The sequence below is a fragment of the Robiginitalea sediminis genome (assembly GCF_002198115.1).
GTDB classification, from domain to species: domain Bacteria; phylum Bacteroidota; class Bacteroidia; order Flavobacteriales; family Flavobacteriaceae; genus Robiginitalea; species Robiginitalea sediminis.
Genome location: NZ_NGNR01000003.1, coordinates 114,303 through 169,574, shown reverse-complemented (window position 1 = coordinate 169,574; position 55,272 = coordinate 114,303). Strand labels below are relative to the sequence as shown.

General features: G+C 55.3%; 65 protein-coding genes (2 of these 65 running past the window's edge). 19 read left to right on the top strand and 46 right to left on the bottom strand.

The genetic code is table 11. The features are described from left to right. The 6 genes from CA832_RS10590 to CA832_RS10565 all read left to right on the top strand — a co-directional run. On the top strand, positions 1–951 hold the 3' portion of the coding sequence (locus CA832_RS10590) for a helicase HerA-like domain-containing protein (RefSeq protein ID WP_088341590.1). Its footprint begins 567 nt before the window's first position; the window shows 951 of its 1,518 coding nt (coding positions 568–1,518); the start codon falls outside the window, past its left edge; its stop codon occupies positions 949–951. A 17-nt stretch (positions 952–968) separates the two neighbouring features. Next, positions 969–1,514, top strand: coding sequence for a hypothetical protein (locus CA832_RS10585; protein WP_233131787.1), 546 nt, complete (start codon positions 969–971; stop codon positions 1,512–1,514). An 88-nt stretch (positions 1,515–1,602) separates the two neighbouring features. After that, a complete protein-coding gene (locus CA832_RS10580) occupies positions 1,603–3,108 on the top strand; it encodes a pyruvate kinase (protein WP_088341589.1) in 1,506 nt (501 codons plus the stop codon). Positions 3,109–3,190: 82 nt separating this feature from the next. Continuing rightward, the gene (locus CA832_RS10575) at positions 3,191–4,708 is read left to right on the top strand and encodes an SMP-30/gluconolactonase/LRE family protein (RefSeq protein WP_088341588.1); all 1,518 of its coding nucleotides are present in this window, start codon (positions 3,191–3,193) and stop codon (positions 4,706–4,708) included. A 73-nt stretch (positions 4,709–4,781) separates the two neighbouring features. Beyond that, positions 4,782–5,633, top strand: a complete 852-nt coding sequence (locus tag CA832_RS10570) for an alpha/beta fold hydrolase (protein ID WP_088341587.1) — start codon at positions 4,782–4,784, stop codon at positions 5,631–5,633. Between the two features lie 53 nt (positions 5,634–5,686). Further along, positions 5,687–6,109, top strand: coding sequence for a VOC family protein (locus CA832_RS10565; RefSeq protein WP_088341586.1), 423 nt, complete (start codon positions 5,687–5,689; stop codon positions 6,107–6,109). A gap of 6 nt (positions 6,110–6,115) precedes the next feature. Here the strand turns inward: CA832_RS10565 and CA832_RS10560 are convergent, their stop codons facing one another. From CA832_RS10560 to CA832_RS10545, 4 genes are read right to left on the bottom strand one after another with little or no spacing between them, the layout of a single operon-like run. Beyond that, positions 6,116–6,304, bottom strand: coding sequence for a hypothetical protein (locus tag CA832_RS10560; protein ID WP_143542372.1), 189 nt, complete (start codon positions 6,302–6,304; stop codon positions 6,116–6,118). A 56-nt stretch (positions 6,305–6,360) separates the two neighbouring features. Then, on the bottom strand, positions 6,361–6,822 hold the full coding sequence (locus CA832_RS10555; protein ID WP_088341953.1) for a GNAT family N-acetyltransferase: 462 nt from the start codon (positions 6,820–6,822) through the stop codon (positions 6,361–6,363). Positions 6,823–6,834: 12 nt separating this feature from the next. Continuing rightward, positions 6,835–7,464 (bottom strand): DUF2306 domain-containing protein, encoded by a 630-nt coding sequence (locus CA832_RS10550; RefSeq protein ID WP_088341584.1) that lies wholly within the window; start codon positions 7,462–7,464, stop codon positions 6,835–6,837. Between the two features lie 11 nt (positions 7,465–7,475). Next, positions 7,476–9,200: an alpha/beta hydrolase-fold protein gene (locus CA832_RS10545; RefSeq protein ID WP_088341583.1), complete on the bottom strand. Its 1,725-nt coding sequence runs from the start codon at positions 9,198–9,200 to the stop codon at positions 7,476–7,478. A gap of 113 nt (positions 9,201–9,313) precedes the next feature. On the opposite strand from CA832_RS10545, the gene CA832_RS15035 reads away from it, so the two are divergent. Beyond that, a complete protein-coding gene (locus tag CA832_RS15035) occupies positions 9,314–9,451 on the top strand; it encodes a hypothetical protein (RefSeq protein ID WP_158211919.1) in 138 nt (45 codons plus the stop codon). On the opposite strand, the gene folD is transcribed toward CA832_RS15035, so the two are convergent. The 3 genes from folD to CA832_RS10530 form a co-directional block, all read right to left on the bottom strand. After that, positions 9,452–10,336: a bifunctional methylenetetrahydrofolate dehydrogenase/methenyltetrahydrofolate cyclohydrolase FolD gene (folD, locus tag CA832_RS10540; protein ID WP_088341582.1), complete on the bottom strand. Its 885-nt coding sequence runs from the start codon at positions 10,334–10,336 to the stop codon at positions 9,452–9,454. It lies immediately after the preceding gene. 45 nt (positions 10,337–10,381) lie between these two features. After that, entirely contained in the window at positions 10,382–11,713 is a 1,332-nt protein-coding gene (ffh, locus tag CA832_RS10535; RefSeq protein ID WP_088341581.1) for a signal recognition particle protein, read from the bottom strand. A 92-nt stretch (positions 11,714–11,805) separates the two neighbouring features. Further along, positions 11,806–12,441, bottom strand: coding sequence for a flavin reductase family protein (locus CA832_RS10530; RefSeq protein WP_088341952.1), 636 nt, complete (start codon positions 12,439–12,441; stop codon positions 11,806–11,808). 82 nt (positions 12,442–12,523) lie between these two features. Between CA832_RS10530 and CA832_RS10525 the strand changes: the two genes are divergently transcribed. Continuing rightward, the gene (locus CA832_RS10525) at positions 12,524–13,705 is read left to right on the top strand and encodes an MFS transporter (RefSeq protein WP_088341580.1); all 1,182 of its coding nucleotides are present in this window, start codon (positions 12,524–12,526) and stop codon (positions 13,703–13,705) included. Between the two features lie 218 nt (positions 13,706–13,923). Here CA832_RS10525 and CA832_RS10520 read toward each other — a convergent pair whose 3' ends face one another. Next, entirely contained in the window at positions 13,924–15,687 is a 1,764-nt protein-coding gene (locus CA832_RS10520) for a hypothetical protein (RefSeq protein ID WP_088341579.1), read from the bottom strand. 127 nt (positions 15,688–15,814) lie between these two features. Here CA832_RS10520 and CA832_RS10515 point away from each other — a divergent pair, with 127 nt between their 5' ends. The 7 genes from CA832_RS10515 (at position 15,815) to CA832_RS10485 (ending at position 24,801) form a co-directional block, all read left to right on the top strand. Beyond that, complete coding sequence (locus tag CA832_RS10515; RefSeq protein WP_088341951.1) at positions 15,815–16,312, top strand: RNA polymerase sigma factor; 498 nt, start codon at positions 15,815–15,817, stop codon at positions 16,310–16,312. Positions 16,313–16,371: 59 nt separating this feature from the next. Then, a complete protein-coding gene (locus CA832_RS10510; protein ID WP_088341578.1) occupies positions 16,372–17,076 on the top strand; it encodes a hypothetical protein in 705 nt (234 codons plus the stop codon). A 5-nt stretch (positions 17,077–17,081) separates the two neighbouring features. Then, complete coding sequence (locus CA832_RS10505) at positions 17,082–18,752, top strand: formate--tetrahydrofolate ligase (RefSeq protein ID WP_088341577.1); 1,671 nt, start codon at positions 17,082–17,084, stop codon at positions 18,750–18,752. A 120-nt stretch (positions 18,753–18,872) separates the two neighbouring features. Then, a complete protein-coding gene (locus CA832_RS10500; protein ID WP_088341576.1) occupies positions 18,873–20,438 on the top strand; it encodes a ComEC/Rec2 family competence protein in 1,566 nt (521 codons plus the stop codon). Positions 20,439–20,729: 291 nt separating this feature from the next. Then, a complete protein-coding gene (locus CA832_RS10495) occupies positions 20,730–21,209 on the top strand; it encodes a hypothetical protein (RefSeq protein ID WP_143542371.1) in 480 nt (159 codons plus the stop codon). Positions 21,210–21,344: 135 nt separating this feature from the next. Continuing rightward, entirely contained in the window at positions 21,345–22,262 is a 918-nt protein-coding gene (locus CA832_RS10490) for a FecR family protein (protein ID WP_088341574.1), read from the top strand. Further along, a complete protein-coding gene (locus CA832_RS10485; protein WP_233131786.1) occupies positions 22,222–24,801 on the top strand; it encodes a TonB-dependent receptor in 2,580 nt (859 codons plus the stop codon). The genes CA832_RS10490 and CA832_RS10485 overlap by 41 nt, the downstream gene beginning before the upstream one ends. Here CA832_RS10485 and CA832_RS10480 read toward each other — a convergent pair. Further along, positions 24,798–25,601 carry a Brp/Blh family beta-carotene 15,15'-dioxygenase gene (locus CA832_RS10480; protein WP_158211918.1) on the bottom strand — a complete coding sequence of 268 codons (804 nt, stop codon included), beginning with the start codon at positions 25,599–25,601 and terminating at the stop codon, positions 24,798–24,800. The genes CA832_RS10485 and CA832_RS10480 overlap by 4 nt on opposite strands. 179 nt (positions 25,602–25,780) lie before the next feature. Between CA832_RS10480 and CA832_RS10475 the strand changes: the two genes are divergently transcribed. Further along, positions 25,781–26,521 (top strand): bacteriorhodopsin-like, encoded by a 741-nt coding sequence (locus CA832_RS10475; protein WP_088341571.1) that lies wholly within the window; start codon positions 25,781–25,783, stop codon positions 26,519–26,521. 142 nt (positions 26,522–26,663) lie between these two features. Then, complete coding sequence (locus CA832_RS10470) at positions 26,664–27,407, top strand: DUF6090 family protein (protein WP_143542370.1); 744 nt, start codon at positions 26,664–26,666, stop codon at positions 27,405–27,407. 1 nt (position 27,408) lies between these two features. Here the strand turns inward: CA832_RS10470 and argS are convergent, their stop codons facing one another. Continuing rightward, entirely contained in the window at positions 27,409–29,193 is a 1,785-nt protein-coding gene (gene argS, locus CA832_RS10465) for an arginine--tRNA ligase (protein WP_088341569.1), read from the bottom strand. 118 nt (positions 29,194–29,311) lie between these two features. On the opposite strand from argS, the gene CA832_RS10460 reads away from it, so the two are divergent. Further along, positions 29,312–29,743 carry a hypothetical protein gene (locus CA832_RS10460; protein ID WP_088341568.1) on the top strand — a complete coding sequence of 144 codons (432 nt, stop codon included), beginning with the start codon at positions 29,312–29,314 and terminating at the stop codon, positions 29,741–29,743. A 33-nt stretch (positions 29,744–29,776) separates the two neighbouring features. After that, entirely contained in the window at positions 29,777–31,204 is a 1,428-nt protein-coding gene (locus CA832_RS10455; protein ID WP_088341567.1) for an SDR family oxidoreductase, read from the top strand. A gap of 9 nt (positions 31,205–31,213) precedes the next feature. Here CA832_RS10455 and ctlX read toward each other — a convergent pair whose 3' ends face one another. The 36 genes from ctlX to fusA form a co-directional block, all read right to left on the bottom strand. Continuing rightward, entirely contained in the window at positions 31,214–32,143 is a 930-nt protein-coding gene (gene ctlX, locus CA832_RS10450; RefSeq protein ID WP_088341950.1) for a citrulline utilization hydrolase CtlX, read from the bottom strand. 189 nt (positions 32,144–32,332) lie between these two features. Continuing rightward, on the bottom strand, positions 32,333–33,250 hold the full coding sequence (locus CA832_RS10445; protein WP_088341566.1) for a dimethylarginine dimethylaminohydrolase family protein: 918 nt from the start codon (positions 33,248–33,250) through the stop codon (positions 32,333–32,335). 70 nt (positions 33,251–33,320) lie between these two features. After that, positions 33,321–34,604, bottom strand: coding sequence for a citrate synthase (locus CA832_RS10440; protein ID WP_088341565.1), 1,284 nt, complete (start codon positions 34,602–34,604; stop codon positions 33,321–33,323). A gap of 113 nt (positions 34,605–34,717) precedes the next feature. Next, positions 34,718–36,265, bottom strand: coding sequence for a glycogen synthase (locus tag CA832_RS10435; RefSeq protein WP_088341564.1), 1,548 nt, complete (start codon positions 36,263–36,265; stop codon positions 34,718–34,720). Positions 36,266–36,345: 80 nt separating this feature from the next. Next, entirely contained in the window at positions 36,346–37,638 is a 1,293-nt protein-coding gene (gene eno / locus CA832_RS10430; RefSeq protein WP_088341563.1) for a phosphopyruvate hydratase, read from the bottom strand. Positions 37,639–37,737: 99 nt separating this feature from the next. After that, a complete protein-coding gene (gene carA, locus CA832_RS10425; protein WP_088341562.1) occupies positions 37,738–38,865 on the bottom strand; it encodes a glutamine-hydrolyzing carbamoyl-phosphate synthase small subunit in 1,128 nt (375 codons plus the stop codon). Positions 38,866–38,967: 102 nt separating this feature from the next. Beyond that, entirely contained in the window at positions 38,968–39,498 is a 531-nt protein-coding gene (rplQ, locus tag CA832_RS10420) for a 50S ribosomal protein L17 (RefSeq protein ID WP_088341561.1), read from the bottom strand. A 45-nt stretch (positions 39,499–39,543) separates the two neighbouring features. Then, a complete protein-coding gene (locus CA832_RS10415; RefSeq protein WP_088341560.1) occupies positions 39,544–40,536 on the bottom strand; it encodes a DNA-directed RNA polymerase subunit alpha in 993 nt (330 codons plus the stop codon). Positions 40,537–40,557: 21 nt separating this feature from the next. Continuing rightward, positions 40,558–41,163, bottom strand: coding sequence for a 30S ribosomal protein S4 (rpsD, locus tag CA832_RS10410; RefSeq protein ID WP_088341559.1), 606 nt, complete (start codon positions 41,161–41,163; stop codon positions 40,558–40,560). Between the two features lie 90 nt (positions 41,164–41,253). Beyond that, the gene (gene rpsK / locus CA832_RS10405; RefSeq protein ID WP_088341558.1) at positions 41,254–41,658 is read right to left on the bottom strand and encodes a 30S ribosomal protein S11; all 405 of its coding nucleotides are present in this window, start codon (positions 41,656–41,658) and stop codon (positions 41,254–41,256) included. Positions 41,659–41,726: 68 nt separating this feature from the next. Continuing rightward, positions 41,727–42,101: a 30S ribosomal protein S13 gene (gene rpsM / locus CA832_RS10400; protein ID WP_088341557.1), complete on the bottom strand. Its 375-nt coding sequence runs from the start codon at positions 42,099–42,101 to the stop codon at positions 41,727–41,729. Between the two features lie 5 nt (positions 42,102–42,106). Beyond that, positions 42,107–42,223, bottom strand: coding sequence for a type B 50S ribosomal protein L36 (ykgO, locus tag CA832_RS10395; RefSeq protein WP_013621733.1), 117 nt, complete (start codon positions 42,221–42,223; stop codon positions 42,107–42,109). Between the two features lie 13 nt (positions 42,224–42,236). Continuing rightward, complete coding sequence (infA, locus tag CA832_RS10390; protein ID WP_088341556.1) at positions 42,237–42,452, bottom strand: translation initiation factor IF-1; 216 nt, start codon at positions 42,450–42,452, stop codon at positions 42,237–42,239. 1 nt (position 42,453) lies between these two features. After that, positions 42,454–43,794: a preprotein translocase subunit SecY gene (gene secY / locus CA832_RS10385; RefSeq protein ID WP_088341555.1), complete on the bottom strand. Its 1,341-nt coding sequence runs from the start codon at positions 43,792–43,794 to the stop codon at positions 42,454–42,456. 10 nt (positions 43,795–43,804) lie between these two features. Continuing rightward, positions 43,805–44,257, bottom strand: coding sequence for a 50S ribosomal protein L15 (gene rplO / locus CA832_RS10380; protein WP_088341554.1), 453 nt, complete (start codon positions 44,255–44,257; stop codon positions 43,805–43,807). An 11-nt stretch (positions 44,258–44,268) separates the two neighbouring features. Then, positions 44,269–44,448: a 50S ribosomal protein L30 gene (gene rpmD, locus CA832_RS10375; RefSeq protein ID WP_088341553.1), complete on the bottom strand. Its 180-nt coding sequence runs from the start codon at positions 44,446–44,448 to the stop codon at positions 44,269–44,271. A gap of 11 nt (positions 44,449–44,459) precedes the next feature. After that, positions 44,460–44,984, bottom strand: coding sequence for a 30S ribosomal protein S5 (rpsE, locus tag CA832_RS10370; protein ID WP_088341552.1), 525 nt, complete (start codon positions 44,982–44,984; stop codon positions 44,460–44,462). 8 nt (positions 44,985–44,992) lie between these two features. Next, a complete protein-coding gene (rplR, locus tag CA832_RS10365; protein ID WP_088341551.1) occupies positions 44,993–45,346 on the bottom strand; it encodes a 50S ribosomal protein L18 in 354 nt (117 codons plus the stop codon). An 11-nt stretch (positions 45,347–45,357) separates the two neighbouring features. After that, positions 45,358–45,900 (bottom strand): 50S ribosomal protein L6, encoded by a 543-nt coding sequence (gene rplF, locus CA832_RS10360; RefSeq protein ID WP_088341550.1) that lies wholly within the window; start codon positions 45,898–45,900, stop codon positions 45,358–45,360. 20 nt (positions 45,901–45,920) lie between these two features. Next, positions 45,921–46,319: a 30S ribosomal protein S8 gene (gene rpsH, locus CA832_RS10355; protein ID WP_088341549.1), complete on the bottom strand. Its 399-nt coding sequence runs from the start codon at positions 46,317–46,319 to the stop codon at positions 45,921–45,923. A 21-nt stretch (positions 46,320–46,340) separates the two neighbouring features. Continuing rightward, entirely contained in the window at positions 46,341–46,610 is a 270-nt protein-coding gene (gene rpsN / locus CA832_RS10350; RefSeq protein WP_088341548.1) for a 30S ribosomal protein S14, read from the bottom strand. Position 46,611: 1 nt separating this feature from the next. Further along, positions 46,612–47,163, bottom strand: coding sequence for a 50S ribosomal protein L5 (rplE, locus tag CA832_RS10345; RefSeq protein WP_088341547.1), 552 nt, complete (start codon positions 47,161–47,163; stop codon positions 46,612–46,614). 2 nt (positions 47,164–47,165) lie between these two features. Beyond that, a complete protein-coding gene (gene rplX, locus CA832_RS10340) occupies positions 47,166–47,477 on the bottom strand; it encodes a 50S ribosomal protein L24 (protein WP_088341546.1) in 312 nt (103 codons plus the stop codon). A gap of 11 nt (positions 47,478–47,488) precedes the next feature. Next, complete coding sequence (rplN, locus tag CA832_RS10335) at positions 47,489–47,857, bottom strand: 50S ribosomal protein L14 (protein ID WP_088341545.1); 369 nt, start codon at positions 47,855–47,857, stop codon at positions 47,489–47,491. Positions 47,858–47,859: 2 nt separating this feature from the next. Beyond that, a complete protein-coding gene (rpsQ, locus tag CA832_RS10330) occupies positions 47,860–48,117 on the bottom strand; it encodes a 30S ribosomal protein S17 (protein ID WP_088341544.1) in 258 nt (85 codons plus the stop codon). A 13-nt stretch (positions 48,118–48,130) separates the two neighbouring features. After that, positions 48,131–48,325, bottom strand: a complete 195-nt coding sequence (rpmC, locus tag CA832_RS10325) for a 50S ribosomal protein L29 (RefSeq protein WP_088341543.1) — start codon at positions 48,323–48,325, stop codon at positions 48,131–48,133. 12 nt (positions 48,326–48,337) lie between these two features. Beyond that, positions 48,338–48,760: a 50S ribosomal protein L16 gene (gene rplP, locus CA832_RS10320; RefSeq protein WP_088341542.1), complete on the bottom strand. Its 423-nt coding sequence runs from the start codon at positions 48,758–48,760 to the stop codon at positions 48,338–48,340. A 20-nt stretch (positions 48,761–48,780) separates the two neighbouring features. Further along, positions 48,781–49,494: a 30S ribosomal protein S3 gene (gene rpsC, locus CA832_RS10315; protein WP_088341541.1), complete on the bottom strand. Its 714-nt coding sequence runs from the start codon at positions 49,492–49,494 to the stop codon at positions 48,781–48,783. A gap of 11 nt (positions 49,495–49,505) precedes the next feature. Further along, positions 49,506–49,913, bottom strand: coding sequence for a 50S ribosomal protein L22 (rplV, locus tag CA832_RS10310; protein WP_088341540.1), 408 nt, complete (start codon positions 49,911–49,913; stop codon positions 49,506–49,508). A gap of 5 nt (positions 49,914–49,918) precedes the next feature. After that, positions 49,919–50,197, bottom strand: coding sequence for a 30S ribosomal protein S19 (gene rpsS / locus CA832_RS10305; RefSeq protein ID WP_008613595.1), 279 nt, complete (start codon positions 50,195–50,197; stop codon positions 49,919–49,921). 11 nt (positions 50,198–50,208) lie between these two features. Beyond that, a complete protein-coding gene (gene rplB, locus CA832_RS10300) occupies positions 50,209–51,033 on the bottom strand; it encodes a 50S ribosomal protein L2 (RefSeq protein ID WP_088341539.1) in 825 nt (274 codons plus the stop codon). 9 nt (positions 51,034–51,042) lie between these two features. Beyond that, positions 51,043–51,333 carry a 50S ribosomal protein L23 gene (gene rplW / locus CA832_RS10295; protein WP_088341538.1) on the bottom strand — a complete coding sequence of 97 codons (291 nt, stop codon included), beginning with the start codon at positions 51,331–51,333 and terminating at the stop codon, positions 51,043–51,045. A gap of 6 nt (positions 51,334–51,339) precedes the next feature. Then, complete coding sequence (gene rplD, locus CA832_RS10290; protein WP_088341537.1) at positions 51,340–51,969, bottom strand: 50S ribosomal protein L4; 630 nt, start codon at positions 51,967–51,969, stop codon at positions 51,340–51,342. Continuing rightward, a complete protein-coding gene (rplC, locus tag CA832_RS10285; RefSeq protein WP_088341536.1) occupies positions 51,969–52,586 on the bottom strand; it encodes a 50S ribosomal protein L3 in 618 nt (205 codons plus the stop codon). The genes rplD and rplC overlap by 1 nt, the downstream gene beginning before the upstream one ends. 331 nt (positions 52,587–52,917) lie before the next feature. Further along, complete coding sequence (rpsJ, locus tag CA832_RS10280) at positions 52,918–53,223, bottom strand: 30S ribosomal protein S10 (protein WP_007094989.1); 306 nt, start codon at positions 53,221–53,223, stop codon at positions 52,918–52,920. Positions 53,224–53,234: 11 nt separating this feature from the next. After that, positions 53,235–55,272 carry the 3' portion of an elongation factor G gene (gene fusA / locus CA832_RS10275; RefSeq protein WP_088341535.1) on the bottom strand. Its footprint extends 92 nt past the window's final position, so the window shows 2,038 of its 2,130 coding nt (coding positions 93–2,130); its start codon lies beyond the right edge, outside the window; it ends in the stop codon at positions 53,235–53,237.

Here is a 55,272-nt window from a genome sequence, read left to right as displayed (position 1 = left end):
CAGGAATTCCAGGAAGCCTACGGCCGGATCAGTACCAGCAGCACGGGGACCATCCTGCGCAAAATCATTGAACTCGAACAGCAGGGGGCCGATCTGTTCTTCGGCGAAAAGTCCTTCGATGTGAACGACCTGACCCGCATAGACGAAAACGGGCGCGGGTATATCAATATCATCCGCCTGACCGATATCCAGGACCGCCCCAAGCTGTTTTCCACCTTTATGCTGAGCCTTTTGGCAGAGGTATACGCCACCTTCCCGGAGCAGGGGGACAGCGACCGCCCTGAACTGGTCCTCTTCATAGACGAGGCCCACCTGATCTTCAAGGAGGCCTCCCGAGCGTTGCTGGACCAGATTGAAAGCATTGTAAAACTGATCCGCTCCAAGGGGATCGGGTTGTTTTTTGTAACCCAGAACCCCACGGACATCCCCAACGAGGTGCTCGCCCAGCTGGGGCTTAAGGTGCAACATGCTTTGCGGGCATTTACCGCCCGCGACCGCAAGGCCATCAAACTGACGGCCGAGAACTACCCGGAGTCCGACTATTACGATACGGACGAGGTGCTTACCGCCCTGGGGATTGGGGAAGCCCTGGTGTCCGCCCTGGACGAAAAAGGGCGGCCCACCCCCCTGGCAGCGACCTTAATGCGCGCGCCCATGAGCCGGATGGATGTCCTTACCGATGCCGAATTGCGGCAACTGATCGGCGCATCCGCTTTGGTTCCGAAATACAATGAAACCATCGACCGGGAAAGCGCTTACGAGATCCTCAACGAGAAGATTGAGAAGGCCCGGGAGGAAGCGGAAAAGGAAAAAGAGCAGGAGGCAAAGGCCAGCCCCCGCCGAAGCTCCGGCAGGCGCTCCTACCAACGTCAGAACCCGGTGGTCAAAGTCCTGACCAGCGCCACCTTTATCCGTGGCGTTCTGGGCGTATTAAAAAAAGTAATCCGCTAACCCATTCCCATTTCTGTATGAAGCGTTACCTGCTTTCGTTACTGGGCGCAGGCCTGATCCTGACCGCCTGCCAACCTGAAGCCCCAGGCCCCTTTGATATCTCCCAGGGCCGGGTAGGCAAGCTCCTGCGGGAGCATACTTTTTCGCAACTGGACAGTATTTATGCCACCGATTCCCTGGTCCGGGACACGACCCGGCTTAAACTGGGCCTGGACGGCAAGGTGGAGGTCTATGAAAAAGGCGGGAAACACCTGCTTACCCTCTCCCCTGCCGGGGATTCCCTGGGCCGTATCGGGAACATCCACATCCGGGATGCGCGCTATATCACAGATAAGGGCATCAGCCTTAACAGCACCTTTGGGGAGGTCAAGGCGCAATACGAAGTGCGGAAGGTCATCACCTCCCTGAACAACATCCTGGTACTGCCCAAAGGCAGCGACGCTTATTTCACGATTTCCAGGGAAGAACTCCCTGCCAGCCTGCGCTATACCTCAGATCAGGTGGAAGCGGTTCAGATCCCGGACAAGGCCCGGATCAAGTACCTGATGGTAGGCTGGGACTAACGCTTTTTTAACGCTTCCCTAACCCGGGTTCGGGTTCTTGGGCGTATCTTTACAGGGCGGACTCCGAGCCTGCATAAAGCGCTTTAGTATGGAGATCCATACCCTCACCCAAACCCTCGAATCGCTCTACGGGGAAATCCTGGAGCGGGAACCCAGAATGGCCGCCCTTGCCGCTGAGGTACACCCCCGGTACCAGCGAAGTGCCCTCAACCTGGCGCGGTACCTGGTGTTGCGCAGTCACGACCTGAGGCCTCTTCACGACCCCCTTTCGGAACTTGGCGTTTCCTCCCTCCGCAGCGGGGAAGGCTACGTCCTGAGCAACCTCCATAATGTCCTGGGGCACCTCAAGCGCATGCAGGACCAGCCCTGGGACCAGGAATTGCCTGAAAACGCGGTGGGGTTCCGCGGAAGCAGGGTGTTACAGCAGGACCATACCCAAACGCTCTTCGGGCGGGCAGAAGAAGGGGAAGGCCCGGAGATCATGGTAACCCTCTCGCGTTCCCTGGCAGACAACCCCGAAAAATTAACCCGGATGGTTCGGGAAGGGATGAGCGTGGCGCGCATCAACCTGGCCCGGGACGACCGCCCTACCTGGGAAAAAATGCTTTCAGGAATCCGGCAAGCAGCCGCAGAAGCCGGAAGGGAAGTCCGTATCTACATGGATTTGGCAGGGCCCAAAATCCGGATGCTTTTCCCCCGGGAAGCTACCCAGACCCATATTCCGGTAGCAGAGGCAGACCGCATAGCCTTGAGGCGGGAGCCTGTCTCCTTAACCGAATTCGAAGAGGCCCTGGAGCGCTATCCCGAAAAGCCCATCCCCCTCAACCTTTCCCTGGGCCATATCCTGGAACAACTGCAAGCAGGAGACCGGGTTTCTTTTGACGATGGCAAGATAACAGCAGAGGTGGCAGCTCATACCCCGGGGGAGGTTCTGTTGGAGCTACGCAGCGCCCACCTGCCTCAGCTAAAAGCCCAGAAAGGAATGAATGTTCCCGGGAAAGACCTGGGCCTCCCCTCCCTTACCCCGGCCGATGAAAACAACCTGGAATTCGTGGCCCGCGAGGCCGATATTGTAGGATATTCCTTTGTGAACCGCGCAGAAGACGTCCGGCAGCTCTACACCCGCCTGGACGCCCTCGGGGCAAAGGACCTGGGCGTTGTCCTGAAAATAGAAACGGCAAGGGCCTTCAACAACCTGCCCGCCATTCTCCTGGAAGGGATGAAACGCCCCCGGATAGGGGTTATGATCGCCAGGGGCGACCTGGCCGTAGAGGTGGGCTTCGAACGGGTTTCCGAGGTCCAGCACGAAATCCTGTGGTTTTGCGAGGCAGCGCATGTACCGGTTATCTGGGCTACCCAGGTCCTGGACCAATTGGCCAAAAAAGGCATGGCCACCCGGGCGGAAATAAGCGATGTAACCCTGGGGACCCGAACCGAGTGTATTATGCTGAACAAGGGCTCACACATCCTGGAAGCCATCCGCATCCTGAGGACCATTACCCAGCGGATGCAGGCTCATGTGAGCAAGAAGAAAGATACGGCCCGCAAACTGGATGTGGCGTACCGCAGCGTCCAGAGCCTTCTGGAGGATTAGGCCTGCACAGGCGTTTCCCGATTTTTCCTATCTTTCCAAATGGCGCCTTCCCTGGCAGGCGTCCAACCTAACCTCCAATCTTATGAAACCATTGCGCCTTCGCTTCCGCTGCCCGGTAATCCTGGTGCTGACCATGGGGTTCAGCCTGCACGCCCAAGCTCAATCCGGTCCCCTGGGGGTCTTTGAAAACCAGGTCGATATTGGAGAAGTAAAACACCCGGGAGGGGTATCCTTCGACCCGGAGACCGGCACCTACCGCCTGAGTGGCTCAGGCACCAATATGTGGTTCAGGCAGGATGAATTCCACTACCTCTGGAAAAGCGTACAGGGAGATTTTATCCTGCGTGCCCGCGTGGCCTTTGAAGGGGAGGGTGCCGACCCGCACCGCAAGCTGGGGTGGGTGGTCCGGGAGAGCCTCAGGCCGGATGCCGCCCATGTCAATGCCTGTGTGCACGGAGACGGGCTTACCACCCTGCAATACCGCCCTGCAACCGGCGCCGATACGGAGGAAGTGCCCTCCGGCATGGAGGCCCCGGACGTGGTACAGCTGGAGCGCAGGGGAAACCGGTTCACCCTTTCAGTGGCCAGGGACGGGGAACCCTGGGTTTCTGTGGAGAAGGAACTGGAACTGGATTCGGAGCTTTTGGCAGGCCTGTATGTGTGTTCCCACAACCCTGAAGTGGTGGAGTCCGCCCGGTTTTGGAATGTGCGGATCATCAAACCGGAGGGGCCGCAGGACACCCCGTACCGGGATTATCTGGGCAGTCGCCTGGAAGTGCTGGACCTGGAAACCGGGCTGCGCAGGGTTCTGATGACCTCCTCCCACAGCATCCAGGCACCCAACTGGACCCCGGACGGCAAAACGCTCATCTACAATTCCAACGGCTACCTGTATACCTACGACCTGGCATCCGGGCAGGTTTCCCTGCTGAATACCGGCTTTGCGAACCGCAACAACAACGACCACATCCTATCGGCCGATGGGACCCAAATTGCGATCAGCCACCACAATGATTCAGATGGCGGGGCCTCCTCCATTTACTACCTGCCCATTACGGGCAGCGACACCCCCGTTAAGGTAACACGGGACGGTGTGGGCGCCTCCTACCTCCATGGCTGGTCGGCAGACGGAAAGACGATGCTCTTTACCGGAGACCGAAACGGCCAGTACGATATCATCGCCGTTGATGTAGCCACGGGAGAGGAAACCCGCCTGACCAACCAGGCTACCCTGGACGACGGGTCGGAATACAGCCCGGACGGGAAGTGGATTTACTTTAACTCCAACCGGACCGGCACCATGCAGATCTGGCGGATGCGCCCGGACGGGCGGGAGCAATCCCAGCTCACCTCCGATGTGTACAACGACTGGTTTCCGCACCTGAGCCCGGACGGGAGCCAGATGGTCATGATCAGCTACCCCCCCGAGGTACCTTCAGGTGACCACCCGTTTTACAAGCATTGCATGCTCCGGGTGATGCCATCGGAGGGGGGGACACCTAAAACTGTGGCCTATGTATATGGGGGGCAGGGCACCATCAATGTACCCAGCTGGTCCCCTGATGGCCGGTATATTGCCTTTGTGACGAATTCGGATTAGATTCCCGGTACTTCCCCGGCCCGAAAACCCTATTTTTGGAGGGGCGCAGCGCGCCCCTTAAAACCCATTTCCCATGTCTCAACTGCAGGCACGCCTGCGGCGCCTGATTGCCCGCGCTTACGGACTGTATTTTAACCTGTTGGCCCTGGTTGCCCCGAAACAAGTAGCCCGCCAGGCATTTTTCACCTTCTGCAAGGTCCGAAAGGGCCGAGTGAAACCTGTGCAGGAGGCCTACCTGCAAGCGGCCCGCCACAACACCCTGGATGTAGCCGGGCACCAGGTACAAACCTACCGATGGCCCGGGGAAGGGGAAAAGGTCCTGCTTATCCATGGATGGGAAAGCAACACCTTCCGCTGGCGCAACCTGATCCGCCACCTCAGCGAGGCGGGTTTTGAAATCATTGCCTTCGATGCCCCGGCCCATGGATATTCCTCGGGAAGTTTCCTCCATGTACCCCTGTATACGGAGTGCGTGGAAGCCATGGTGCACCAGTACCAGCCCCGGCATATCATCGGGCATTCCGTGGGGGGGATGACCGCCCTGTACCACGCCCACCGGCACCCGAACGATTTGGTGGGAACCATTGTTACTATCGGCTCCCCTTCTGAATTCTACGAAATTATGGAGGAGTACCAGCGCATCCTCGGCTTCAACGATCGCGTGATGCGGGCCCTGGACCGTTTTGTCTATGAGGAGTTCGGGTTCCATGTCCACGAATTCTCCACCTCCCGCTTTGCGGAAGGCAACCCCAAAAAAGGATTGTTGCTACACGACCGGAAGGATGCCATTGCCCCGTTTCACGCCTCCCAGAAGGTACACCAGGCTTGGAAGGACAGCGTCCTGATCCCCACGGAAGGCCTGGGGCACTCCATGCACCAGGACGGGGTAAACCAAAAGATCGTGGCCTTCCTGAAAGGCTGTTGAAATCCGGGTTCCAATTTGTACTTTTACCCTACCAATCCGTAAACCGATTGACTATGGGAACCCTTACCCCCTTTCATGTGGCCATCCCCGTCCACAACCTGTCCGAATGCCGGGAATTCTACCGGGAAGTACTCGAATGCGAAGAAGGCCGCAGCAGCGACCATTGGGTGGATTTCAATTTCTTCGGGCACCAACTGGTGATCCATTACAAACCGAAATCGGAGGAAACCCTCCATACCAATCCGGTAGACGGGAAGGACGTACCCGTGCCCCATTACGGGGTAGTACTCCTCTGGGACGATTTCCAGGCACTGGCGGATACGCTTAAGAGCAAGGGGGTTTCCTTCGTGATTGAGCCCTACATCCGGTTTAAGGGGTTGGTGGGGGAACAGGCTACTATGTTCTTTTACGATCCGGCCGGAAACGCCTTGGAGTTCAAGGCCTTCCGAAACATGGACCAACTCTTTGCCAAGTAGGGCCCGTTATTCCTTTTTGCGGCCCCAACGGCTGCGCACGACCAGGTAAACCCCATAGGCGAGTCCGAATACCAGGGCGGTTAGCCCTTCGCGGACCAATGTCTCCTGGGAGGTGCTCTTTTCCAGGATCAGTTTGATCCCAAAAAACAAAAGGGCAGCCGTGGCGGCTTGGATTACAATGCGTTTGTAGTTCATTTTTAGCAGTTTCGGCAAGGGGTGCGTTTATCCCCGCCCATTTAAAGGCCCGACCCTTACAGGTTGGTATTGCTCACTTTTTTAGTAAAACACAGGCTGTTTTCCACTCCCTCATACGGGCCAAAATTCGGGATCCGGGTATACCCGTATTTCTGATAGAGGGCAACGGCCTCCGGGTTTCGCTTTCCTGTTTCCAGGACCAGGCGCCCAAATCCGTCCTGGGCGCCCCATTGTTCCAGCTCCCGCAGGACCCTGCCAGCCACACCCCGGCCCCGGAAATCGGGGTGGGTGTACATTCGTTTGATTTCGAGGGCGTCGCCGGAGAATACCTTTAGTGCCCCGCACCCTACCGGCACAGTCCCTTCATACAGGACCACAGCCCGGTCCAGCCCTTCAAGGCGGTTAAACTGGTGGTAAAAGGCATGCTCCTCCCCGTCCCGCTGGGCGAGGTCGGCATCGAGTTGTGCCACCAGGGCCCGGAAATCCGCGTGGGTGGAATCGGTCCGCAGAAGGTCCATATCGAGAATCATTTAACCCAGGGAGAGCCCCCTTCGTTTCACCCAAAAGTAGGCAAATATGAGGTTGGGTACCCAGCAGAGCCAGGCCACCACCCGGTACGCCAAGAGGAATTCCCCGAAGACCAGGATCAGGATGGGCATCCAGATCCGCAGGGCCACGGCCGCAAAACACGCGGCGTAGCTGTAGACCATCCAGCGCCCATGCTGGCGAAAATCCCTGCGGATGACAGCCCCGTAAGCCAGGAGCGTAAACCCGATCCAGAAGACCCCGAGCAGGAAAAACCCCAGCCCTGCCTGCCAGCCACCAGTAGCAAAAAAAGACAGGTAAACCCCGCAGGCCCCGCTTACCAGGACGGCTGCAAGGTAGACCTTCCCAAGCCTGCGGTGCCATAGCAGGTACTTGCGGCGAAGCGCCTTGCTGAATTGGGTCCACCCGGTAAGCAGGGCCACACCGCCAAAGGAGATATGTCCGTAGAAGGCCACGTTCCAGGCCGTATCTGCCAGAAGGGCGTCGCTTTTGGAAGCCAGCAGGCCCATATCAGGGTCCATAACCAGGTATGCCAGCGGGTACAGGCCAATAGCAATGGCAAGCATCCCGAAGGCTACCCAGGCTACCTTGTTTGATGTGTTTCTCCAACCCATAGCCTTACCAATTACCGGTACCTCCAGCTGCTAAGGTCCGCCCCCGCCGGTGCTGTGTTCAGGATCCGGTCCATGATTTTGGGCACATACATGCTGTTATAGCGCAACCGGCTGATGTGGTTGGGCTGTTCGGGATCCCCGTTCCAGCAGTGTTCCGCCCGGTCGCCGTACAGGACCTCCCCGTCGTAATAGGGGTCTGTGGTACTCTCCAGAAAATCCTCCATAAGGTAAACCGCATTGTTCAGGTAGTAGTTGTCCATATCCCCGCAATAGATATGAATCTTGCCGCGCAGCTTTGGCCCGAGGCTTTCCCAGTCCCGCTCCAGGATATGGCGCAGGTCGTAGTTTTCCTTCCAGTACTCGGCCACAACGGGGTCGATAGCTCCGGTTTGTTTGTCCCAGATCCGCTGGGGGTAGCCGTCCGGCCCTTGGGGGGAATAGGTCGCTTCCCAGATATCCCACTGCTGCCCGGAGCGGCTTTTGTCTCCCAAGACCCATTCCAGCTGGTTGTACTCCCGTACCGTGGTGTGTACGTTCCCGAGATAATCCCGGTGGGCCGGCACCTCAATGGGTTTATGGGCACTGGGGTAATAATAGGCATTGGTGTCCTCGTAAATGTTGGTCAGGCAGTAGGCCCGGAAATCGATGGGGTCCGGGCAAGCGGCAAAGCACCCGTTGTACTCCTCCGGGTACTTGACCTGAACGGCCAGGGCTTCCCAGCCACCGGTAGAGCCCCCGTAGAGGAAGCGCGACCACCCGGTACCCAGCCCCCGGAACTGTTCTTCGATATGGGGGATGAGCTCATAGGTGATGGCATCGCCATAAGGGCCCTGGCTGGCAGAATTCACGGCATAGGAATCGTCGTAATACGGGGTTGGGTGCTGGATTTCCACGATCAGGAACCGCGGGAATTCCGGGGAGGTCCACCGCTGGTAAAAGTCATAGGCCTCCTGCTGCTGGATGATGTTATACCCCTCTACCCCGAAACGCTCAGAATACACCGGCTCCAGGTCCTCATCGGGCGGGGTGGTTCGGAAACCGCCGAAATCGGATGGAAAATGCCCGTGGAAAATCATGAGGGGGTAACGGGCCTCCGGGTGCTCCTCAAACCCTTTGGGCAAAAGGACATGGGCCCCCAGGTACATATCCCGGCCCCAGAATTCGGAGAGGCGTTCCGACCGGATTTTGATGTGCTTGATCCAGGGCGTATCCTCCGGTTCCTCGATGGGTGGGATGACCTGGTCCATCACCGGTTCCAGGCCTTCTATGCCATTCTCCGTGACACGGATGGTCACAGGTTGGCTGTACAGGTTGCCCGGGGACCGGTTCCACTGTTGCCCTTCCCCGTTGTCCATAGGTAGCTTTACCGTATGCCCGGTGGAAAGGTTAAAGGTCTCGTAGACGTGTAACAGGGCCTGAGCCCGATATTCCCCGGGGGGAACCTCAGCCAGGCTCGCGTAGGGAAACCCGGGGTGCTCGGCGGTAAATGCCCGGGATTCCCCGGGGCCCATCCCCTCCACATTCATCCCGAAAATCATCTGGGTATTCAGGCCTGCACCAATCTGGAACCGGGGCTCGGCACTTGGGTCGTCTGAGAGCATGAGCAGCAGGCGCCCGTCCAGGGGGGCCTGCGAAACGCCTTCCGTAAAGCGGACGGCGATAGTAACCTGGGGGGTCTGTTGGGTGGTACACCCCAGTACCAGGAAGGCCAACAGGCCGGAAAACAGCTTGTACATGGTTGGTAATTTCCCAAAAAGATAGGGTTTTTTGGCCTTTGCCGGCGGCGCCGTTGGTCGAAAAATGTATACCAAAGCAAAAGCAACCGGCGTTTTAGGGATAAACCCAAGCCATGAAAAAGATCGGTCTGTTACTGCTAACTGCCCTGTTATGCGCGGGGATAACCGGTTGTACCAACGACGAAGGGGAACCGGAATTTGAGATCCTCACCCCGGAAGAAGAGCAGCAGGCTGCTACACAAGACGCCTGATTAGCCGTTGTCCCTGTTGCGCTGCCGGGCCAAAAGGGTGTTTTTCAGAAGCATTGCAATAGTCATGGGGCCTACCCCTCCGGGTACCGGGGTAATGAAAGAGGCTTTCTGGCTTACCGCCTCAAAATCCACATCGCCGCTGATATAGTACCCCCGTTCACGGGTTTCATCCGGGACGCGGGTTATTCCCACATCTATAATAACGGCACCCTCCTTAACCATATCCGCCTTGAGGAACCCGGGCACCCCAAGGGCCGAAACGATAATATCGGCCTGCCTGCAGATTTCCGGCAGGTTCTGGGTACGGCTGTGGGTCAGGGTTACCGTGGCATTCCCGGCAGGGCCCTTCTGGCTCAGCAGGATGCTAATGGGCCGCCCCACAATGTGGCTCCGCCCGATAACAACGGCGTGCTTCCCGGAAGTCTCTACCCCGTAGCGCTGTAAGAGTTCAATAATACCAAAAGGCGTGGCCGAGATAAAGGTCTCCAGTTCCAGTGCCATTTTCCCGAAGTTGGTTGGGTGGAACCCGTCCACATCCTTATCCGGGTGAACGGCCATAAGCACCTTCTCCTCGTCGATGTGCCTCGGCAGGGGAAGCTGTACGATGTAGCCGTCGATGTCCGGGTCCTGGTTGAGGGTATTGACCAACTCCAGCAGTTCTTCCTCGGTGGTGGTTTCCGGGAGCTGCTTCAGGGTAGATTCGAAACCCACGCGTTTGCAGGCCCTCACCTTACTGCCCACATAGGTCAGGCTGGCCCCGTCGTTCCCGACAATGACTGCCGCCAGGTGGGGCACTTTTTCGCCCCGGGCTTTCATTTGCTGCACCTCCGCAGCGATTTCATCCTTGATGTCGTTGGATACCTTTTTTCCGTCGAGAAGTGTCATGGGCCTGGATTTTGGTCCCGATGGCTATCGGGGTGGAATTGCTGATCAGGGTTTCATCTGTTGCATCATCTGCATCATCTTCTTGCCGCCACCGCCCTGCATCATCTTCATCATCTTGCTCATTTGCTTGAACTGCTTAAGCAACTGGTTCACCTCCTGCACGCTGGTGCCGCTGCCCTTGGCAATACGCTTTTTGCGGCGGGCATCCAGCAGGTCAGGGGTGGACCGCTCCTGGGGGGTCATCGAATAGATGATGGCCTCAATATGCTTAAAGGCATCGTCGTCAATATCGAGGCCTTTGAGGGCCTTTCCGGCCCCGGGGATCATCCCCACCAGGTCCTTCATGCTCCCCATTTTCTTGATCTGGTGGATCTGGCTCAGGAAATCGTCGAAACCGAATTGGTTCTTCGCGATTTTCTTCTGGATTTTCCGGGCCTGCTCCTCATCGAACTGTTCCTGGGCGCGTTCCACCAGGGAAATGACATCCCCCATCCCCAGGATCCGGTCTGCCATCCGCGCCGGGTGGAAGACATCCATGGCATCCATCTTCTCGCCCGTACCGATAAACTTGATGGGCTTGTCGACCACACTTTTAATGGAAATGGCCGCCCCGCCCCGGGTATCCCCGTCCAGTTTGGTGAGGACCACCCCGTCGAAATCCAGCACGTCGTTAAAGGCCTTGGCGGTATTTACCGCATCCTGCCCTGTCATGGAATCGACCACGAAAAGCACTTCCTGGGGGGAAACAGCATCGCGGATGCGGGAAATCTCGTCCATCATCTGCTGGTCTACCGCCAGGCGGCCCGCGGTATCTATAATAACCACGTTGTTCCCGTTGGCGCGGGCATGGGCCACACCGGCCTGTGCGAGGGCCACCGGATCTGAATTCTCCTTGTCCGAATAGACAGGGACCCCAATCTGCTCGCCTACCACGTGGAGCTGGTCGATGGCCGCCGGACGGTATACGTCACAGGCCACCAACAAGGGGTTCTTACTTTTTTTCGTCTTGAGGAACTGGGCCAGTTTCCCGGAGAAGGTGGTCTTACCGGAACCCTGGAGCCCGGACATCAGGATTACCGTGGGGTTGCCCGAGAGGTTGATCCCCTCGGCATCGCCACCCATGAGTTCGGTAAGCTCGTCCTTGACAATCTTGACCATGAGCTGGCCGGGCTTGAGCGTACTGAGTACGTTCTGCCCGATGGCCTTCTCCTTCACCCGGTTGGTGAATTCCTTTGCAATGCGGTAGTTTACGTCGGCATCCAGCAGGGCCCTGCGGATTTCCTTGGTGGTTTCCGCAACGTTGATCTCGGTAATCTGCCCATGTCCTTTAAGGATGTGGAGGGCCTTGTCCAGTTTTTCGCTTAAGTTGTCGAACATCTCGGCAATAGTAGTTTCAGGTCGTGCAAAGATAGGGATTGACAGGGGATTAGGGAAGCCTTATTCCCGCCTTCAGGCAAGCCTTTCTGGCATCAGGGTAGTTCCTCCAGAGCCTCCCCGGGGCGGTAATACCCGTAGCGCCCCAGTTTGGTGCCGGTATAGTAGGAATCCAGCCCCCCGATGGCTACCGATTCCAGTACCTCCAGGTCTACATCCCCGTCCGGCCCAAGTGCGGCTTCGGGCACAAAAAGGTGTTCCACCCGCCCCACGACCAGCCGGGTGTCGTTGCACAGCAGGTGTTCTTCCACAAAGGTAAGCCCGAACTGCACGCGGGACTCCGCAACAAAGGGCGCCGCAAACCCCTCCCGGTAAACCGGGGAAAACCCGCAGGCCCCGAATTCCGATACCCCTTTCGGAAACTTCCCGGAAGTACAATGGGCATTTTTATGGTAGGGGGCAGAAACGGCATTGAGGGTATAAACACCGGTTGCCATGATATTGTCGTAGGTGTGCCGCGCTACGGTGGTGGGCCTCAGGATAAAGCCCAGATAGGGCGGGTTGGCCCCGATGTGTACCACAGAATTAAAAAGCGCCAGGTTCTCGCTGCCATCCGCAGCCTTGGTCCCGAGAAGGTGCGCGGTTTTGTATCCGGCCACCTTGTTGATGAGGGTGGCCCGGTACCGGCCGGGGAGTTCGGTAAGCCGCTTGGCATCCCAATGGTGTTCCATAGGTTTTTCCACAAAGATACTCCCCATCCCGGAATCCGGGAAAAATACGTAATATGGGGCTGCATCGCGTGCAAACCCGAATATGGAACCCACTGCCCAGTCCGCCTATCGCCCTCCGATTTATGTACTGCCCGTTATTGTCCTGGCGCAGTTTTGCGGCACCTCCCTCTGGTTTGCCCCCAATGGGGTGATGGAGCCGCTTATTGCGGCCTACGGGTTGTCTGAACAGGCCCTGGGCCACCTCACGGCCGCCGTCCAGCTCGGGTTTATTGGCGGCACCCTGGTGTTTGCCCTGCTAACCCTGGCCGACCGGTTCTCCCCTTCCCGCCTCTTCCTGGTATGCGCCCTGCTGGGAGCCCTTTGTAATGCCGGGATGGTGCTGCCGGGTCAAACCCTCCCGTCCCTGCTCCTGCTGCGGCTGGCCACGGGGTTTTTCCTGGCCGGCATCTATCCTGTGGGCATGAAAATCGCTTCTGACTACTACCGGGAAGGCCTGGGCACCTCCCTGGGGTACCTGGTGGGGGCCCTGGTCCTGGGGACGGCCCTGCCCCACCTACTGCGGTGGGGGCAATTCAGCCCGGCCTGGGAAACCGTCGTGGGCATCACATCCGGCCTTGCCGCAGTTGGGGGGATGTGTATCGCCTTCCTCCCGGACGGTCCTTACCACAAACCCATGCCCGTCCTTGATACCAAAACCATGATGCGGGTATTCCAAAACCGGGAATTCCAGGCTGCAGCCTTTGGCTACTTCGGCCATATGTGGGAACTCTACACCCTCTGGGCCTTTGTCCCGGTACTGCTGGCCATGCACCCAGAGGCGGGTTCCCAGGGGTTTATTTCACTCTGGTCCTTCCTGATCCTTGCCATTGGCGGGCCGGCCTGTGTGCTGGCCGGCTACCTCGCCCGCGTCCGGGGCGAGAAAAACGTGGCGCGCCTGGCGCTGATTGCTTCGGGGGTTTGCTGCCTGTTGGTCCCCTTTGCCCTGGCGTGGGACCTGCCCTATTTTCTCGCTTTCCTCCTTTTCTGGGGGGCTGTGGTTATTGCCGACTCCCCGCTTTTCTCCACCCTTGTGGCCCGCAACGCGCCACCCGACAGCAAGGGAACAGCTCTCACCGTCGTGACCTCGGTGGGCTTTGCCATCACCATCCTGAGCCTGGAAAGCCTTTCTGCCCTCAGAACCCTTTGGGAAGGGCCTGCAGGCTTTTCGCTCCTGGTCCTCGGGCCCGTACTCGGGGTCTTTGCCTTATGGCGTTCTGTTAAATAAGCCGCGAAAGGAAAGTCGGGATTTACTGCCCGTTTGCAATGGGGTTGCAGGCGGGGGAGGTATTTTGGTTGTGGGTGGGTGGGTGGGTGGGTGGGGCCCCTTACGCCAGTTCTTAGAATCAGATGAAATGAGAAAGGGCGATTCCAATCAGAACCGCCCTTCCCGGACACTTGGGGCAAAAAAGGAATTAAGCGTGTCAGGCTAAATTCACGGTATTGTTATTTCTCGAATACCAGGACGGTGATGGTCCCATCCCCGCTAACGTCCTTCACTTCGAGGCGGTTGGGGGTAATGGAAACGAAATCCCAGTCTTCGGTAAGGTCTGCAAAGACATCGTCGTCGTCTCCCAGGTTCAGGAAGACTTTTAACTTCCCGTCGTGGTTGCGGATGACACGCCACAGGCCATCTTTCAGGGGGTCCATATTGGTGCTAACCGTTAACAGGTGCTCCATGGCGAAGCTGAAATCGTATCCGGCAAAGTTGGCCGTCATATCCATATCGCCTTCCACATAGCTGGCTACTACCCAGTCTCCCCCCATCATAATGTTGCGGATCTCGGCCACATCGCCATCGGTGGCATTGGAGGGACATACCCGTTGCAGGATCAGTTCGTAGTCGATTTCGGCTACCTCAAACTTCAGGCGCCTGTCTAGCAGTTCGCGCAGGGGCCATTCAAAGCTCACACCAGGTTCGTCTCCCATGGTAATGGCCAGTACAAGGGTCCCATTGGCACCAGTGGCCACCTCCCAGGTACCCTGGCTGGTGTTCACACCGTTGCTGAGGGTTACAACTCCTTCGCCCTGGAATTCAAACTCGTATCCTATGAGGCGGTCGATTTCCATACCCTGGTTTTTTACCTTCTGGATCACCCAGCTGCACTCCCTGAGGATTTCCACCAGGGCACCGGGCAAGATGCCTCCGGGTTCGCCACAGTTGGTGTGCATGATGATGCGGTTACCGCCTTCTTCGTAAAGCTTGATCTTACCTTCTCCTATCTCGTAAACCTTCCACTCCAGGTTGAAGTCCACAAGGGTTTCAAAGGCCAGGGTCAGCATCACGCCGCGGTCGGACATACGCAGGGCCCATTCGCCCATAAGGGTATTCCCTTCCCGGTCTTTCACCTCTACGCTTCCGTCTTCGGAGAAGAACATGCGGTAGGCCTCATACTGGGGGGTCTGGTCGTTGGCATCCCGCTCTACGGTAACCACGGTCCAGGGGCATTCGGTCAGGTAATTGGCCAGGCGCTCCACGCTGAAATCGTCGTCGTTGTAGTCATCATCGTCGTCTTCGTCACAAGCGTCCTTGGCCATGCGCAGGGCAGCGGCCAGTTCGGCATTGCTGTTGACCTGAATCTCGGTCCCGTCGAACTTGATAAGGGTAACCGGGAAATCGATACTCACTACATCGCCGTCCTCCAGTTCGTGGAAAAAGCGGCGCATTTGCATGTCGCTCTCCACGGTAACCGTCCCGGTTTGGGTGTTGTTTACATCGAAGGTGTAAAAGGTAATGGGGTACACAAAATCGATACACTCGATATCGTCGTCGTCCCCGCCTTCGATACATTCCCGGGCCAGTTCGGCCAGGGCCTGCTTGTTCTCAATCACAATCTCGGAATGGTCGGCAAGGGTAATGGTAATGGGGAAAAGGATTTCAAGGATGTCGATGTCCTCGTCGAACTCGTCGAAGATCTCCTCGATCAGGTGCAGGTCCTGACGCGAGTCGATGGTGATGTCTATACCGTTTACGTTTACCGTGTACGGGAAATTCAGGGCAAAACAGCTGCTTCCATCCACAATGTTGTCGAAAGAACCGTCCAGGGAAGAGGTCTTTTCGATCAGCAAAGCCGTCTCGGAATCAGCTTTAAAGGAGGCTCCTTCGGTGCTGGAGGTGTTCACTTCTTCGAATTCCTCCTGGCAGGAGGTAAAGGTGAGCGCCCCGAAGAGCAACAGTGTGTAGGTGGCAAGATTCAGAAACTTTTTCATAACGATTTGGAAATTTTTGTTGATGTACGCCTATGAAACAACCCACATTGGGATAACCCTACCCCATTTTTACATTTTTTTAAAATATCTTTGGGAAAACCCGCCAACCCGAGAATCCTTCTTCCGCATGGATAACGTTTGCGACGATCAGGTGTATAGCGAACTGTTCCGCACCCATTCTAAAACGGTTTTCAACTACATCTATTATAAATTCGGGAATGAAGAAAAGGCCCAGGACGCCGTTCAGGAAGCCTTTGTTAAACTTTGGGAGAACTGTGCCAAGGTGGCCCCGGAAAAAGCGAAAGCCTTTGTATACACCGTAGCCAATAACCTTTACCTGAATGTAATCAAGGCCGAAAAAGTACGCCTGAAACACCGTCCTGCAGAAGGAAACATTACCCGGCAGGACCCGGAATACCTGATGGAGGAAGCGCAATTCCAGGCCAAATTGGAGGCAGCCCTGGACAGCCTGCCTGAAAACCAGCGCACAACCTTTTTACTGAACCGCATCGATGGCAAGAAGTACCATGAAATCGCCGAGATGGAAGGGGTAAGTGTAAAGGCCATCGAAAAGCGGATGGGCCTGGCCCTGAAAGCGCTTCGGGAAATCATCGATGGGATTTAAAGCCGCAGGAGCAAATGAGGTCCGTAATTTTTAGATTTCTGAGAAAAGAAAGGACATCTATGGTATCGGTTCGAAAGTTTCTTCCATATGCCCTGGGAGAACTTATCCTGGTCATTGCCGGAATCCTCATTGCCCTGCTGATCTACGACTGGAACGATGCCCGCAAAGAGTTGCAGGCCTCCATTCGCTATCACGAACGCATCCTGGAAGATCTGAACCTGGTTCACACCTTGCTGGAGGACAACCAAATCCTCTCCGACAGTATTTATAGTTCGTTACTCACTTCCATAGAAGCCCTGGATGCCGGAGTCCTGACGCCCGGGCAAAAGCCCTCTCTGGACTATGCGCTGGATTCCTATTATAAATACAACCCCATGACCCTGCGCCTCCATGCCTACGACGAACTGAAAGGCTCCGGACGGCTCCACCTTCTTCAGGATGAACAGCTGAGGACCCAACTCGCCTATTATTCCACCTTGCTGGATGCCGTAGCAGAAGTATACCGCATTTTTGGGGAGTCCATCATAGCAACAGGACCGCAGATGGACAGATATTTCCGCATACAACCGGATATTGCACTACAGCAGCCTCCAACCTACCAATTCGAACAAATGGCGACCGACAAAACCTTCGGCAATTCCCTGTCCCGCATTGCGCTGGCCTGGAATAACCGACGCGCCTTTAATACCCGCCTAATAACAGACACCAAAGTCCTCGATTCCCTCGTTCGCAAAGCGCTCGAAGTGCTGAAAGGCAAAACCTAGCCACTATGAAATCAGACCTGGAAATTTCCCAAAGCGTTAGCCCAAAACACATCAAAGAAATCGCATCCGGCCTGGATATTGCGGAAAGCCACCTGCACTACTACGGCCCGGACAAAGCTAAATTACCCCTGAGTTTAATAGACAAAGGCCGCATGGGGAATGCCAACCTGATCTTGGTCACCGCCATAACCCCTACCCCGGCCGGGGAAGGTAAAACCACCACATCCATTGGGTTGGGCGATGGACTGAACCGTCTGGGTAAAAAGGCTATTACGGTAATCCGGGAGCCCAGCCTGGGGCCTGTCTTCGGGATCAAAGGGGGAGCTGCCGGAGGCGGATGGAGCCAGGTAATCCCCATGGCGGACATCAACCTCCACTTTACCGGGGACTTCAACGCCATTGAAAAAGCCAACAACCTACTGGCGGCCCTGATCGACAACAACCTGCACAGTAAAACCGGTAACCTGGGGATAGACCCCAGGACCGTCCTTTGGAAGCGGTGTATGGACATGAACGACCGCGGCCTCAGAAACATCGTATCCGGGCTTGGCGGCAAGGCAGGGGGTATCCCAAGGGAAACAGGGTTCAATATTACCGCTGCCTCCGAAATAATGGCTATTCTTTGCCTGAGCGAGGACTTTGAAGACCTCAAAGGGAAACTCGGCAATATCTATATTGGGGATACCTGGGAAGGAAAGCCCGTCTTTGCACGGGACCTCAAGGCGGAAGGCGCTATGGCCGTCCTGCTCAAAGACGCCATCAAACCCAATCTGGTGCAGACCCTGGAAGGTAACCCGGCCCTGATCCATGGGGGGCCTTTTGCCAATATTGCCCAGGGCACCAATTCGGTCATAGCCACCAAGATGGGAATGAGCCTGGCCGATTATGTGGTTACCGAAGCCGGGTTCGGGGCCGACCTCGGAGCGGAGAAGTTCCTGAATATCAAATGCCGCAAGGCTGGGTTATCTCCCAAAGCTATCGTTTTGGTAGCCACCATCCGGGCCTTGAAATATCATGGGGGCAAAGCATTGGACCAGCTGAAAGAGCCTGATACTGCTGCCCTTAAAGCCGGGTTGCCCAACCTGGAACGCCATATTACCAGCCTTAAGAGTTTTGGGTTGCCCATAGTGGTATCCCTCAACAGCTTCGCCAGCGACTCGGAGGAGGAAAATAAGGTGTTGATGGACCATTGCAAGAAGATGGGGATCCCGGTGGCCCTCAGCGAGGGGTGGGCCAAAGGGGGCGAAGGCTGCCTTGCGCTGGCCGAGGCGGTGGTAAAGGCTGCATCGCAGTGCCAGGGCCGCTTCCACCCTACTTACGGCCTGGATGATCCCATCCGGGAGAAAATGGAAAAAATATGCAGGACCATTTATGGGGCCAAACATGTGCTGCTCACCAATAAGGCCAGCAGTCAGCTTAAACGCTTTGAAGCCCTGGGCTTCTCCAATTTGCCGATCTGTATGGCCAAAACGCAGAAAAGCCTGAGCGACGACGAAAAAATGCTGGGGCGGCCCGAGAATTTCGACATCCACATCCGGGAATTTGAAATAGCTGCCGGGGCCGGTTTTGTGATACCCATTGCAGGGAACATCCTCAGGATGCCCGGGTTACCGGGCAGGCCAGCCTCTGAACATATCGATATTGACGGGGAGGGGCAGATCAGCGGGTTGTTTTAACCCTTTCATCATCTTCAGGGCTTGCCTGGGGCCGCCAAAGGTTATATCTTGTAGGAGTTCTCCCATTGTTGTTGTGCAGGGATAACCCTGCGCAGATCCACTTACCTAAAGACGCACCATATGGGAAGAACAGGCTATATAAAAGAAGACTTCGTTACCACCTACTCCAGTCCCCAATCCGGATCTGATAAACGTCTGAGCCTCGTTTTCGGCGACAAGGTTGAAATCCTGGAATCCTCGGATGGTTGGACCAAGTTGCGCTGCCTGGACAGCTATGACAGCGGGATCCGCTATGTTAAAGGAACTTTGAGCCTGAGCCAGAAAGGGTGCCTTAAAATCTCCATGGTAGATGTGCAACAGGGAGACGGTCTTATCGTGGAAACACCAGAGGGTAAAATCGTTTTTGTGGATGGGGGAGATAACAAACTCTTCGCACGCCATGCTGCCGCAAGATACCAGTACAAGGAATCCACCCCGGATTCTCCCATGGAGGTGGATGCTATTATAATTACCCATGGGGATGCCGACCATTTTGAGGGGCTCAACGAATTGGTGAATGCCGAAACACACCGCACGAAACGAAAGCGCATTGCCATACAACCCAAGCGCATATACCATAACGGACTGGTGAAGTCTCCCCAGAGGAAAAACGGAAAGACCATACCGGACAGCAAACGTCTGGGAACTACCAAAATACAGGATGGGACCCGGTATATCATAGACCTGTTCGACGATACCCGGGAAGCCAGTCCCGACCAAACCAATTCCAGCTTTGAGAAATGGCACGCCTCCCTGGATCATTGGGAAGCCCGTGCACAGGAACCCATGCGGATCGCACGTATCGCACATGGGATGGATACCACCGATTTTTTCGACTTCCTGGCGGAGGAAGACATCCATGTAGACCTTCTCGGCCCCTTTACCGACCAGGTTACCTTCAGGGGAAAGGAATATGAAGGCCTTCCATTTTTACACGCCCATGCCGATACCCCCATGTTACATCTTGAGGAAGAAGGAGCCCATGGTAGTGAATCGGCTTCGCACACCATAAACGGGCATTCGCTTGCTTTTCGGTTACAGTTCGGAAATATCCGTATGCTCTTTACCGGCGATTTGAACAAGGAGGCACTGGATCGCATGCTGGAGCGGGTTGGGGATCCTTCTAAGCTGAAGTGCGAGATTTTAAAGGCTCCGCACCACGGTTCCCACGATTTTGCCGTTAAGGCTCTGAAGACAGCGGCGCCGGTGATATCGATTGTATCCTCTGGAGACCAGGACGCCTTTCACGAATACATCCACCCGCGGGCAACCCTGATGTCTGCCTTAGGAAACTCCAGCCGCAACGATATGGGGATCTTGTTCAGTACTGAACTGGCGGCCTTTTTTACCTACCGGAAGGAATGCTTTACGAGAGACGCTTTGGCGGACTTTTTCAAGAATGCCCCAAAGGACAACTATACCAAGGAGGAGTTGAAGCAGATGTTCACCGGAAAGCCCAGAAAAGAAGACCCCGCGGGTATGTTTCACGGCTTTGAACGTACGAATTTTGGAATCATCCATCTGCGGACCGATGGGACCCGGTTGCTGGCCTTCACCCATTCCGGAAAAGCAGGATTGAACGAAGCCTACAGCTATACCGTAGACAGCCTGCACCGCGTACGTGCCAATACCATAAAGAAACGATAACCCCACCCCCACCCAAAGTCCAAAATAACCCCTGCCCCTGCACCCTCCCATCAATCCCATCAAAAAATCACCATTAATCCTCCCACTTTCCCATTCCCGGTTTAACCCCCTCAGAATCACCGACTCCCCGGTCGGTTCCGGGTACTTTTGAACCATTCCCCGATTAATCCGTACCATTGGCCGAAAAGCACTCGACCAACAGCACTCCTGCTCCGGGAAGGGGATAAAATTGACTACTTTAGGGCTCCCAAAGTGCGCGTTACGCGTAGCGTGCTGCGGGTCAGAAAAACCATGAGAACGCCGGAAACATTAGAAAAACCGCTGGAAACCACCCAGCTGCTGAAGATCATCGACCGCATGGACGAGTCGGGGGATCCGGCCGGGGGTATGCACCTGTGGCCTAACAAATCCCAGCTTAAGCGGGCTGTAGATAGCCTGCAGGGGTTCCGCCGGACCACCCGGTGGGCGTTTTGGGTCTACCTGGGCTTCCTCGCCATGCTCCTGGCGAGCTTCCTCTCCGAACCCAACGGGTTCTCGGCGTCCATGACCTTAGTGGGCTTCCTGGGCTTTTTGGGTTTACTGCTCCTCTCCTTCTTCAACCACTCCGATTTTTACCATGCCGTGGGCAGGTTCAGGGGTAGCGAGAGCCCGCTGGTTATCTTCTTCCTGGGCATGCCCCTATATTACCTCTTTTACCTCCACCTGGAAAGGCACATGCGCACAGAGCTCACAGGAGTCCTCCATGAAATGGGCCTGACCCCGGAGGCATAGGGCCCCCTGGCGGTGTTTTACAAAGGGTTATTCCACACCTATTTAATATCTTTAGCCAAAAGGCCGTAATTTTTTTCCGATATCGGGTAGGGTAAAGCCCTGTAGGATTGTTATATAGGTCGAAAAGGCATCGCCATGAAAACAGATTTACTGGCAAAATGGATGAACGGCGAACTATCGCCGGCCGAACTGGAGGAATTCCAGAAGCGCCCTGAATACCGCACATACGAGCGGATCATGCGGGCCTCTGAGAACCTCAGCGGCCCCGATTTCGACGTGGAGGCAGCCCTGAACCGGGTCCGGCAGGCGCGTACCCCCGCCGCTGGCGGCAAGGTGGTCCGCATGCGCCCGATTACCCGTTGGATGGGTGTAGCGGCCGCCGTAGTCCTGCTATTCGGCGCGGCCTACTTCTATATCAGTACCCGTCCGGCCACCTTCCGCACCGGCATTGCCCAGCAGTCTGAAGTTGTCCTCCCGGATGCCTCTGAAATTACGCTGAATGCCGGATCCCTGCTTTCCTACAGTGCGAAAGGATGGGAAACCGAAAGGCGGGTAAACCTGGAAGGGGAGGCCTTTTTCCGGGTAGCCAAAGGGAAGACCTTCACCGTGGCCACCGAAGCCGGGGATGTAACCGTTCTGGGTACCCAGTTTAATGTGTTGCAGCGGGCTGGCATCTTTATCGTGCGTTGCTACGAAGGCCGCGTACGGGTGATCTCCGGAAGCCACACCACAGAATTGCCTGCGGGAGCCGCATTCCGGATGGTAGACGGTATTGTGGAGGCAGCAGGGCCGGCAGATGGGACCTCTGCCCCGGCCTGGACGCGGAACGAGTCTGAATTCCACTCCCTGCCCCTGTCTGCGGTACTGGAAGAATTCGGCCGGCAGTTCGATGTTCAGGTCACCACACAAGGTGTAGACCTCACTCAACGATTTACAGGCTCCTTCAGCAACACAAATATGAAATTGGCGTTAGAAAGTATAAGTACCCCACTGCAACTAGCTACCGAAGTTAATGGGAACCAAGTACTTCTATATGCCAGGGAAACCCCTTAAATTCCTTTGCCTTTTGCTTTGGATGGGCCTTATGGCCCTGCCGGCATTCGCCCAGGACGCACCCGATGCCCGGCGCAGCCTGATTGCCGTGCTTGGGGAATTGCAACAAGCCCATGAGGTACGGTTCTCCTTCCTGGACCAGGATCTGGAGCCACTTACCGTAACCCTTCCTCCCGGGCTTGGCCTTGAAGCCTCCCTGGAAGCCATCCGCCAACAGACCCAACTGGAAATCCGCCGCCTGGATTCCCGCTACTTCGCCCTCTCCAAACCCCCTACGATTGTCCTTTGCGGACGGGTTACAGATAATTTTGAATCGGAGTCCCTTTCAGGGGCCACTGTAACGGTGCTGGGCACCTCCCTGGCCACCACTACGGATGCCTACGGGGCGTTCCGCCTGGAAGGGGTCCCCCGGGAAGCCACCCTAAGCATCCGGTACCTGGGGTTCCGCACGCGCTTTGTACGGGCAGCAGAGCTCTTAAGTAGCAACCCATGCCCGGTGGTAGCCCTGCCCGTGGTGTACCAGCAACTCGACGAGGTAGTCGTCTACAAATTCCTGACCACCGGCCTGGCGCGGGAAACCGACGGGAGCATTCGCATGAGCACTTCGGATTTTGGCGTGCTACCCGGGCTTACCGAACCCGACGTCCTGCAAACCATCCAGGCCCTGCCTGGCATCAAAAGCATAGACGAAACCGTTTCTGAGATCAATATCCGCGGGGGGACCAACGACCAGAACCTCCTGTTGTGGGACGGCATTAAAATGTACCAGTCCGGGCACTTTTTCGGCCTTATCTCGGCCTTTAACCCATACCTGACAGAAAACGTACGCATCATCAAAAACGGGGCGAGCCCCTTTTACGGAGACGGGGTGAGCGGCATCATCAGTATGGAAACCTTCGACCGCGTGGAGCGCACCTATTTCGGGGGAGCGGGCTTTAACCTGATCAGCGGGGATGCCTATGCGCACCTCCCCCTTTCCGACCGGGTGGCCCTGCAGGTTTCGGCCCGGCGTTCGGTCACGGACATCCTGAATACCCCCACCTATAACCTCTTTACGGACCGGGCCTTCCAGAATACCCAGATCAGCAACCTGGGCGGGGCCAATTCCGACCGGATTGCCAGCCAGGATGAATCCTTTTATTTCTACGATTTCAGCGGGAAAGTCCTCTATGATATCGACGACCGCCACAGCCTCCGAATGAATTTCCTATACATCCGGAACAACCTGTTTTACGGGGAAACCCTTGCAGTGGACAACAGCCAGAACCGCTCGGACCTGGACCAGAGTAACCTGAGCCTGGGCGGCCGTTTTACCAGCCAGTGGAACCCACGCCTGCGCACGGAGGTTGCCGGCTACCTCACCCAATACGACCTGGATTCCTACTACCTGACCGAAGCCAGCGGCCAACAACTCTTCCAGCTCAACCAGGTCAAGGAAACCGCCTTAAAGACCCGGGCCGATTACCGGTTTTCCGATGCCCTGACGGGAAGCTGGGGGTACCAGTTCCTGGCGACCGGAATCACCAATATCTCCGAAGTGAACCAACCCCCCTTGGAAAGCCGGATCAAAGATGTGGTCTACGCCCATGCCGCCTTTGCCCAATGGCACTACACCAGCCCGGATGGAAGGCTTATGGGGATGGCAGGGGTCCGTGCCAATTACCTGAGTAACCCGGAGGACTTCGACCGTTTCCTGCTGGAGCCGCGCCTGAGCCTGCACTACAAGCTAAACCCCCACCTGAACCTGGAGGTATTGGGGGAATTCAAGAACCAAACCAGCCTGCAGAAGATAGACCTGGAACAGAACTTCCTGGGCATTGAAAAACGACGCTGGATCCTGGCCGATGAAGAATCGCTCCCGGTGGTTACCAGCAAACAGGCCTCCATAGGGCTGCATTACGACCGCGGAAACTGGTTGGCTGGGCTGGAGGGCTTTTACAAAGAAGTGGATGGGATTACTACAGATACCCAGGGCTTCCAGAATGAATACCAGTTTGATGGGGAAATTGGGAGCTATACCGTTATGGGGCTGGAATCCCTGCTCAATTACAAAAGCGAGGCCTGGAGCAGCTGGCTGAGCTACACCCTCAACCAGAACACCTACACCTTCCCCGACCTGGACACATCGGAATTTCCGAACAACCTGGACGTGAGGCATACGGTGAGCCTGGGTACCAATTACACCTACGGGAACCTGAAATTGGGGATAGGGCTCAATTACAGAAGCGGCAGGCCCTTTACCGAGCCACAGGAGGCGCCCAATGCCATAGACACCTCGTTCTTCCCCAACCGCATCAATTTTCAAACGCCCAACAGCAGCCGGCTGCCCGACTATATGCGGGCAGACTTCTCTGCGGTGTATTCCTTTTCCTTATCCGAAACCGTAAAGGCTTCGGCGGGTGCTTCCCTACTCAACCTCACCAACCGACGGAACATCCTGAATACCTACTACCGCCTCAATGCCCAGAACGAGATTGAGCGCATTGAAAGCCTCTCCCTCGGCCTCACCCCCAACCTGAGCTTCCGGGTGCGGTTTTAGCGGCGCAGGAGCCCACTCATGACCAGAACATGCGGAAAGGTAATAGCCGCCAGGAAAGAGAAAAATAAGGGGAGAAATCCATAGGAAGGATCCCGGAAAAACACATAGGCCACCGCCAGGGAAACAAGTGCCGCACCCCAGTACAAGCCGGAGGATTTCAGGTACAGCCGGCCGCTGCGGCGGTTCGCCCGTCCGTAAAGCAGGCGCAGCTGGTCCATAAGGGACGGGATGGCATGCCATAGGATAAAGTAAATAGCAAAGGCCCAAAGCAGGCTCGATACCTTAAACACGAGCGCAAAAACCCCCAGCAGGAAGAGTTCGTATAGCAAAACGGAAAACCGGCCCCTGGGTTGGACCACCCTGAAAAAGAGGACCAGAAAAAGAAGGGAAGACCCCCCAAACAGCCCCTGAAACAGTATTGCATCCGGGCTCCAACCACAAATTTGCAGGACCACACCAGCCACCGCATCGGCATGGAACATAAACAACAGGGCCAGAATGGCCATCCCGTATGCCCCGAGGAACAGATCCTTTTCCAGGCCACGCCCTTCCATTCGTCCTGCCCAGTGCTGTTCCCCGAAATGGTAGGCACTAAACAGGATAAATGCGAAGAGGGCCAGGGTTGGAAGAACATAAAAGAGCAGGGCTGCTCCGGCAACAAAGCCTATATAGAGAAAGAGGAGCCCCGTTCCACTTATTCCTCTGTTGCGTTTACCGAGGTGTTCCAGGATAAAAATATCATTTGCACCATGCAGGATGCCAAAGGTGAAGATCAGGATCAGGGCGAAAACCTGTTCCACACGTTCTTCAAAAGTGCCCGTTAACCATAGGCAAAAGAAGGTTGCAGGCACCAGAAAATTCCGAATATCGAACCGTGGCCCCATCAGAAATAATTTTTGTTTAAAATTTTTATTAATTTTTTAAACATTATTGTTTAATTATTTTTAAATTTACTTAAACATTTTTAAATAATTGAACAATGGGACATTTAATTACTAACCTTTCGCTGGTAGCCAAGATGGCTCCCGACGATTATGTAGGCTTCACCTTCTTTGTAGGGTGCATGGCAATGATGGCCGCTTCGGCCTTCTTCTTTCTCTCCATGAACCAGTTCGACCGCAAGTGGCGGACTTCGATTCTGGTATCCGGATTAATTACGTTTATCGCAGCTGTGCATTACTGGTACATGCGCGATTACTGGGCAACCAATATGGAGTCCCCCACCTTCTTCCGCTATGTCGACTGGGTCCTGACTGTTCCGCTCATGTGCGTGGAATTCTTCCTGATCCTTAAAGTGGCAGGCGCGAAGAAATCGCTGATGTGGAAACTCATCGGCCTTTCCGTGGTCATGCTGGTTACCGGCTACTTCGGGGAGGCGGTTTACCGGGATCAGGCCTGGCTATGGGGTCTGATTTCCGGAATCGCCTACTTCGCGATCGTGTACATGATCTGGATGGGAGAAGCCAAAAAACTGGCAGAAGCTGCCGGAGGGGCGGTCCTGAGCGCCCACAAAACCCTCTGCTGGTTTGTACTGGTGGGCTGGGCCATCTACCCCCTGGGGTATATGGCTGGCACCCCCGGCTGGTATGAAGGGTGGTTCAGCGGCCTGAATATGGATGTTATCTACAACGTTGGCGATGCCATCAACAAAATTGGATTCGGACTGGTCATCTATAACCTGGCGACCCTGTCCCATGCCAATAAGGAGGTCACTGCCTGACCGTTTGTTTGGTTGAATGATGGAAGCCCCCGGTAGTCCCGGGGGCTTTCTTTTTGGGCCGGGCAGCGGAATTGTCTTAAATTCACCTTCAGATGACTGTCTTCTTATGCTCAGCCTGTTTCGCAAATTTCGCCACGGTTTATTGAAAGAACGCAAATTCGGGACCTACCTGGTTTACGCCACGGGGGAAATCCTGCTGATAATCGTCGGGATCCTGGCGGCCCTGTGGATCGACGGGTGGAACCAGGACCGGCAGGAAGCCAAAAGGGAAGCCTTCTACCTGGAGGGACTTAAACACGAATTCCAGTTAAGCCTGGCCAAACTCGATACGCTAATTGCCGTAAATAAAAGGACATACAACAACACCAAAGAGCTCCTTTCGCGCCTGCCAGAAGTGGAAACACGCGATGAGGAGGCAGCACTTTCAGGGCTGCTTATCGAAGCGCTTTCCTATGAAATCCAATACAACCCGAACAATTCCCTTTTGCGGGAAATGATCAACTCGGGCAGGCTGCAAATCCTCTCCGACGCCGATCTGAGGCAACGCCTAACATCCTGGGAACCCTCCCTGGAAAGTGCCAACCGGCAGGAGAGCAACCTGCGGAACATACGGGAGCAGGTCATGGATGTATTCCTCGGGCCAGAGGGCAGCATCCTGTCCATCCTGCAGGACGCCGGGGTTGCTTCCATATATGTTGGGGAAGGAATCCCCAAACGGGAGCATACGAACCTACCCGTGCTGAAATCGCAGGAATTCGAAAACAAACTTGTGGTATTCCTGATAACCGCGGAGGGTACGGAAAGTAACTTCTACCTGCCCCTGCGCAAAGGGATCCTGACCATCCTGGAACGTATTGATGCCAGTCTGGGCTCCGCCAGCCGGTAGCCTACATCCGCTCCGGCGTCTCGATCCCAAGCAGGGCGCAGCCCGTGCGGGCCACCTCCCCTACCTTCCGGGCCAGCTGTACGCGAAAGGTCCTGTGGTCGGGGTTCTCCTCCCCCAGGATGGTCACCTGCTGATAGAATGAATTAAAATCCTTCACCAGGTCGTAGGTATAATTGGCCACCAGGGCCGGGCTGTACTGTTCCGCTGCCTGGCGCACCACGGCAGGGAACTGCTCCAGGTCCTTGAGCAGTTGTTTTTCCTTATCGTGCAGGGTTTCCAGGATAAGCCCCGTCGCCGGACGGTCGTCGTCGAAGCCCGCCTTGCGGAGGATGGACTGGATCCGCGCATAGGTGTATTGGATAAACGGCCCGGTGTTGCCCTGGAAATCCACGGACTCCTCCGGGTCAAAAAGCATGCGCTTGCGCGGGTCCACACGGAGAATGAAATATTTCAGGGCCCCCATCCCGATCTGGTGGTAGAGCCGTTGTTTTTCTGATTCGCCAAAGCCTTCCAGTTTCCCGAGTTCCCCGGAAATGCCCTCGGCAGTGGCGGCCATTTCCTGCATTAAATCGTCTGCATCTACCACTGTCCCCTCCCGGCTTTTCATCTTTCCGCTGGGCAGGTCCACCATCCCATAACTCAGGTGGAAGAGTCGCTCGGCCCAGGTATAGCCCAGCTTCTTGAGGATCAGGAACAGGACCTTGAAATGGTAATCCTGCTCGTTGCCCACTGTGTAGACCATCCCTTCGATATCCGGGTAGTCTTTAACCCGCTGGATGGCCGTACCGATATCCTGGGTCATATAGACGGCCGTACCGTCTGCGCGGAGGACAATCTTTTCATCCAGGCCATCCCCGGTGAGGTCAATCCAGACACTGCCATCATCCTTGCGGAAAAAGACGCCTTTCTCCAGGCCCTCGGCCACCACGTCCTTGCCCAGGAGGTAGGTATCGCTTTCGTAATAGAGGGTGTCGAAGTCGACCCCCATTTCCCGGTAAGTCTGCTCGAACCCCTCGTAAACCCACCCGTTCATGGTCTCCCACAGGGACACTACTTCCGGGTCTCCCGCTTCCCAGCGCCTGAGCAGGTCCTGGGCCTCCTTGAGCATTGGGGCTTCCCGTTCGGCTTCTTTGGCGTCCATCCCTGAAGCTTCCAACTGGCGGACCTCCTCCTTGTAGGCCTTGTCGAAGGCCACATAGTAATTCCCTACCAGCTTATCCCCTTTAACGCCGGTGCTTTCCGGGGTCTCCCCCTTTCCGAATTTCTGCCAGGCCAGCATACTCTTGCAAATGTGGATGCCCCGGTCGTTGATGATCTGGGTTTTATACACCTTGTGCCCTGCCGCCTTCAAAATTTCGGCAACTGAATACCCCAGCAGGTTATTGCGGATATGCCCCAGGTGGAGGGGTTTGTTGGTGTTGGGGGAGGAATATTCTACCATGACGGCCCCTTTGGAACCTGCCTTTTCCAGGCCATAGTCCCGGGCCTTCCGGATCCCTTCAAAAAAGGAGAGGTAGTACGCATCGCTTACCACCAGGTTCAGGAATCCTTTGATCACATTGAAATCGCTGACCTCTTCGCAATGTTCTACCAAATAACGGCCAATCCCTTCCCCAATGGCCACGGGGTTGCCCTTGACAAGCCGGAGCATGGGGAAAACCACCACCGTGATATCGCCGGTGAATTCCTTGCGCGTGGGTTGTAACTCCACATTATCCAGGGTGACCCCATGGTTGGCCGCAACAGCCGCAATGACCTTTTCCGTAAGGCGTTGTTCCAATGACATACTGGTAGGATTTCAAGGGGCAAAACTACGGAATTCCTGAGGTTTTTCATGGGCCATGGGCCGCATAAACGTCTGCCCGTATTTGGTTATCTTTAGTCTTCGCTATGAAAAGAAAGCAATGCTTGCCAACGTATCCTATAACAACCCGGCCCTGACCCGGAAAATTGACGCCCTTGTGGGCAAACCCTTTACCCTGAAACAGCGGTGGGCCATGGGGGGCATCGGCTCTCCCAAACTTATCATCCGCCAGGCCAGCCCGGAAATCCACAACCTGCTGCTGCTGGACAACAACCGCAATACCTGTAACATCGAACTGCGCCCGGGCGGGATTATCCTCCGTTTCCGGTCTTTGCTGGAAACCTACGGCCTGGTTATCCCTTACTACCGCCTTACCCTTTACAAGGGCGACCTGGGGGTGTACAGCGTCCATGCAGAGCATCATTTTGTGAAGGTAGAGGCAGACACCCGGGCCGTGCAGAAGTTTTTTGTGAAGCTCCTGGGGGAAAAAGCGGACAACCAGCCTGAAGGTCCCCAAAAAGGCATGTACTAAAATGTGCAGCAGTAAACCCAAAACCCCGGCCCTATGAAAATCCTGCTCACAGGGGCCAACGGGTATATCGGGATGCGGCTGTTGCCCCAACTCCTGGGGGAAGGCCACCAGGTGGTGTGTGCCGTAAGGGATGCCACCCGCCTCTCGGTAGACGAGGAAACCCGGCAGCAGCTGGAAATCATCGAAGTGGATTTCCTGGCATCGCCCCAGCCGGACCTCTTTCCCCAGGACCTCGATGCCGCCTACTACCTGATTCATTCGATGAGCTCCTCCACCACGGATTTCGATGAGCGGGAAGCCCTTTCGGCCAGGAATTTCAACGCCTATATGGAAGCGACCAGGCCGCAGCAGGTCATTTACCTCAGCGGCATCGTCAATGAGGAAAAACTCTCCAAGCACCTCCGCTCCCGCAAACAGGTGGAGGATATCCTTTACGAGGGGTCGTTTAACCTCACCGTGTTGCGCGCGGGAATCATTGTGGGGTCCGGGAGTTCCTCCTTCGAGATTATCCGGGACCTCTGCGAAAAGCTCCCGGTAATGATCACCCCGAAATGGGTCCTTACCCGCACCCAGCCCATAGCCATCCGGGATGTTATCCGCTTCCTCTCCGGCGTCCTGGGCCGGGAAGACACCTTCGGCCAATCTTTCGACATTGGGGGCAGCGATGTGCTGACCTACAAGGATATGCTCAAAGGGTACGCCCGGGTGCGGGGATTCCGCAACTGGATCCTTACCGTTCCGGTCATGACCCCGAAACTCTCCTCTTACTGGCTCTACTTTGTAACCTCAACGTCCTACAAGCTGGCGGTAAACCTGGTAGACAGCATGAAGATGGAGGTGGTGGCCCGCGATAACCGGCTGGCAGAAATACTGGGGATCGAAACCCACAGCTATGAGGAGGCCATCGATATGGCCTTCAAAAAAATTGAGCAGAACCTGGTGGTGAGCAGCTGGAAGGACAGCATGGTAAGCGGCCGCTTCGACCGCAGCCTGCACAAGTATATCCAGGTACCCCGGTACGGAGTCTTTACCGACCATAAACAGCTTCGCGTAACCGACCGGGAAGCCATCCTGGAACGGGTCTGGAGTATAGGGGGCGAAACAGGTTGGTACTATATGGACGGCCTGTGGAAGATCCGGGGGCTGCTCGATAAAATGGCCGGGGGGGTAGGCCTCAGGCGGGGACGCACCCACCCGGACCGCATCTTTGCCGGCGATGCACTGGATTTCTGGCGGGTTTTGCTGGCCGACCGGGACGAGGGCCGCCTGTTGCTCTTCGCGGAGATGCGCCTGCCCGGGGAGGCCTGGCTGGAATTCCGCGTGGGGCCCGACCATATCCTTCACCAGGAGGCCACCTTCCGGCCGAGGGGGCTTAAAGGCAGGCTGTACTGGTACAGCGTGCTGCCCTTCCACTATTTTATTTTCGGGGGGATGATCCGCAACCTGGCCCGGGTGAGCTAAGGTAACGCATCAGGATTCGGGCAAAAACACCTCCGCCATCATGCACCTCGCGCTGCCGCCCCCGCAGGCCTCGATGGTATCCAGTGGGCTGTGGACAATGCGGGCGTGCTTTTCCAGGGTTGCGACCTGTTCCGGAGTAAGGGAATGATAGGCCGAACTACTCATGGCCAGCAGGCGTTCCCCATCCCTGCCCAGGACCTGCAGCATATTCCCGGCAAAAGCGTGCATCTGGGCCTCGGTAATAGCCACCACTTCCTTCCCGTCTGCCTTCAGGTGGTCCATTACATTCTTGCGCTCTTTCCGGTCGTCTATGGCGTCCAGGCAGATCACGGCAAAAGCTTCGCCCAGGCACATCATCACGTTGGTGTGGTAAATGGGTTTCCGCTCCCCGTCCACGGACTGGTAGGCGGTAAAAATGACCGGGAAGACCTCAAAGTCCTCACAGAATTCGATAAACAGGTCTTCATCGGCCCGGTCCGACAAGGCGCAATAGGCTTTCTGGTGGACCCGGTCCATGATGATGCTGCCGGTCCCCTCCAGGAAGTACCCTTCCGCCTCTGCGGCGGTGTAATCCACGATCTGGTCAATCCGGAACCCTTCGGCCTCCAGCAAATCGAATACATCCTCCCGCCGCTCGCGCCGGCGGTTTTCAGCGAACATGGGATATACCACTACCGAAGCATTTTCGTGGAAGGACACCCAGTTATTGGGGAAGATAGAATCCGGAGTATCGGTCTCCACCCGGTCGTCTATGGTGATCACGTGTACCCCTGCCTCCCGGAGGCGGGCCACAAAGCCGTCGAACTCCTCCTGGGCACGGGTATTGATCTCGCTGTTTCGGATGTCCAGGTCTTCCTGGAAATAGTTGTTGACGGCGGTTTGCTCGTTCATCCGGAAGTGCACCGGCCGGATCATCAGGATGGTATTGGTAATCTGCATCTGAAGGGAGGTAAATTGCCGTAAAAGTATGGATTTCCCCCATGAAAACATCGCAGGATTACGGCTAAAAACCACCTGGAAAAGTTGCCATTTAACCGTGCGGAATTAAAGGGTGTGAAACGCCATAACCCCAAGGCGCCACTTCCCGGTTTCAAACAGGGCAGCCTTGTCCCAAAGGCCATAGGCTTCTTATTTCTCCCGGCAAAGCGGCAGCGTACTGCAGCGCAGCAGGCCTCCCTGTTTCCCCACTTCTGCGTAAGGGATCTCCTCCACGGTAAGGCCGCGGCTGCGCAGCCAGTGGTTCAGGCGGGTAAACCCGCGTTCGGATACCACCACCTCGGGTGAGATGGAGAAGACATTGGGAAACATGCGGTACATCTCCTCATCGTCTATCTCAAAGACGTTCTCGGGGCCAAAATGGTCCAGCAGCCACTGGAAATCGGCCGGGTTCAGGAAGCTATCCCTATGCAGGATGGCAAGGCCCGTCCCCACCGGCTGGAAACAACAATCCAGGTGGAGGGCATTGCGCCGGGGGTCGGTGTTGGACTTGCGCAACTCAAACGCCTTTACTTTGCGGTTGGGAAAATGCGCCTGCAGGTATTCCACGGCCGCCCGGTTGGTCCGCGCCGTGATAAAGTCGGCATAATCCGGGGCGGTATAGGTCCCCACAAAAAGATAGTCCTTCCAGGGCATGACATCTCCCCCTTCCACATGCACTTCCTCCGGGGGGACAAGGATCTGGTCCTCATCCAGGTGTTCCAGTACATGCACAATCGCCTGGAACTCCCGCTCCCGTTCCGGGAGGATATTGGCCTCCACCAGCTTGTCGTCTATAACAAAGGCAATGTCCCTGGAGAAAATCTGGTTGCAGTCCCGGATGACTTCGGGACGGAACACGGTGACGCCATGCTTGCGCAAAACAGAGGCGAAGCCATCCATCTGCCGGACCATATCCGCCTCGGCCGGATACGTACCCGCCAGGATATGCTCCAGGGATTTGGGGTCATATGCCTCCTCGGGCAGGGGAACCGGGCCGCTGCTTTCGGCGGTTCCCAAAACCACAGCCTTCAGCCGTGAGGTCTCGTCGGTGATATGCAAGTCTACCATAGTTCCGTACAGGGTATAAAGAAGGGGGCTCCCCTGGGGGAGTCCCCTGTGTATGCAAAAGGGTTGTGCCCTACCGGTCTTCCAGCTTTTTGAAAGGCCTCAGGGTCTCCCCGATATAGACCTGACGGGGCCTTCCTATGGGCTCCCCGCGGAGGCGCATTTCGCGCCACTGAGCAATCCAGCCGGGCAGCCTTCCCAGGGCGAACATCACGGTAAACATCTCTACCGGGATGCCCAGGGCGCGGTAGATAATACCGGAATAAAAGTCCACATTCGGGTAGAGCTTCCGCTTTACGAAATAGGGGTCTTCCAGGGCTTCTTTTTCCAGGCCTTTGGCAATCTCCAGCAATGGGTCCTCCATGTGCAGGCTGCCCAGGACATTATCTGCGGAGCGCTTGATGATCTTGGCCCGGGGGTCGAAATTCTTGTAGACCCGGTGGCCGAAGCCCATCAGGCGGAAAGGATCTTCCTTGTCCTTGGCCTTGGCCATATATTTCTTGGTGTCCCCATCGTCGTCTGCGATAGCCTGGAGCATTTCCAGCACAGCCTGGTTGGCCCCGCCGTGCAGCGGGCCCCATAGGGCCGATATCCCTGCCGAGATGGATGCAAAGAGCCCTGCGTGGGAAGAGCCCACAATCCGCACCGTGGAGGTGGAGCAGTTCTGCTCATGGTCGGCGTGGAGGATCAGGAGCTTGTCCAGGGCCTCTATGACCAGCGGGTTTTTCTGGTATTCCTTGTTGGGCCGCTTAAACATCATCTTGTGGATGTTCTCCACATAGCCCAGGCTGTCGTCCCCGTAATCCAGGGGGAGGCCCATCCGCTTGCGGTGGGTCCAGGATACCAGTACCGGGAATTTAGCCAGCAGGCGTACAATGGCGTGGTACATATCCTTTTCGGAGGACACATTCACCGAGGAGGGGTTAAAGGCGATCAGGGCGCTGGTAAGGGAGGCAATGACCCCCATGGGGTGGGCCGATTTCGGGAAGCCATCCAGGATCTTCTTCATTTCCTCATCCACATGGGATTCGGCCTTGATATCGTGGTCGAATTTTGCCAGCTGCTCCTTGGTAGGCAGTTCCCCGAAAATCAGGAGGTAGGCCACTTCCAGGAAGTCTGCATGCTCTGCGAGTTCCTCAATGGAATAGCCCCGGTACCTGAGGATTCCCTTCTCCCCATTGAGAAACGTGATGGCGCTTTCGCACGACCCCGTGTTCTTGTATCCGGGGTCCAGGGTTATCATCCCGCTGGAGGCCCGCAGGGCTTTGATATCGATGGCCAGTTCATTTTCGGTCCCTTCCACAACGGGGAATTCCATGGTTTTCCCCTTATAGGTTAACTGCGCAGTATCAGACATGAATTCGGTACTTATTTGTTAGCATTCGGTGTCCTGTAAAAATACGAAAAACAACGGGTCTTAACAATTCGAAACCTGCATTTCTGGACCGCCAAAATAGCCTTCGAAGCCCCTTATCCTTCGGGTTGGAGGGCGTAGAGGTCTCGGTAGTAGCCATCTACGGATTCTGCCCAGGTAAAACGCATGCCCCTGGCGTTTTCCCGAATGGCCGCCCACTGGTCGGGCTGGTTGAAAAACACGTCCAGGGCATGGTCAAAAACCACCTGGAAATCCTTCAGTTTGGCCGGGTAAGTATCCCCCCCGAAGAGGAAGCCCGTTTCCATGTGCCGGATGGTGTCCTTCAGGCCGCCTGTAGCATGGGCCAGCACCGGGTTGCCATTGCGCATGGAGAGCATCTGGCTGATCCCGCAAGGCTCAAACAGGCTGGGCATCAGATAAAGGTCCGTTTCCAGGTAGATAGAATCGATCAGGTCCTCGGACTGCCCGTTGGTAAAAATAAAATTGGGGTGGTCGAAACTCATCTGCCGGAAGAGTTGCTCGTATTCCGGAGCACCTGTCCCCAGGAGCATAAAGATGCCGTTTACCTCTTCCAGGCGGGCCAAAAGCCCCCGAAAGACTTCCGGGCTGTTTTTGAAGAAATAGAATTTCTGCTCGGTGAGGCGCGCCACACTCGAACACACAAAGGCCGGAGGCGCCTCCATGAGCCCGATAACCTTCTCCCCGGTATGGGCCAGAAAATCGGCCTTATATTTTTTGGATTCCTCCTGCAGCCACCTGAAGATCGCCCGGATGGTATTGGCGTAGAGCTTGCCTGCCTGTGCCTCCCGGATATTGCCGTAGTTGCAGCCATTGAGTATCCCGAAGAGCCTGCCTTCCCGGTGAGCAGCCTGCAGATCGGCTTCCAGGCCCTCCCCTCCGATAAACTCGGGCGGGTTGCTGGGCTTCATGATATCGGCCATATACGAAGGGGAGACCGTGTGTACGGCATCGGCCAAACGGATTCCGACAGCCATCAGGTTGATGCAATCCGTATAGCGGTAATCCCGAACGGCTTCCGCCGGGTAGTTGAGGGTAGGAAACCAGTTCTCCAGGGACGCGTAGTTCTCCGCCAGCGGGCGGATCCCTTGTATAGCCAGGTTGTGGATGCTGTAGACCATCCGAATCGATTGCAGGGCCGCAAAGGCCGGATGGTACTGCCGCAGCAACAAGAGCAGGCTGGTGTGCCAGTCGTGGAGGTGGATTACCTGCAGCTTGCCAAAAGCCCCCTGAACCACGGCCTGGGCTACCCCGGTGCAGAAGATGGTAAACTTGATAAAGTCCGTGTAGAAAGGCTCCTCCGGGTCGTTGTGGTAGATGTGGGCGATATCCCCCGCCTCAATTTCCGGATGGTGCAGGACATAGTGGGTAATCCCCTTCAGCTCCTTTTTGGGAGGCACCTGGTAGAGTTCCAGCTCGTACTCCTGGTTCCGGAGGCCCACCACAAGGCTGCCCTGGTAGGTGCCCTTCGGGTGCAGACGCCCGTAAGAGGGCACCACGACGGCCACGGCATCTCCCCTTTCGGCTATCTGCCTGGGGACATCCCGCACCACGTCCCCCATGCCCCCGGCCTTACACCCGGCAATGGCGTCATTCTCTGCAGAAACAAACAGGAATCGGTTCATGGTCTTATGCTATGCAGTCCGGTTGCCCGGCATGTTAAAAAAAAGGCCCTGCATCTGCAAGGCCTTTGTTATTTCTCCCGTCAGGGTTTGACCTTGAATGCGCCCGGCCCAGGGTAATGGGCCACGCTGCCGAGCTCCTCCTCAATACGGAGCAGCTGATTGTATTTGGCCATCCGGTCGCTCCTGGAAGCGGAACCGGTTTTGATCTGCCCGGTGTTGAGGGCCACGGCCAGGTCGGCAATGGTGTTGTCCTCGGTTTCCCCGCTCCGGTGGGACATGACGGAGGTGTACCCGGCATTTTTGGCCATGTTAACCGCCGCAATGGTTTCGGAAAGGGTCCCGATCTGGTTTACCTTGATCAGGATGGAATTGGCGATTCCCTGGTCGATACCCCGGGAGAGCCGCTCCACATTGGTCACAAAGAGGTCGTCTCCCACCAACTGTACCTTGTGGCCGATTTTCTCGGTAAGCAGTTTCCAGCCTTCCCAGTCGTTCTCGTCCATGCCGTCCTCGATGGAAATGATGGGATACTTCTCGCAAAGCCCGGCCAGGTATTCCGCCTGCTCGGCAGAGGTGCGCACCGCCCCCTTGTCGCCTTCGAATTTGGTATAGTCGTACTTGCCGTCCACATAAAATTCCGCAGACGCGCAGTCCAGGGCAATCATCACCTGGTCGCCCATCTTGTAGCCGGCCTTTTCGACCGCCTTGGAAATCGTGTCCAGGGCATCCTCGGTCCCGTCCAGGGTGGGCGCAAACCCGCCTTCGTCCCCCACAGCGGTACTGAGGCCCCTGTCGTGGAGCACCTTCTTGAGATTGTGGAAAATTTCCGTCCCCATTTGCATGGCATGGGTAAAGCTCTCGGCTTTGACCGGCATCACCATGAATTCCTGGAAGGCGATGGGGGCATCCGAGTGGGAGCCGCCATTAATAATGTTCATCATCGGGACCGGGAGGGTGTTAGCACTGACCCCGCCTACATAGCGGAACAGGGATTGGCCCAATTCATTCGCGGCAGCCTTGGCCACGGCCAGGGAAACCCCCAGGATGGCATTGGCGCCCAGGCGTCCCTTGTTCGGAGTACCGTCCAGTTCGATCATGGCCTGGTCTATGGCATTCTGGTCGTAGACCAGCATCCCGCGGACCTTCTCGGCAATCTCGGTATTTACATTGGCCACTGCCTGGGCCACCCCTTTGCCCATATAGGCCTTTCCTCCGTCGCGCAACTCCACGGCTTCGTGTTCCCCGGTAGAGGCTCCCGAGGGTACGGCAGCGCGCCCCAGGACGCCGTTTTCGGTAAGTACATCCACCTCCACGGTGGGGTTCCCTCTGGAATCCAGGATCTGCCTGGCATGCACGTCAATGATGATACTCATACAATACGATTTATTCGGTTGATTTCGGTGGGTAAATATACGAAAGCGCCTCGCTATTGCCGCGTTTCAGCCAGCAGGCGGGTGCTTTGTAACAATATCTTAAACTACTGTGTCTTTTGCCTGTTGCTCGCATATTTGCGCAAAGAACTGGTCAAAAAGGTATTCGGCATCGTGGGGCCCGGGGCTGGCCTCCGGGTGGTACTGCACGGAAAACACGGGTTTGCCCTTCATCCGCAACCCGGCCACGGTATTGTCGTTCAGGTGCAGGTGGGTGATTTCCAGCTGCGGGTGGGCTTCAGCCTCCTCCCGGTTCACGGCAAATCCGTGGTTCTGGGAGGTGATTTCCCCTTTCCCGGTCAGCAGGTTTTTCACCGGGTGGTTAATGCCCCGGTGGCCGTGGTGCATCTTATAGGTAGACACCCCATTGGCACGGGCAATGACCTGGTGGCCCAGGCAAATGCCGAAAAGCGGTTTACCGGACGCGATGATCTCCCGGGCTGCGGCTACCGCAGATTCCAGGGGCTCGGGGTCTCCCGGGCCGTTGGAGATAAAATACCCGTCCGGTTCCCAGGCGCTCAGGGTCTTGAAATCCGTATCGTGCGGGAAAACCTTGATGTAGGCGCCCCTTTTGGCCAGGTTCCTGAGGATGTTTTTCTTGATTCCGATATCCAGGGCCGCTATCCGGAATTCGGCCCCCTCGTCCCCCACGTAATACGGTTCCCGGGTAGAGACCTTGGAGGCCAGCTCCAGGCCTTCCATACTTGGTACCTCCTCCAATTCCTTCTTCAGGGCATCGATTTCATCCACGCGGGTGGAAATAACGGCATTCATGGCCCCGTTGTCGCGGATATAGCTCACCAGGGCGCGCGTATCGACATCGGAAATGGCAAAGAGGTTACTCTTCTGCAGGAAAGCCTCCAGGCTCATGTCCGCATCCGGACGGCTGTACACATAAGAGAAATTCTTGCAGATAAGCCCCGCAATCTTCACCCCGTCGGATTCCACCTCCTCTTCCTTTGCCCCGTAGTTCCCGATATGGGCATTGGTCGTGACCATGAGTTGGCCGAAATAGGAGGGGTCGGTGAAAATTTCCTGATAGCCGGTCATCCCGGTGTTAAAACAAACCTCGCCAAAGGCAGTACCCTGTTGATCCCCCACGGACTTCCCGTAAAAAATGGTTCCGTCCGCCAGTAAAATCAGTGCTTTACGCTTTGCCTGGTACTTCATAAATGCTTCCGTATTTTTTGGGTTCAAACAAAATAACATAAAAAAAGGATAGCCACTCCAAGGCTATCCTTTTCTTGTTTACAACTTTTAAAAACCTCTGGGTTACTCCTCTGAGTCATCCGCTTTGGTTTCTGTTTTTGCAGCAGCTTCCTTGGCCGGGGCTGCGGCAGCTACCGCAGCTTCACCCCCTTTTCCTTTGGAGCGGCGGCTCCGGCGGGTGGTCTTTTTGGCCGGTTTGCCGGCATTGTAGATCTCGTTGAAATCCACCAGCTCAATCATGGCCATCTCGGCGTTGTCCCCGAGGCGGTTCCCCAACTTGATGATGCGGGTGTACCCTCCCGGGCGGTCGGCAACCTTTTCGGAAACGGTCCCGAAGAGTTCGGTTACCGCAGCCTTGTCGCGCAGGCTGCTGAAGGCGATCCTGCGGTTGTGGGTTCCCTTCTCCACCGACTGGTTGTTCTCCGCCTTGGAGCGGGTAATGAGGGGCTCAATGAACTTCTTGAGCGCCTTGGCCTTGGCCACAGTGGTATTGATTCGCTTATGTTCGATCAGGGAGCAAGCCATGTTGGCCATCATCGCCTTGCGGTGGGCTGTCTTGCGTCCGAGATTGTTGATTTTCTTTCCGTGTCTCATCTTATCAAACGTTTCGCTGGAATTGGCAACGGTAGGCGCCCCAGCTTAATCCTTATCCAGTTTATACTTTGAAAGGTCCATCCCGAAATTCAGGCCCTTGTTGATTACCAGTTCCTCGAGTTCGGTGAGGGACTTCTTCCCGAAGTTCCTGAATTTCATCAGGTCGTTCTTGTTGAAGGACACCAGGTCCCCCAGCGTATCCACCTCTGCTGCCTTCAGGCAATTCAGGGCGCGGACGGAAAGATCCATATCAACCAGCTTGGTCTTCAGCAGCTGGCGCATATGCAGGGACTCCTCATCGTACGTCTCGGTCTGGGCAATTTCATCGGCCTCCAGGGTAATGCGCTCATCGGAGAACAGCATAAAGTGGTGGATCAGCACCTTGGCTGCCTCGGTAAGGGCATCCTTCGGGCGGATGGAACCGTCGGTGGCAATCTCGAAAACCAGCTTTTCATAGTCGGTCTTCTGCTCTACCCGGTAGTTCTCAATGCTGTATTTCACATTGCGGATGGGGGTAAAGATACTGTCCACGGCAATGGTCCCCAGGGGGGCATTTGCCTTCTTATTCTCCTCGGCGGGAACATATCCGCGTCCCTTCTCGATGATGATCTCCATGTTGATGCTCACCTTGGGATCCATGTTGCAGATCACCAACTCGGGGTTCAGCACCTGGAATCCGGAGATAAACTTCTGGAAGTCGCCGGCGGTAAGCTGCTCCTTCCCGCTGACGGAAATGGAAACGGTTTCCTCGTTTACATCGTCAATCTGGCGCTTGAAGCGGACTTGCTTCAGGTTCAGGATAATCTCGGTTACGTCTTCAACAACACCATCTATCACCGAAAATTCGTGTTCTACCTTATCGATGCGCACCGAAGTGATCGCAAAGCCTTCCAAAGAAGCGAGCAACACCCTGCGCAGGGCATTCCCAACCGTAAGACCGTAACCAGGCTCGAGGGGGCGGAATTCGAATTTCCCCTCGAAGTCGGTGGAGTCTATCATGATTACTTTGTCCGGCTTCTGAAAATTAAGTAATGCCATAATTCGGGTCTGTGTTGTTTTTTATTTAGAGTAAAGCTCCACAATTAACTGCTCCTTGATATTCTCAGGAATCTGGATGCGCTCCGGAACAGTTACGAAAGTACCCTCCTTTTTCTCGGAATTCCAGCTGATCCACTCGTATACGTTAGAGTGGGCTGCCAGGGAATCCTCAATGGCCTGGAGGGACTTGGATTTTTCCCGAACCCCTACAACATCGCCTGCTTTAAGGGAATAGGAAGGGATGTTCACCACCTCTCCGTTTACGGTAATGTGGCGGTGAGACACCAGTTGGCGGGCGGCACGGCGCGAAGGCGCAACGCCCATCCGGTAAACAACGTTGTCGAGCCGGGATTCGCAAAGCTGGAGCAATACCTCACCGGTAACGCCCTTGCTGCGGTTGGCAGCGGCAAAAAGGTTGCGGAACTGACGCTCCAGGATGCCATAGGTATACTTGGCTTTCTGCTTTTCCTGCAGCTGGATGGCGTATTCGGATTTCTTCCCGCGGCGACGGTTGTTTCCGTGCATCCCGGGAGGGTAGTTTTTCTTTTCGAAAGACTTGTCGTCCCCGAAAATCGGTTCGCCGAACTTACGGGCGATTTTGGTTTTTGGTCCTGTGTATCTAGCCATTTTCTAAAGATTGGAAGGTGCGGTTATGAATTAAGGCATATCCTTCGATAACCGTAACGACACCTTCTGTGAAAAAATTAATTGTGTCGATTAAACTCTTCTGCGTTTGGGGGGGCGGCATCCGTTGTGCGGCAGCGGGGTAACATCGATGATCTCGGTTACCTCGATCCCGGCATTGTGGATGGTACGGATGGCAGACTCACGGCCATTGCCCGGACCCTTCACGTAAACCTTCACCTTGCGCAGGCCGGCCTCATGTGCGGTCTTCGCACACTCCTCGGCAGCTACCTGGGCGGCGTAGGGGGTGTTCTTCTTGGATCCGCGGAAACCCATTTTTCCGGCAGACGCCCAAGAAATCACATCGCCCTTTTTGTTGGTCAGGGAGATGATGATATTGTTGAAGGAGGCGCTGATGTGCGCTTCCCCGGTAGATTCAACCGCCACCTTGCGCTTCTTGGTGGTCTTGGCGACTTTTCCTTTTCCTGTTTTTGCCATAACTGTATGAAAGATATTAGCAGAGCAGCGGGGGATGGACCAAAAGCCCTACCCCAGACTACCTACTGTTATTTGGTGGCCTTTTTCTTGTTGGCTACGGTTTTACGCTTTCCTTTACGGGTGCGGGAGTTGTTTTTGGTCCGCTGTCCCCTGAGCGGCAGGCCGGCACGGTGCCGTACCCCGCGGTAGCATCCGATATCCATCAGTCGCTTGATGTTCAGTTGGGTCTCGGAACGCAGCTCTCCTTCGATTTTATAAGAAGCCACTGCATCCCGGATACGGCCGATCTGGTCGTCGGTCCAGTCCGAAACCTTGGTGTCCTCTTCTACCTGGGCCTTCTCCAGGATCTCCTGAGCCCTGCTCTTACCAACCCCGTAGATATAGGTAAGGGCAATTACGCCTCTCTTTTGTTTTGGGATGTCTACCCCTGCAATTCTAGCCATAATGGTTACCCTTGTCTTTGTTTAAACCTAGGATTCTTCTTGTTGATGACATACAAGCGCCCTTTGCGGCGAACGATTTTGCATTCCGCGCTGCGCTTCTTTATGGATGCTCTTACTTTCATGGTATCCGATTTCTTAGTATCTGTACGTTATTCTGGCCTTACTGAGGTCGTACGGGCTCATTTCCAGCTTTACCTTGTCGCCCGGGAGCAGCTTGATGTAGTGCATCCGCATCTTCCCGGAAATATGAGCGGTGACCACATGGCCGTTCTCCAACTCCACGCGAAACATGGCATTGGAAAGGGCTTCGATGATGGACCCGTCCTGTTCTATGGGCGCTTGCTTGGCCATATTATGCTACTTTTCTGTTTTTACCCGCCTTCATCAGCCCGTCGTAATGGCGGTTGAGGAGGTAAGAATTCACCTGCTGTACGGTATCGATAGCCACCCCTACCATAATCAGCAGGGAAGTGCCTCCATAGAAGAGGGCCCAGTTGGCCTGGATATCCATAAGCTTTACCACAATGGCCGGGAAAACGGCCAAGATGGCGAGGAATACGGAGCCGGGCAGGGTAATGAGGGACATCACCTTGTCCAGGAAATCCGCGGTCTCTTTACCAGGGCGGATACCCGGGATAAAACCGCCGCTGCGCTTTAAGTCGTCTGCCATCTTATTGGTCGGAACCGTAATGGCAGTATAGAAATACGTAAAGATGATAATCAGCACGGCGAAGAGGATGTTGTAGGCCAGACCGAATATGTCGGAGAACTGCACTTCCATCCACTGGCCTGCGGCCGTATCGTTGAAGGTGCTCCCTATCAGGCCCGGGGCAAACATAATAGCCTGGGCGAAGATAATGGGCATCACCCCGGAAGCATTGAGCTTCAGGGGGATGTATTGACGGGAGCCCATAACGTTCTTTTCGTAACCGCCCGAAGCTGTCCGGCGCGCATATTGCACGGGGATCTTGCGGGTGGCCATAACCAGCAGTACGCTGGCCAGGATCACAACAAACCAGATGATCAGTTCCACCAGGATCAGCATGGGGCCTCCGTTTCCGTTAAGGCGGGAAGCTGCTTCCTGGATGAACGCCTGGGGAAGGGTGGCGATGATCCCGATCATAATCAGGAGGGAAATCCCGTTTCCGATCCCCTTATCGGTAATCTTCTCACCCAGCCACATGGCAAATACACACCCGGTTACCAGGATAATCACGGAAGGTACGATGAAGTTCAGGCCTTTGCCCAGCAGAAAGGCGCTGTCCGGCACTCCAAGGGCCCCGAGGCTGTACAGGTAGGCCGGGGCCTGCACGATACAGATCAGGATGGTGAGCCAGCGCGTAATCTGGGTTTTGGTCTTGCGGCCGCTTTCCCCCTCCTTATCGAGTTTCTGCAGGTAGGGAATGGCAATTCCCATGAGCTGCACCACGATGGAAGCGGAGATGTACGGCATAATCCCCAATGCAAAAACGGAGGCGTTGGCAAATGCCCCTCCGGTAAAGGCGTTGAGGATCCCGAGGATACCGGTCTCGGTCTGGTTCGCCAACTCGGCCAGCTGGGTGGTATCCACCCCCGGTAGCACAACCTGTGCCCCGAAGCGGTAGACCAGCAGCAGCCCGAGGGTAACTATAATCCGGCTCCTCAGCTCTTCAATCTTCCAGATATTTGTTATGATCTCTATAAACTTCTTCATAACCGGTACCTTATAAACTTATGGCTTCGCCACCGGCAGCTTCGATAGCCGCTTTGGCCGTGGCCGTAAATTTATGTGCCGAAATTTTCAGGGACGCCTTGATCTCGCCCCGGCCCAGGATTTTCACCAGGTCGCTTTTGCGGGCCAGCCGCAGGGCTACCAGGTCTTCCAGGCTTACTTCATTTTTGATGCTGCCTTTATCGGCCAGTTCCTGCAGGGTGTCCAGGTTAATCCCCCGGTACTCCTTGCGGTTGATATTGGTAAAGCCGAATTTCGGAACGCGGCGTTGCAATGGCATCTGCCCCCCTTCGAAACCGATCTTCTTGGAATAACCGGAACGGGACTTGGCGCCTTTGTGTCCGCGGGCGGCCGTACCACCCTTACCGGACCCCTGTCCGCGACCAACTGTTTTACCAGCCCTGTGAACCGAACCTTTAGCAGGTTTTAAATTCCCTAAATCCATCTTCCTTCTTTTTAGGCTTCTGAGGTAGAAACCAGGTGTTTTACTTTATCGATCATTCCCATGATGGCCGGTGTGGTGTCGTGCTCCACTTCCTGGCCAATCCGGTGCAGTCCCAGTGCCTCGAGGGTGCGTTTCTGCTTCTCGGTGCGTTTGATGCTGCTTTTTACTTGCGTGACTTTGATCTTTGCCATTGGTCTGCTCCTTATCCGTTGAATACTTTTTCGAGGGAAATTCCACGCTGACGGGCTACGGTATTGGCATCGCGAAGGCGAAGCAGGGCGTCGAATGTCGCCTTAACCACGTTGTGCGGGTTGGAAGAACCCTGGGACTTGGAAAGTACGTCCTGAACGCCTACGGCTTCCAGTACGGCACGTACGGCACCCCCGGCAATCACCCCGGTACCGTGGGAAGCGGGCTGCAAATACACCCGGGCGCCTCCGTATTTTCCTTTTTGTTCGTGCGGGAGGGTACCCTTGTTCAAGGGGATCCGAACCAGGTTTTTCTTGGCATCTTCCACTGCCTTGGCAATGGCGGTAGCCACTTCCTTGGACTTACCGAGACCATGGCCAACAACACCGTTCTCGTCTCCTACCACAACAATGGCGGAGAATCCGAAAGCGCGGCCACCCTTGGTTACCTTGGTTACCCGTTGAACACCTACCAGGCGGTCCTTGAGCTCAAGGCCTCCCGGCTTTACGAATTCCACATTCTTGTAATTCCCGTACATAACTTCAATTAAAATTTTAATCCGCCTTCCCTGGCACCATCGGCCAGCGATTTAACACGGCCGTGGTAGAGGTATCCTCCACGGTCGAAAGCAACGGTTTCAACCCCTGCTTTGAGGGCCTTTTCGGCCAGGAGCTTCCCAACGGCAGCAGCCACTTCGGATTTCGTTCCTTTGGTATCGAGGCCCTTATCCCGTGAGGATGCAGCCGCCAGGGTTTTCCCGCTGGTGTCGTCGATAACCTGGGCGTAAATCTCCTTGTTGCTCCGGAACACGGACAGGCGGGGCCTTTCCGCGGTGCCGAAGGACACCTTGCGGATGCGCCTCCTGATTCTGTTTCTTCTCTCAGACTTCGTTAGTCCCATGATGCTTTCGATTATGCTGATTTACCTGCTTTTCTTCTCAGTTGCTCGCCCTTGAACTTGATTCCTTTTCCTTTGTAAGGCTCAGGCTTGCGGAAGGAGCGTATCTTGGCAGCTACCTGCCCCACGAGTTGCTTGTCGTGGGAGGTGAGCTTGATGGTCGGGTTCTTCCCTTTGTCGGAGGTGGTTTCCACCTTTACCTCCGGTGCCAGGTCCAGAACGATGTTGTGTGAGAACCCAAGGGCCAGGTCCAGCTTTTGTCCCTGGTTGCTGGCGCGGTATCCTACCCCTACCAGTTCCAGTTCCTTGGTCCATCCCTGGGTAACCCCGTGGATCATGTTGGCGATAAGCGCCCGGTACAGTCCGTGCTTGGCCTTGTGATCTTTGGAATCCGAGGGGCGTGTCACTGTTACTTCGCCGTCTTCCACCGCAATATCCACATCGGCAAATTCCTGGCGGAGTTCCCCGAGTTTTCCCTTTACCGTTACCACTCCCTCGGCCACTTCTACTGTGGCACCTTCGGGAATTGCGATCGGACTATTACCAATTCTTGACATGCTTCTCTTCTTTTATTCTATTAATACACGTAGCAAAGCACTTCGCCGCCCACGTTCTCGCGTTGGGCCTGCTTGCTGGTCATTACTCCGTGGGAGGTAGATACAATGGCTATCCCGAGGCCATTCAGCACGCGGGGCAGACCGTCTACTCCGGTATACTTCCGCAGACCAGGCTTACTGATCCGCTGAATTTTGCGGATAACGGGCTCCTTGGTTTCCGGATCGTATTTAAGGGCGATCTTGATAGTTCCCTGGTTGGTATTGTCCTCGAACTTGTAGCTCAGGATGTACCCCTGGTCGAACAGGATCTTGGTGATCTCCTTCTTCACGTTGGAAGCGGGGACCTCTACTACCCGGTGCCCTGCCGAGGAGGCATTGCGGATTCGGGTCAAATAGTCTGCTATAGGATCTGTAAACATCTTTTCCTGTAATTTAGGCGGTTACCAACTCGCTTTTTTAACACCGGGAATCAACCCCTGGTTGGCCATTTCACGGAACATTACCCGGGAAATCCCGAAGGTCCTCATATACCCTTTGGGCCTGCCGGTAAGCTTGCAGCGGTTGTGCTTGCGCACCGGGGAAGCATTGCGCGGAAGCTTTTGCAGGGCTTCGTAGTCCCCGGCTTCCTTGAGCGCCTTCCGCTTTGCTGCGTACTTCGCTACCATTTCAGCCCTTTTCCGCTCGCGGGCCTTCATCGATTCTTTAGCCATACTAGTTCTTTTTAAAGGGTAACCCCAATTCGGTTAACAGTGATTTCGCTTCCTTGTCGGTCTGGGCGGAGGTCACGAAGGTGATGTCCATACCGTTGATGCGGTTGATCTTGTCGATATTGATCTCCGGGAAGATGATCTGCTCGGTAATCCCGAGGTTGTAGTTCCCGCGTCCGTCGAAACCGGTAGCGCGGATCCCCTGGAAATCACGGACACGCGGCAAGGCGGTAGTCACCAGGCGGTCCAGGAATTCATACATACGCTCCCCGCGGAGGGTAACTTTGGCCCCAATGGGCATCCCTTTCCGGAGTTTGAAGGTAGAGACGTCCTTTTTGGAGATGGTGGCAACCGCCTTCTGACCGGTAATCTGGGTCAGCTCTTCCACGGCGTGGTCGATGAGCTTCTTATCGGCTACGGCTGCACCTACCCCGCGGCTCAGAACGATCTTCTGGAGCTTGGGCACCTGCATGACGTTGTCATACCCGTACTCTTCCTTAAGCGCCTTTACGATGCGCTCCTTGTACTCTGTCTTTAATCTTGGTACGTAGGACATAACTAAATTACTTCATTGGATTTTTTGGAAAACCGCACTTTCTGCCCGTCGCGAACCTCATACCCTACTCGGGTGGGCTCCCCGGACTTGGGGTCCAGGAGGGAAAGGTTAGAAATGTGGATAGGGGCTTCCTTCTCCACTATACCGCCCTGCGGGTTGCGGGTGCTGGGCTTCTCGTGCTTGGATACCATGTTCACGCCTTCCACAATTGCCTTGTTTTTGTCGCGCATGACCTCAAGCACCTTGCCCTCGACCCCTTTGTGGTCTCCGGCAATGACCCGAACCGTATCTCCAGATTTGATCCTGATTTTCATCTCTTTCTTCTTTATAGTACCTCGGGAGCCAAGGAAACGATTTTCATAAACTGTTTTTCGCGCAGTTCCCGGGCCACGGGGCCGAATACGCGGGTGCCGCGCATTTCCCCGGCGGGGTTCAGCAGCACACAAGCATTGTCGTCAAAACGGATGTAGGATCCGTCCGGACGGCGAACCTCCTTCGTAGTACGAACTACTACAGCGGTGGAAACCGTACCCTTTTTAACGGTACCGTTGGGAGTTGCCTCCTTTACCGTCACAACGATTTTGTCACCGAGGGAGGCATACCGCCTTTTGGTTCCTCCCAACACGCGGATGGTCAAAACTTCCTTTGCCCCGGTGTTGTCGGCTACTTTGAGTCTGGATTCTTGCTGTAACATAATTATTTGGCTCTTTCAAGGATTTCTACCAATCTCCAACACTTGGTCTTGCTAAGCGGGCGGGTCTCCATGATACGCACGGTGTCCCCGATGTTGCAATCGTTGGTTTCGTCGTGGGCAACGTATTTCTTGGTGCGAAGTACGAACTTACCGTACATGGGGTGCTTGACCCGCTTCACCTCAGAAACCACGATGGATTTCTCCATCTTGTTGCTGGTGACAACGCCAATACGCTCTTTTCTTAAATTTCTGTTTTCCATAAAGCAACACCAATTATTGGTTTTCCTCCCTTTTAATTAATTCGGTAGCCAGCCGGGCCACAGTCCTCCTGGTGCTCCTGAGCTGAAGCGGGTTCTCGAGCGGGGTAACGGCATGGGCCATCTTAAGCTCTCCGTACTGCTGCTTCAGGGCATCGAGCTTTTCTTTCAGCTCCGTTACGGACATTTCCCTGATCTCTGATTGTTTCATGGTCCTGACGGTTTATGAGGGATCGAAATCCCGGGCTACAATAAATTTCGTTTTAACCGGCAACTTCTGGGCTGCAAGGCGGAGGGCCTCCTGGGCCACGTCCAGCGGTACACCCGCGATCTCGAACATCACGCGACCGGGCTTTACCACGGCCACCCAGTACTCGGGGGCACCTTTACCCTTACCCATACGCACCTCAAGAGGCTTCTTGGTAATGGGCTTGTCCGGGAATATCTTGATCCAGAGCTGTCCCTGACGCTTCATGTAACGCGTTGCCGCAATACGGGCCGCCTCAATCTGGCGGGAAGTAATGAAGCTGGAATCCAGCGATTTGATACCGAACATTCCGTTGGAAAGCTGGTGACCGCGCTGGGAAATACCTTTCATACGGCCTTTCTGCGCTTTCCGGAACTTGGTTCTTTTGGGCTGTAACATTTTCTCTTGCCTTCTTTAAGTTACTTTCTGCGTCTTTTCTTTCCTTCGGGCTTGCCGGACTTGGCACTGCTGCCTTTCGACATACCCACCAGGGGGGAGAGCTCGCGCTTGCCGTAAACCTCACCCTTCATGATCCAAACCTTTACGCCCAGACGGCCGTAGGTGGTGTGGGCCTCGTGCAGGGCATAGTCGATATCGGCACGGAAGGTAGACAGCGGAATGCGTCCATCCTTATAGGTTTCAGAACGGGCCATTTCGGCACCGTTGAGACGACCTGAAATCATCACCTTGATCCCTTCGGCGTTCATCCGCATGGCTGCGGCAATAGCCATCTTAATGGCACGGCGATAGGAGATCCGGCTTTCGATCTGACGGGCGATGCTGGCGGCAACCAGGTTGGCATCCAGCTCCGGGCGCTTGATCTCGAAGATGTTGATCTGAACCTCCTTGTCGGTGATCTTCTTGAGCTCTTCCTTGAGCTTGTCTACCTCCTGGCCGCCTTTCCCGATGATGATCCCGGGCCGGGCAGTGGTGATGGTTACCGTGATGAGCTTCAGCGTTCTTTCGATAATCACACGGGAAACGCTGGCCTTGGCCAGACGGGCGTGGATGTACTTGCGGATTTTGTCGTCCTCGGCAAGCTTGTCTCCGTAATCGTTGCCTCCGTACCAGTTGGATTCCCAACCGCGGATGATTCCCAGTCGATTACCTATCGGATTGGTCTTCTGTCCCATACTCTTTTAATCTAGCTTTCTGCGTTATTTCTGGCTCCCAAAACCATGGTTACGTGGTTGGAACGCTTTCTGATTCGGTGTGCGCGGCCCTGGGGGGCGGGGCGCAGTCTTTTAAGCATGCGTCCGCTGTCTACGCGGATCTCCTTCACAAACAGGTCGGCATCCTCAATGTCTGCATCCTCGTTCTTCGCCTGCCAGTTGGCAATGGCGGAAAGCAGGAGCTTTTCCAGACGGCGGGAGGCTTCCTTGGTATTGAACCTCAGGATGGCCAGCGCCTTTTCCACTTCCTGTCCGCGAACCAGGTCGGCTACCAGTCGCATTTTCCGGGGAGAGGTAGGACAATTGTTCAGCTTGGCAAAAGCCACTTGCTGCTTCTCCTCTTTGATCCTCTCGGCCATTTGTTTTTTCCGAACACCCATAGCGCTTACTTTTTACCTTTGTTTTTAGCACCGGCGTGACCGCGGAAAGAGCGGGTCGGGGAAAATTCTCCGAGCTTGTGCCCTACCATGTTTTCGGTAACGTATACCGGTACGAACTGACGTCCGTTGTGAACCGCGATGGTCTGACCCACGAAATCCGGGGTAATCATCGAGGCGCGGGACCAGGTCTTGATGACGGTTTTCTTGCCGGATTCGACGTTCTGCTGAACTTTCTTCTCCAGGCTATAGTGAACGTAAGGTCCTTTTTTAAGGGAACGTGCCATTACTTATCCTTTTATTTCTTTCTGCGTTCTACAATATATCGGTTGCTGTCCTTGGTACGGGAACGCGTCCTGTAACCTTTGGCCGGCACACCCTTACGGCTGCGCGGGTGACCTCCGGAGGCGCGTCCTTCACCACCACCCATCGGGTGATCGACAGGGTTCATGGCTACCGGACGGGTCCGCGGACGACGGCCCAGCCAACGGCTGCGACCGGCTTTTCCGGACACGGTAAGCTGGTGGTCCGAGTTGGATACCGCACCGATGGTTGCCAGACAGTCCGACAGTATCATGCGGGTTTCCCCGGAAGGCAGCTTGATGGTGGCATACCGTCCTTCACGCGCCATAAGCTGCGCAAAGGTTCCGGCACTACGGGCCATTACCGCTCCCTGACCGGGCCGCAGCTCGATACAGGAAATGATCGTACCCAGCGGCACCTCGGAAAGCGGCAGGGCATTGCCAATCTCAGGGGCGGAACCAGGTCCCGCCTTGATTTTCTGCCCTTCCTGAAGCCCGTTCTGAGCAATGATGTAGCGCTTCTCCCCGTCAGTATATTCCACCAGGGCAATAAACGCAGAACGGTTGGGATCGTACTGGATAGACTTCACTTCTGCAGCAACGTCCTGCTTGTCGCGCTTGAAGTCGATAATACGATACCTTCTTTTATGACCCCCGCCTTTGTAGCGCATGGTCATTTTACCTCGACTGTTACGGCCTCCGGACTTTTTTAACGGAGCGAGCAGGCTCTTCTCCGGCTTATCAGTAGTAATCGCGTCGAATCCGTTTACTACTTTAAAACGCTGTCCGGGGGTGATGGGTTTTAACTTTCTAACTGACATGCCGTGTCTTTATAGATTACTGTAAAAATCAATCACGTCACCATCCTGCACATCTACAATGGCTTTCTTGAACGCGTTGGACTTTCCGTGCTGGATCCCGGTCTTGGTGTAGCGGGTCTTGCGGGAAGGTCCGTAGTTCATGGTGCGCACCTTGGTTACAGATACCCCATAGGCAGCCTCAATAGCTTCCTTGATCTGGAGTTTGTTGGCCGAAGGCTCAACGATGAAACCATAGCGGTTGTACAACTCACTATCGGAAGTCATTTTCTCGGTAATGATCGGTTTAATCAACACACTCATGATTTCTTATTTATTAAGATTGGTCTCGATTCCTTCCAGAGCACCTTCAAGAAGCACCACGTTGTTGGCGTTCAAAATTTTGTAAGTGCTTAATTCTGAATTGGTTACGACTTCTGACCCTTTCAAATTGCGCGACGACAAATATACGTTATTATTTGTATCGCCCAACACGAAGAGGGACTTTTTGTTCTCGAGCCCCAGGGCCTTCAGCACCGCTTTGAAATCCTTGGTGCTGGGCTGGTCCAGGTTAAAATCCTCTACAACCATGATGGCGCTCTCCTGGGATTTCAGGCTCAGGGCCGATTTCCGTGCCAGGCGCTTGAGGTTTTTGTTGAGCTTCTGGGTATAATCCTTCGGGCGCGGGCCAAAAACCCGTCCTCCACCGCGGAAGACCGGGGATTTGATGCTACCTGCACGGGCAGTACCGGTACCTTTTTGCTTTTTGAGCTTGCGGGTACTCCCGGCAATCTCATTGCGCTCCTTGGATTTGTGGGTTCCCTGACGCTGGTGGGCCAGGTATTGCTTTACATCCAGGTAAATGGCGTGCTCGTTCGGCTCAATCTTGAAGACCGCATCGGAAAGCTCGGCTTTACGGCCGGTCTCTTTTCCCTTGATATCTAAAACTGCTACCTTCATTACTTGTAGATGGTTATGTATGCGTTCTTATGCCCCGGAACCGCCCCTTTCAATACGAGCAGGTTCTTTTCGGGAACCACTTTCAATACGCGAAGGTTCTGTACCGTAACGCGCTCATTACCCATTTGACCAGCCATGCGCAGTCCTTTGAATACGCGGGCCGGATAGGAGGCCGCACCGATGGAACCCGGGGCGCGCAGACGGTTGTGCTGGCCGTGGGTGCTCTGCCCCACTCCGCCAAAACCATGGCGCTTTACCACACCCTGGAATCCCTTTCCTTTGGAAATCCCGGATACGTCAACGAATTCTCCTTCGGTGAAGAGGTCTACCCCGATGGTATCCCCCAGTTTGTGTTCTCCTTCAAAATCGCGGAATTCGATGACCTGTTTTTTAGGTGCAGTACCTGCCTTTTTAAAATGGCCGGTTTCGGCCTTGTTGGCACGCTTTTCTGCCTTGTCATCGAAACCGAGTTGAAGGGCATTGTACCCGTCTACCTCTTCGGTTCTGACTTGGGTAACGACACAGGGCCCGGCCTCGATAACGGTGCAGGGAATGTTCTTCCCGTTCTCGTCAAAGATGCTGGTCATGCCGATTTTTCTTCCGATTAACCCAGACATAATTGTTTAATTAAATTGATACTTATCTCAGTGAGTCCGCGCACTTGGATTTGACCCAGGACCTTTTGGCCCTTACCCAAACCGGCTCGCAAGACTCGGTTTTACTCTTTAAAAATCCCCCCGGAGTGCAGACAAAAAAACAGGGTCAAAAATAAATTCGACCCCGAATGTATTTTTGTTTCCGTTTTTCCTCCGCACGCAGCTAAAGGACATGTCGTTGGGGGTTTAACCCCATTTTTTTCAGATTCCCACCGCGGAGACAGGCATCACCTGCGCTTTGGTGAGATCCCTCATCCTTCCGGGTTCGGGATGTGATTGCGTTTTACCGCTATCACACTTTGATCTCCACCTCAACCCCGCTGGGAAGCTCGAGCTTCATCAGCGCATCGATGGTTTTGGAGGAAGAGCTGTAAATATCCAGCAGTCGCTTGTAAGAGCTCAGCTGGAACTGCTCACGGGACTTCTTGTTCACGTGGGGCGAACGCAGAACCGTGAAGATTTTCTTGTGCGTTGGCAGCGGAATGGGCCCGGTTACCACCGCTCCGGTCGTCTTGACCGTCTTGACGATCTTTTCGGCAGACTTATCTACCAGGTTGTGATCGTAAGATTTCAGTTTTATTCTGATTTTCTGACTCATTTCTGCTCGAATTAAGCGGTTACACCTTTAGTGGCCTTGATCACTTCCTCTGCGATATTCGACGGGGTTTCCGCGTAATGCGAGAACTCCATGGTAGAGGTGGCGCGTCCTGAGGACAGGGTACGCAGGGCGGTTACGTATCCGAACATCTCGGACAGCGGCACATCGGCCTTGATAACCTTGGACCCGGCGCGGTCGGACATGTTGTTCACCTGCCCGCGACGGCGGTTCAGGTCTCCCACAATGTCTCCCATATTCTCCTCGGGGGTGAGCACTTCCAGTTTCATGATCGGCTCCATAAGTACGGGACGGCACGCCTTGGCAGCCGCCTTGTATCCGAGCTTCGCAGCCAGTTCGAAGGACAGGGAATCCGAATCCACCGGGTGGAAGGAACCGTCCTTGAGCGTAACCTTCATGCTGTCCATTTCAAAACCGGCCAACGGCCCGTTTTTCATGGCTTCTCTGAATCCTTTCTCTACGGAAGGGATATATTCCTTAGGGATGTTACCCCCTTTGATTTCATTGACAAAAGTAAGGCCTTGTACCTCTTCGCTGTCTGCAGGAGACATAGTGAAGACGATATCGGCAAACTTACCACGACCACCGGTCTGCTTCTTGTAAACCTCGCGGTGGTTGGCCTCCCCGGTAAGGGCTTCCTTGTATTCCACCTGGGGTTGCCCCTGGCTTACTTCCACCTTGAACTCCCTGCGGAGACGGTCCACAATAATGTCCAGGTGCAGCTCTCCCATCCCGGAGATAATGGTCTGGCCACTGGCCTCGTCCGTTTTCACCTGGAAGGTCGGATCTTCCTCGGCCAATTTGGCAAGGGCCATGCCGAGTTTGTCTACATCTGCCTTGGTCTTGGGCTCCACAGCGATACCGATTACCGGCTCGGGGAACTTCATGCTTTCCAACACAATCGGGTGCTTCTCATCGCAGAGGGTATCCCCCGTCTTGATGTCCTTGAACCCTACTGCCGCCCCGATATCCCCGGCGGAGATACTTTCGATAGCGTTCTGCTTGTTGGAGTGCATCTGGTAAATCCTGGAGATCCGCTCCTTGTTGCCGGAACGGGTGTTCAGGACATAGGAACCTGCATCCAGTTTCCCGGAATAGCAGCGGAAGAAGGCCAGGCGGCCCACAAACGGGTCGGTGGCAATCTTAAAGGCCAGTGCGGAGAAAGGCTCTTTGGCATCCGGCTTACGGGTTGCAGGCTGCTCCGTATCGGGGTTGGTACCTTCAATCGCCTCCTTATCGAGGGGAGAGGGAAGGTAGCGGCAAACGCAATCCAGCAGGAATTGCACCCCTTTATTCTTAAAGGAAGAACCACATACCATAGGGATAATACTCATATCCATTACGGCAGCGCGCAGGGCGGCGTGGATCTCATCCTCGGTGATGGAATCTTCGTCCTCGAAGAACTTCTCCATCAGCGTTTCGTCGTATTCGGCAACCGCTTCGATAAGCTCGGCGCGGTATTGCTTTACTTCAGCCTCCATTTCCGCCGGGATATCGATCACGTCGAAAGTAGAGCCCATGTCTTCTTCGTGCCAAACGATGGCCCGGTTCTTCACCAGATCCACAACACCTTTAAAATCGGCCTCGTCCCCAATGGGCAGTACGATCGGCACGGCGTTGGACTTCAACATGTCCTTAACTTGCTGACAAACAGCCAGGAAGTTGGATCCCTGACGGTCCATTTTATTTACAAAGCCCATACGGGGAACCTTATAATTGTCTGCCAGACGCCAGTTGGTCTCAGACTGGGGCTCCACACCGTCTACGGCGCTAAAGAGGAACACCAGACCATCGAGTACCCGCAAGGAGCGGTTTACCTCTACGGTAAAATCCACGTGGCCGGGGGTGTCGATGATGTTGAAGTGATAGGGTTTGGTATCGTCGGTCTGCTGCCCGTTCTTGGTTGGGAAATTCCAGGTACAGGTAGTGGCCGCGGAGGTAATGGTAATCCCGCGCTCCTGCTCCTGCTCCATCCAGTCCATGGTTGCAGCTCCATCGTGCACCTCTCCTATTTTGTGGCTTACGCCGGTA

Bases quoted from the DNA above. Each gene is read 5' to 3' on its own strand.
- folD (WP_088341582.1), bottom strand. From the start codon at position 10,336: ATGACACTTCTCGACGGAAAAAAGGTATCCAACGACATCAAGGATGAA.
- rplV (WP_088341540.1), bottom strand. From the start codon at position 49,913: ATGGGTGTTCGGAAAAAACAAATGGCCGAGAGGATCAAAGAGGAGAAG.
- CA832_RS10565 (WP_088341586.1), top strand. From the start codon at position 5,687: ATGGGAACCCTTACCCCCTTTCATGTGGCCATCCCCGTCCACAACCTG.
- CA832_RS10505 (WP_088341577.1), top strand. From the start codon at position 17,082: ATGAAATCAGACCTGGAAATTTCCCAAAGCGTTAGCCCAAAACACATC.
- rplP (WP_088341542.1), bottom strand. From the start codon at position 48,760: ATGTTACAGCCCAAAAGAACCAAGTTCCGGAAAGCGCAGAAAGGCCGT.
- CA832_RS10570 (WP_088341587.1), top strand. From the start codon at position 4,782: ATGTCTCAACTGCAGGCACGCCTGCGGCGCCTGATTGCCCGCGCTTAC.
- CA832_RS10515 (WP_088341951.1), top strand. From the start codon at position 15,815: ATGGATAACGTTTGCGACGATCAGGTGTATAGCGAACTGTTCCGCACC.
- rplO (WP_088341554.1), bottom strand. From the start codon at position 44,257: ATGGATTTAGGGAATTTAAAACCTGCTAAAGGTTCGGTTCACAGGGCT.
- CA832_RS10580 (WP_088341589.1), top strand. From the start codon at position 1,603: ATGGAGATCCATACCCTCACCCAAACCCTCGAATCGCTCTACGGGGAA.
- CA832_RS10485 (WP_233131786.1), top strand. From the start codon at position 22,222: ATGGGAACCAAGTACTTCTATATGCCAGGGAAACCCCTTAAATTCCTT.
- rplQ (WP_088341561.1), bottom strand. From the start codon at position 39,498: ATGAGACACGGAAAGAAAATCAACAATCTCGGACGCAAGACAGCCCAC.
- rpsQ (WP_088341544.1), bottom strand. From the start codon at position 48,117: ATGGAAAACAGAAATTTAAGAAAAGAGCGTATTGGCGTTGTCACCAGC.
- CA832_RS10530 (WP_088341952.1), bottom strand. From the start codon at position 12,441: ATGGAACACCATTGGGATGCCAAGCGGCTTACCGAACTCCCCGGCCGG.
- rplE (WP_088341547.1), bottom strand. From the start codon at position 47,163: ATGTCCTACGTACCAAGATTAAAGACAGAGTACAAGGAGCGCATCGTA.
- CA832_RS10475 (WP_088341571.1), top strand. From the start codon at position 25,781: ATGGGACATTTAATTACTAACCTTTCGCTGGTAGCCAAGATGGCTCCC.
- eno (WP_088341563.1), bottom strand. From the start codon at position 37,638: ATGAGTATCATCATTGACGTGCATGCCAGGCAGATCCTGGATTCCAGA.
- CA832_RS10545 (WP_088341583.1), bottom strand. From the start codon at position 9,200: ATGTACAAGCTGTTTTCCGGCCTGTTGGCCTTCCTGGTACTGGGGTGT.
- rpsM (WP_088341557.1), bottom strand. From the start codon at position 42,101: ATGGCTAGAATTGCAGGGGTAGACATCCCAAAACAAAAGAGAGGCGTA.
- CA832_RS10520 (WP_088341579.1), bottom strand. From the start codon at position 15,687: ATGAAAAAGTTTCTGAATCTTGCCACCTACACACTGTTGCTCTTCGGG.
- rplR (WP_088341551.1), bottom strand. From the start codon at position 45,346: ATGGGACTAACGAAGTCTGAGAGAAGAAACAGAATCAGGAGGCGCATC.
- ffh (WP_088341581.1), bottom strand. From the start codon at position 11,713: ATGTTCGACAACTTAAGCGAAAAACTGGACAAGGCCCTCCACATCCTT.
- rplW (WP_088341538.1), bottom strand. From the start codon at position 51,333: ATGAGTGTGTTGATTAAACCGATCATTACCGAGAAAATGACTTCCGAT.
- CA832_RS10500 (WP_088341576.1), top strand. From the start codon at position 18,873: ATGGGAAGAACAGGCTATATAAAAGAAGACTTCGTTACCACCTACTCC.
- rplX (WP_088341546.1), bottom strand. From the start codon at position 47,477: ATGAAAATCAGGATCAAATCTGGAGATACGGTTCGGGTCATTGCCGGA.
- CA832_RS10575 (WP_088341588.1), top strand. From the start codon at position 3,191: ATGAAACCATTGCGCCTTCGCTTCCGCTGCCCGGTAATCCTGGTGCTG.
- CA832_RS10445 (WP_088341566.1), bottom strand. From the start codon at position 33,250: ATGGTAGACTTGCATATCACCGACGAGACCTCACGGCTGAAGGCTGTG.
- rpsS (WP_008613595.1), bottom strand. From the start codon at position 50,197: ATGGCACGTTCCCTTAAAAAAGGACCTTACGTTCACTATAGCCTGGAG.
- CA832_RS10525 (WP_088341580.1), top strand. From the start codon at position 12,524: ATGGAACCCACTGCCCAGTCCGCCTATCGCCCTCCGATTTATGTACTG.
- ykgO (WP_013621733.1), bottom strand. From the start codon at position 42,223: ATGAAAGTAAGAGCATCCATAAAGAAGCGCAGCGCGGAATGCAAAATC.
- infA (WP_088341556.1), bottom strand. From the start codon at position 42,452: ATGGCCAAGCAAGCGCCCATAGAACAGGACGGGTCCATCATCGAAGCC.
- CA832_RS10455 (WP_088341567.1), top strand. From the start codon at position 29,777: ATGAAAATCCTGCTCACAGGGGCCAACGGGTATATCGGGATGCGGCTG.
- rpsE (WP_088341552.1), bottom strand. From the start codon at position 44,984: ATGTACGGGAATTACAAGAATGTGGAATTCGTAAAGCCGGGAGGCCTT.
- rpsH (WP_088341549.1), bottom strand. From the start codon at position 46,319: ATGTTTACAGATCCTATAGCAGACTATTTGACCCGAATCCGCAATGCC.
- carA (WP_088341562.1), bottom strand. From the start codon at position 38,865: ATGAAGTACCAGGCAAAGCGTAAAGCACTGATTTTACTGGCGGACGGA.
- rpsN (WP_088341548.1), bottom strand. From the start codon at position 46,610: ATGGCTAAAGAATCGATGAAGGCCCGCGAGCGGAAAAGGGCTGAAATG.
- CA832_RS10585 (WP_233131787.1), top strand. From the start codon at position 969: ATGAAGCGTTACCTGCTTTCGTTACTGGGCGCAGGCCTGATCCTGACC.
- CA832_RS10550 (WP_088341584.1), bottom strand. From the start codon at position 7,464: ATGGGTTGGAGAAACACATCAAACAAGGTAGCCTGGGTAGCCTTCGGG.
- rplB (WP_088341539.1), bottom strand. From the start codon at position 51,033: ATGTCAGTTAGAAAGTTAAAACCCATCACCCCCGGACAGCGTTTTAAA.
- rplD (WP_088341537.1), bottom strand. From the start codon at position 51,969: ATGAAGGTAGCAGTTTTAGATATCAAGGGAAAAGAGACCGGCCGTAAA.
- rpmD (WP_088341553.1), bottom strand. From the start codon at position 44,448: ATGGCAAAGATCAAAGTCACGCAAGTAAAAAGCAGCATCAAACGCACC.
- CA832_RS10440 (WP_088341565.1), bottom strand. From the start codon at position 34,604: ATGTCTGATACTGCGCAGTTAACCTATAAGGGGAAAACCATGGAATTC.
- rpsK (WP_088341558.1), bottom strand. From the start codon at position 41,658: ATGGCAAAAACAGGAAAAGGAAAAGTCGCCAAGACCACCAAGAAGCGC.
- CA832_RS10460 (WP_088341568.1), top strand. From the start codon at position 29,312: ATGCTTGCCAACGTATCCTATAACAACCCGGCCCTGACCCGGAAAATT.
- CA832_RS10560 (WP_143542372.1), bottom strand. From the start codon at position 6,304: ATGAACTACAAACGCATTGTAATCCAAGCCGCCACGGCTGCCCTTTTG.
- CA832_RS10555 (WP_088341953.1), bottom strand. From the start codon at position 6,822: ATGGACCTTCTGCGGACCGATTCCACCCACGCGGATTTCCGGGCCCTG.
- rpsD (WP_088341559.1), bottom strand. From the start codon at position 41,163: ATGGCTAGATACACAGGACCAAAAACCAAAATCGCCCGTAAGTTCGGC.
- CA832_RS10510 (WP_088341578.1), top strand. From the start codon at position 16,372: ATGGTATCGGTTCGAAAGTTTCTTCCATATGCCCTGGGAGAACTTATC.
- ctlX (WP_088341950.1), bottom strand. From the start codon at position 32,143: ATGCAGATTACCAATACCATCCTGATGATCCGGCCGGTGCACTTCCGG.
- CA832_RS10495 (WP_143542371.1), top strand. From the start codon at position 20,730: ATGAGAACGCCGGAAACATTAGAAAAACCGCTGGAAACCACCCAGCTG.
- rplN (WP_088341545.1), bottom strand. From the start codon at position 47,857: ATGTTACAGCAAGAATCCAGACTCAAAGTAGCCGACAACACCGGGGCA.
- secY (WP_088341555.1), bottom strand. From the start codon at position 43,794: ATGAAGAAGTTTATAGAGATCATAACAAATATCTGGAAGATTGAAGAG.
- rplC (WP_088341536.1), bottom strand. From the start codon at position 52,586: ATGTCTGGGTTAATCGGAAGAAAAATCGGCATGACCAGCATCTTTGAC.
- rpmC (WP_088341543.1), bottom strand. From the start codon at position 48,325: ATGAAACAATCAGAGATCAGGGAAATGTCCGTAACGGAGCTGAAAGAA.
- CA832_RS15035 (WP_158211919.1), top strand. From the start codon at position 9,314: ATGAAAAAGATCGGTCTGTTACTGCTAACTGCCCTGTTATGCGCGGGG.
- rpsJ (WP_007094989.1), bottom strand. From the start codon at position 53,223: ATGAGTCAGAAAATCAGAATAAAACTGAAATCTTACGATCACAACCTG.
- rplF (WP_088341550.1), bottom strand. From the start codon at position 45,900: ATGTCAAGAATTGGTAATAGTCCGATCGCAATTCCCGAAGGTGCCACA.
- CA832_RS10435 (WP_088341564.1), bottom strand. From the start codon at position 36,265: ATGAACCGATTCCTGTTTGTTTCTGCAGAGAATGACGCCATTGCCGGG.
- CA832_RS10415 (WP_088341560.1), bottom strand. From the start codon at position 40,536: ATGGCATTACTTAATTTTCAGAAGCCGGACAAAGTAATCATGATAGAC.
- CA832_RS10490 (WP_088341574.1), top strand. From the start codon at position 21,345: ATGAAAACAGATTTACTGGCAAAATGGATGAACGGCGAACTATCGCCG.
- argS (WP_088341569.1), bottom strand. From the start codon at position 29,193: ATGTCATTGGAACAACGCCTTACGGAAAAGGTCATTGCGGCTGTTGCG.
- rpsC (WP_088341541.1), bottom strand. From the start codon at position 49,494: ATGGGACAGAAGACCAATCCGATAGGTAATCGACTGGGAATCATCCGC.